The sequence below is a fragment of the Streptomyces sp. SID14515 genome (assembly GCF_010548505.1).
Lineage (GTDB): Bacteria > Actinomycetota > Actinomycetes > Streptomycetales > Streptomycetaceae > Streptomyces > Streptomyces caviscabies.
The window spans coordinates 1-46,980 of the sequence record NZ_JAAGMH010000062.1 but is presented as its reverse complement, the minus strand read 5'-3'; the positions used below and the strand labels follow the sequence as shown (position 1 = coordinate 46,980).

At 71.8% G+C, this 46,980-nt stretch carries 44 protein-coding genes, 2 tRNA genes and 2 pseudogenes; 22 read left to right on the top strand and 26 right to left on the bottom strand.

The genetic code is table 11. The annotated features are described in order from the left end of the window. Positions 1 to 229, bottom strand: a 229-nt coding sequence (locus G3I54_RS11490) for a DoxX family membrane protein (RefSeq protein WP_164613704.1), incomplete at its 3' end; no start/stop codon positions are given. Positions 230 to 445: 216 nt separating this feature from the next. Here G3I54_RS11490 and G3I54_RS11485 point away from each other — a divergent pair. Together G3I54_RS11485 and G3I54_RS11480 are read left to right on the top strand one after the other, a co-directional pair. Next, entirely contained in the window at positions 446 to 2,461 is a 2,016-nt protein-coding gene (locus G3I54_RS11485) for an NADPH-dependent 2,4-dienoyl-CoA reductase (RefSeq protein ID WP_164613714.1), read from the top strand. A gap of 56 nt (positions 2,462 to 2,517) precedes the next feature. Continuing rightward, a pseudogene (locus tag G3I54_RS11480) lies at positions 2,518 to 3,042 on the top strand (PadR family transcriptional regulator); the annotation flags it as partial. An 18-nt stretch (positions 3,043 to 3,060) separates the two neighbouring features. Here the strand turns inward: G3I54_RS11480 and G3I54_RS11475 are convergent. Together G3I54_RS11475 and G3I54_RS11470 are read right to left on the bottom strand one after the other, a co-directional pair. Beyond that, positions 3,061 to 4,029 (bottom strand): hypothetical protein, encoded by a 969-nt coding sequence (locus G3I54_RS11475; RefSeq protein ID WP_164613702.1) that lies wholly within the window; start codon positions 4,027 to 4,029, stop codon positions 3,061 to 3,063. Next, a complete protein-coding gene (locus tag G3I54_RS11470; protein ID WP_164613700.1) occupies positions 4,026 to 5,003 on the bottom strand; it encodes a phosphatase PAP2 family protein in 978 nt (325 codons plus the stop codon). The genes G3I54_RS11475 and G3I54_RS11470 overlap by 4 nt, the downstream gene beginning before the upstream one ends. A gap of 160 nt (positions 5,004 to 5,163) precedes the next feature. Here G3I54_RS11470 and G3I54_RS11465 point away from each other — a divergent pair, with 160 nt between their 5' ends. From G3I54_RS11465 to G3I54_RS11440, 6 genes are all read left to right on the top strand, one after another. Further along, positions 5,164 to 5,793 carry a TetR/AcrR family transcriptional regulator gene (locus G3I54_RS11465; protein ID WP_164613698.1) on the top strand — a complete coding sequence of 210 codons (630 nt, stop codon included), beginning with the start codon at positions 5,164 to 5,166 and terminating at the stop codon, positions 5,791 to 5,793. A 203-nt stretch (positions 5,794 to 5,996) separates the two neighbouring features. After that, positions 5,997 to 6,785, top strand: coding sequence for an SDR family oxidoreductase (locus tag G3I54_RS11460; RefSeq protein ID WP_164613696.1), 789 nt, complete (start codon positions 5,997 to 5,999; stop codon positions 6,783 to 6,785). A gap of 68 nt (positions 6,786 to 6,853) precedes the next feature. Continuing rightward, positions 6,854 to 7,867: an SPFH domain-containing protein gene (locus G3I54_RS11455; RefSeq protein WP_164613694.1), complete on the top strand. Its 1,014-nt coding sequence runs from the start codon at positions 6,854 to 6,856 to the stop codon at positions 7,865 to 7,867. After that, entirely contained in the window at positions 7,864 to 8,763 is a 900-nt protein-coding gene (locus G3I54_RS11450; protein ID WP_164613693.1) for a hypothetical protein, read from the top strand. Before G3I54_RS11455 ends, G3I54_RS11450 begins: the two co-directional genes overlap by 4 nt. A gap of 71 nt (positions 8,764 to 8,834) precedes the next feature. Further along, positions 8,835 to 9,344 carry an NUDIX domain-containing protein gene (locus G3I54_RS11445; protein WP_164613691.1) on the top strand — a complete coding sequence of 170 codons (510 nt, stop codon included), beginning with the start codon at positions 8,835 to 8,837 and terminating at the stop codon, positions 9,342 to 9,344. Positions 9,345 to 9,378: 34 nt separating this feature from the next. Beyond that, on the top strand, positions 9,379 to 9,783 hold the full coding sequence (locus G3I54_RS11440) for an SHOCT domain-containing protein (protein ID WP_164613689.1): 405 nt from the start codon (positions 9,379 to 9,381) through the stop codon (positions 9,781 to 9,783). A 78-nt stretch (positions 9,784 to 9,861) separates the two neighbouring features. On the opposite strand, the gene G3I54_RS11435 is transcribed toward G3I54_RS11440, so the two are convergent. Next, positions 9,862 to 11,133, bottom strand: coding sequence for a pyroglutamyl peptidase (locus G3I54_RS11435; protein ID WP_164613687.1), 1,272 nt, complete (start codon positions 11,131 to 11,133; stop codon positions 9,862 to 9,864). Positions 11,134 to 11,457: 324 nt separating this feature from the next. Between G3I54_RS11435 and G3I54_RS11430 the strand changes: the two genes are divergently transcribed. Beyond that, positions 11,458 to 12,483 (top strand): chitinase, encoded by a 1,026-nt coding sequence (locus tag G3I54_RS11430; RefSeq protein WP_164613685.1) that lies wholly within the window; start codon positions 11,458 to 11,460, stop codon positions 12,481 to 12,483. 213 nt (positions 12,484 to 12,696) lie between these two features. Here the strand turns inward: G3I54_RS11430 and G3I54_RS11425 are convergent. Continuing rightward, a tRNA-Pro gene (locus tag G3I54_RS11425) sits at positions 12,697 to 12,770 on the bottom strand. A gap of 50 nt (positions 12,771 to 12,820) precedes the next feature. Further along, positions 12,821 to 15,475, bottom strand: a complete 2,655-nt coding sequence (locus tag G3I54_RS11420; RefSeq protein ID WP_164613682.1) for an AAA family ATPase — start codon at positions 15,473 to 15,475, stop codon at positions 12,821 to 12,823. A gap of 111 nt (positions 15,476 to 15,586) precedes the next feature. Between G3I54_RS11420 and G3I54_RS11415 the strand changes: the two genes are divergently transcribed. Together G3I54_RS11415 and G3I54_RS11410 are read left to right on the top strand one after the other, a co-directional pair. After that, complete coding sequence (locus G3I54_RS11415; protein ID WP_164613680.1) at positions 15,587 to 16,066, top strand: DUF309 domain-containing protein; 480 nt, start codon at positions 15,587 to 15,589, stop codon at positions 16,064 to 16,066. Positions 16,067 to 16,154: 88 nt separating this feature from the next. Further along, positions 16,155 to 16,649 carry a cytochrome d ubiquinol oxidase subunit II gene (locus tag G3I54_RS11410; RefSeq protein WP_164613678.1) on the top strand — a complete coding sequence of 165 codons (495 nt, stop codon included), beginning with the start codon at positions 16,155 to 16,157 and terminating at the stop codon, positions 16,647 to 16,649. 18 nt (positions 16,650 to 16,667) lie between these two features. Here G3I54_RS11410 and G3I54_RS11405 read toward each other — a convergent pair whose 3' ends face one another. Beyond that, entirely contained in the window at positions 16,668 to 17,471 is an 804-nt protein-coding gene (locus G3I54_RS11405) for a sulfite exporter TauE/SafE family protein (RefSeq protein WP_164613676.1), read from the bottom strand. A 136-nt stretch (positions 17,472 to 17,607) separates the two neighbouring features. Here G3I54_RS11405 and G3I54_RS11400 point away from each other — a divergent pair, with 136 nt between their 5' ends. Next, positions 17,608 to 19,569, top strand: a complete 1,962-nt coding sequence (locus G3I54_RS11400; protein ID WP_164613674.1) for a DUF2264 domain-containing protein — start codon at positions 17,608 to 17,610, stop codon at positions 19,567 to 19,569. A gap of 67 nt (positions 19,570 to 19,636) precedes the next feature. Here the strand turns inward: G3I54_RS11400 and G3I54_RS11395 are convergent, their stop codons facing one another. The 5 genes from G3I54_RS11395 to G3I54_RS11375 form a co-directional block, all read right to left on the bottom strand. Next, on the bottom strand, positions 19,637 to 20,281 hold the full coding sequence (locus G3I54_RS11395) for an LUD domain-containing protein (protein WP_164613672.1): 645 nt from the start codon (positions 20,279 to 20,281) through the stop codon (positions 19,637 to 19,639). Beyond that, complete coding sequence (locus G3I54_RS11390) at positions 20,278 to 21,903, bottom strand: lactate utilization protein B (RefSeq protein ID WP_239144332.1); 1,626 nt, start codon at positions 21,901 to 21,903, stop codon at positions 20,278 to 20,280. Before G3I54_RS11390 ends, G3I54_RS11395 begins: the two co-directional genes overlap by 4 nt. Beyond that, positions 21,900 to 22,667, bottom strand: a complete 768-nt coding sequence (locus G3I54_RS11385) for a (Fe-S)-binding protein (RefSeq protein WP_164613670.1) — start codon at positions 22,665 to 22,667, stop codon at positions 21,900 to 21,902. The genes G3I54_RS11390 and G3I54_RS11385 overlap by 4 nt, the downstream gene beginning before the upstream one ends. 207 nt (positions 22,668 to 22,874) lie before the next feature. Next, positions 22,875 to 23,606, bottom strand: a complete 732-nt coding sequence (locus G3I54_RS11380; RefSeq protein ID WP_164613668.1) for an FCD domain-containing protein — start codon at positions 23,604 to 23,606, stop codon at positions 22,875 to 22,877. A 210-nt stretch (positions 23,607 to 23,816) separates the two neighbouring features. Continuing rightward, a complete protein-coding gene (locus tag G3I54_RS11375; protein ID WP_164613666.1) occupies positions 23,817 to 24,104 on the bottom strand; it encodes a DUF3040 domain-containing protein in 288 nt (95 codons plus the stop codon). A gap of 417 nt (positions 24,105 to 24,521) precedes the next feature. Between G3I54_RS11375 and G3I54_RS11370 the strand changes: the two genes are divergently transcribed. The 3 genes from G3I54_RS11370 (at position 24,522) to G3I54_RS11360 (ending at position 27,181) form a co-directional block, all read left to right on the top strand. Next, positions 24,522 to 25,475 (top strand): HAMP domain-containing sensor histidine kinase, encoded by a 954-nt coding sequence (locus G3I54_RS11370; RefSeq protein WP_164613664.1) that lies wholly within the window; start codon positions 24,522 to 24,524, stop codon positions 25,473 to 25,475. A gap of 2 nt (positions 25,476 to 25,477) precedes the next feature. Then, positions 25,478 to 26,170 carry a response regulator transcription factor gene (locus G3I54_RS11365; RefSeq protein WP_164613662.1) on the top strand — a complete coding sequence of 231 codons (693 nt, stop codon included), beginning with the start codon at positions 25,478 to 25,480 and terminating at the stop codon, positions 26,168 to 26,170. Between the two features lie 102 nt (positions 26,171 to 26,272). Next, positions 26,273 to 27,181: a DUF2510 domain-containing protein gene (locus G3I54_RS11360; RefSeq protein ID WP_164613712.1), complete on the top strand. Its 909-nt coding sequence runs from the start codon at positions 26,273 to 26,275 to the stop codon at positions 27,179 to 27,181. Positions 27,182 to 27,278: 97 nt separating this feature from the next. Here the strand turns inward: G3I54_RS11360 and G3I54_RS11355 are convergent, their stop codons facing one another. Beyond that, positions 27,279 to 29,345, bottom strand: a complete 2,067-nt coding sequence (locus tag G3I54_RS11355) for a phospholipase C, phosphocholine-specific (protein ID WP_164613660.1) — start codon at positions 29,343 to 29,345, stop codon at positions 27,279 to 27,281. A 153-nt stretch (positions 29,346 to 29,498) separates the two neighbouring features. Between G3I54_RS11355 and G3I54_RS11350 the strand changes: the two genes are divergently transcribed. Next, a complete protein-coding gene (locus G3I54_RS11350; protein ID WP_164613658.1) occupies positions 29,499 to 30,065 on the top strand; it encodes a YciI family protein in 567 nt (188 codons plus the stop codon). A 72-nt stretch (positions 30,066 to 30,137) separates the two neighbouring features. Here G3I54_RS11350 and G3I54_RS11345 read toward each other — a convergent pair whose 3' ends face one another. Both G3I54_RS11345 and G3I54_RS11340 read right to left on the bottom strand, forming a co-directional pair. Then, positions 30,138 to 30,641 (bottom strand): GNAT family N-acetyltransferase, encoded by a 504-nt coding sequence (locus G3I54_RS11345; protein WP_164613656.1) that lies wholly within the window; start codon positions 30,639 to 30,641, stop codon positions 30,138 to 30,140. A 32-nt stretch (positions 30,642 to 30,673) separates the two neighbouring features. Beyond that, complete coding sequence (locus G3I54_RS11340; RefSeq protein WP_164613710.1) at positions 30,674 to 31,342, bottom strand: alpha/beta hydrolase; 669 nt, start codon at positions 31,340 to 31,342, stop codon at positions 30,674 to 30,676. 243 nt (positions 31,343 to 31,585) lie between these two features. Between G3I54_RS11340 and G3I54_RS11335 the strand changes: the two genes are divergently transcribed. Next, positions 31,586 to 32,347: a DUF899 domain-containing protein gene (locus tag G3I54_RS11335; protein WP_164613654.1), complete on the top strand. Its 762-nt coding sequence runs from the start codon at positions 31,586 to 31,588 to the stop codon at positions 32,345 to 32,347. A gap of 105 nt (positions 32,348 to 32,452) precedes the next feature. Here the strand turns inward: G3I54_RS11335 and G3I54_RS11330 are convergent. Beyond that, positions 32,453 to 32,526, bottom strand: a tRNA-Pro gene (locus G3I54_RS11330). 125 nt (positions 32,527 to 32,651) lie between these two features. Between G3I54_RS11330 and G3I54_RS11325 the strand changes: the two genes are divergently transcribed. Beyond that, positions 32,652 to 33,395: a transketolase gene (locus tag G3I54_RS11325; protein ID WP_164613652.1), complete on the top strand. Its 744-nt coding sequence runs from the start codon at positions 32,652 to 32,654 to the stop codon at positions 33,393 to 33,395. Between the two features lie 70 nt (positions 33,396 to 33,465). Next, positions 33,466 to 34,368 (top strand): transketolase C-terminal domain-containing protein, encoded by a 903-nt coding sequence (locus G3I54_RS11320; RefSeq protein WP_164613650.1) that lies wholly within the window; start codon positions 33,466 to 33,468, stop codon positions 34,366 to 34,368. 80 nt (positions 34,369 to 34,448) lie between these two features. Here G3I54_RS11320 and G3I54_RS11315 read toward each other — a convergent pair whose 3' ends face one another. Continuing rightward, positions 34,449 to 34,859: an MmcQ/YjbR family DNA-binding protein gene (locus tag G3I54_RS11315; RefSeq protein WP_164613648.1), complete on the bottom strand. Its 411-nt coding sequence runs from the start codon at positions 34,857 to 34,859 to the stop codon at positions 34,449 to 34,451. A gap of 222 nt (positions 34,860 to 35,081) precedes the next feature. Here G3I54_RS11315 and G3I54_RS11310 point away from each other — a divergent pair, with 222 nt between their 5' ends. Together G3I54_RS11310 and G3I54_RS11305 are read left to right on the top strand one after the other, a co-directional pair. Beyond that, positions 35,082 to 38,582, top strand: coding sequence for a ThuA domain-containing protein (locus tag G3I54_RS11310; protein WP_164613646.1), 3,501 nt, complete (start codon positions 35,082 to 35,084; stop codon positions 38,580 to 38,582). Between the two features lie 152 nt (positions 38,583 to 38,734). After that, positions 38,735 to 39,463, top strand: a complete 729-nt coding sequence (locus tag G3I54_RS11305; RefSeq protein WP_239144333.1) for a sugar phosphate isomerase/epimerase — start codon at positions 38,735 to 38,737, stop codon at positions 39,461 to 39,463. Positions 39,464 to 39,524: 61 nt separating this feature from the next. Here G3I54_RS11305 and G3I54_RS11300 read toward each other — a convergent pair whose 3' ends face one another. The 4 genes from G3I54_RS11300 to G3I54_RS11285 all read right to left on the bottom strand — a co-directional run bounded on the left by G3I54_RS11300 (position 39,525) and on the right by G3I54_RS11285 (position 43,416). Continuing rightward, on the bottom strand, positions 39,525 to 40,475 hold the full coding sequence (locus tag G3I54_RS11300) for an NAD-dependent epimerase/dehydratase family protein (protein WP_164613644.1): 951 nt from the start codon (positions 40,473 to 40,475) through the stop codon (positions 39,525 to 39,527). A gap of 182 nt (positions 40,476 to 40,657) precedes the next feature. Beyond that, entirely contained in the window at positions 40,658 to 41,488 is an 831-nt protein-coding gene (locus G3I54_RS11295) for an ABC transporter ATP-binding protein (protein ID WP_164613642.1), read from the bottom strand. Next, complete coding sequence (locus G3I54_RS11290; protein ID WP_164613640.1) at positions 41,485 to 42,504, bottom strand: ABC transporter substrate-binding protein; 1,020 nt, start codon at positions 42,502 to 42,504, stop codon at positions 41,485 to 41,487. The genes G3I54_RS11295 and G3I54_RS11290 overlap by 4 nt, the downstream gene beginning before the upstream one ends. A gap of 48 nt (positions 42,505 to 42,552) precedes the next feature. Further along, on the bottom strand, positions 42,553 to 43,416 hold the full coding sequence (locus tag G3I54_RS11285) for an ABC transporter permease (RefSeq protein ID WP_164613638.1): 864 nt from the start codon (positions 43,414 to 43,416) through the stop codon (positions 42,553 to 42,555). Between the two features lie 255 nt (positions 43,417 to 43,671). On the opposite strand from G3I54_RS11285, the gene G3I54_RS11280 reads away from it, so the two are divergent. Then, the gene (locus tag G3I54_RS11280) at positions 43,672 to 44,694 is read left to right on the top strand and encodes a LacI family DNA-binding transcriptional regulator (protein WP_164613706.1); all 1,023 of its coding nucleotides are present in this window, start codon (positions 43,672 to 43,674) and stop codon (positions 44,692 to 44,694) included. A 34-nt stretch (positions 44,695 to 44,728) separates the two neighbouring features. On the opposite strand, the gene G3I54_RS11275 is transcribed toward G3I54_RS11280, so the two are convergent. From G3I54_RS11275 to G3I54_RS11255, 5 genes and pseudogenes are all read right to left on the bottom strand, one after another. Further along, on the bottom strand, positions 44,729 to 45,313 hold the full coding sequence (locus tag G3I54_RS11275; protein WP_164613636.1) for a GAF domain-containing protein: 585 nt from the start codon (positions 45,311 to 45,313) through the stop codon (positions 44,729 to 44,731). Then, entirely contained in the window at positions 45,310 to 45,933 is a 624-nt protein-coding gene (locus G3I54_RS11270; RefSeq protein WP_164613634.1) for an ATP/GTP-binding protein, read from the bottom strand. The genes G3I54_RS11275 and G3I54_RS11270 overlap by 4 nt, the downstream gene beginning before the upstream one ends. Next, positions 45,911 to 46,282: a DUF742 domain-containing protein gene (locus tag G3I54_RS11265; protein ID WP_030076475.1), complete on the bottom strand. Its 372-nt coding sequence runs from the start codon at positions 46,280 to 46,282 to the stop codon at positions 45,911 to 45,913. Before G3I54_RS11265 ends, G3I54_RS11270 begins: the two co-directional genes overlap by 23 nt. A gap of 2 nt (positions 46,283 to 46,284) precedes the next feature. Beyond that, positions 46,285 to 46,719 carry a roadblock/LC7 domain-containing protein gene (locus G3I54_RS11260; protein WP_164613632.1) on the bottom strand — a complete coding sequence of 145 codons (435 nt, stop codon included), beginning with the start codon at positions 46,717 to 46,719 and terminating at the stop codon, positions 46,285 to 46,287. A 5-nt stretch (positions 46,720 to 46,724) separates the two neighbouring features. Further along, positions 46,725 to 46,980 (bottom strand): annotated as a pseudogene (locus tag G3I54_RS11255) (ATP-binding protein); the annotation flags it as partial.

The window sequence follows — 46,980 nt, the reverse complement described above, 5'->3', positions numbered from 1 at the left end:
CCAGCCCCAGCGCCAGCAGCGCGCCGCCGCCCGCCTCGCCGAGTCCGGCGGCCACGGCGCTGGGCTTGGGCGGGTGGAACCCCATCGCCTCCATGGCGGCGGTGGTGCCCTGGATGCCTCCGCCGCCGAACCAGCCGGCCAGCTTCTGGCTGCCGTGGGCGGCGAGCACCGTGCCGGTGCCGACGCGCAGGGCGAGCAGACCGAGATCACGCCGGTTGACGCAGACCATGAGGACTCCCGGGGTGAGGGGGGTTTGGGTACGGATCCCACTCTCGTCGGCGGCTGCCGGACGGGCGCGGCCGACTACGCCGTACGGGGCACGGACCGGGCGTCCCAAGGGCCGGGGTGCGACGCAGATCATTATGCAACTTGTTGCACAAGGGCTTGGCGGTGGTCTACAACTGACCCGACGACCCTGTGCGGAGGAGACCCCATGAGCGCCCCCCTGAGCCTGTACCCGAACCTGCTGAGCCCGCTGGACCTCGGGTTCACCACCCTTCCCAACCGGGTGCTCATGGGATCGATGCACATCGGTCTGGAGGAGGCCGAGCGCGGCTTCGAGCGGATGGCGGCCTTCTACGCCGAGCGCGCCCGGGGCGGCGTGGGCCTGATGGTCACCGGCGGCATCGCCCCCAGCGAGCGGGCCTGCTCCTTCCCCGGCGGGGCCAAGATGACCACCGAGGCGGAGGCGGAGCAGCACCGGGAGATCACCTCGGCGGTGCACGCGGCCGGTGGCCGGATCGCGATGCAGATCCTGCATTTCGGGCGGTACGCGCACCACCCCGACCTGGTGGCGCCGAGCGCGCTCAAGGCCCCGATCAGCGGGTTCACCCCGAACGCCCTGACCGACGACCAGGTCGAGGAGACCATCGAGGAGTTCGTCCGGGCGGCGGAGCTGGCCCGGTTCGCCGGGTACGACGGCGTCGAGATCATGGGCTCCGAGGGCTATCTGATCAACGAGTTCATCGTCTCCGCGACCAACCACCGCACCGACCGCTGGGGCGGCAGTTACGAGAACCGCATGCGCTTGCCCGTCGAGATCGTGCGCCGGGTCCGCGAGCGGGTCGGCGACGACTTCATCCTGATCTACCGGCTCTCCATGCTGGACCTGGTGCCGGGCGGCTCGACGCTGGAGGAGGTCGTGACGCTCGCGAAGGAGATCGAGGCGGCGGGCGCGACGATCATCAACACCGGCATCGGCTGGCACGAAGCGCGGATCCCGACCATCGCCACCTCCGTGCCGCGCGGCGCGTTCAGCTGGGTGACCGAGAAGGTGCGCGGCGCGGTCTCCGTACCGCTGGTGACGAGCAACCGCATCAACACCCCCGAGGTCGCCGAGGAGATCCTCGCCTCCGGCCGGGCCGACATGGTCTCCATGGCCCGCCCCTTCCTCGCCGACCCGGAGTTCGTCGCGAAGGCGGCGGCGGGCCGGGCCGACGCCATCAACACCTGCATCGGCTGCAACCAGGCCTGCCTGGACCACATCTTCAGCCTCAAGATCACCTCCTGCCTGGTCAATCCGCGCGCCTGCCACGAGACCGAGCTGGTCCTGAGCCCGACCCGGACCCGTAAACGCGTCGCGGTGGTCGGCGCCGGTCCTGCGGGCCTCGCGTGCTCGGTGACGGCGGCCGAGCGAGGGCACGCGGTGACCCTGTTCGACACGGCGGACGAGATCGGCGGGCAGCTGAACGTGGCACGCCGGGTGCCGGGCAAGGAGGAGTTCGACGAGACGCTGCGCTACTTCCGTACGCGGCTGGCGGAGCTGGACGTCGAGGTCCGCCTGTCCACCCGGGCCGACGCCGGAACCCTGGACGGCTTCGACGAGATCGTGCTCGCCACCGGCGTCGAGCCGCGTACCCCGGCGATTCCCGGCACGGACCACCCGAACGTCGTGAGCTACCTGGACGTGCTGCGCGACGGGGCGCCGGTCGGCGACCGGGTCGCGATCGTCGGCGCGGGCGGCATCGGCTTCGACGTCGCGGAGTTCCTGACCGACGGCGGCGACGCGGCGAGCCTGGACTCGGACACGTTCTTCCGGCAGTGGGGCGTGGACACCGCCTACGCGGAGCGCGGCGGGCTGCGCGCCCCCGAGCGTCCGAAGTCGCCGCGCACGGTCCACCTGGTGCAGCGCAGGAGCTCCAAGGTCGGCGCGGGGCTCGGCAAGACGACCGGCTGGATCCACCGCACCGAACTGCGCCACCGGGGCGTCGAGATGATCGCCGGAGCCTCGTACGACCTCATCGACGACGAGGGCCTCCACCTCACCGTCGACGGTGAGCGGCGGGTGCTGCCGGTCGACACGGTGGTGCTGTGCGCGGGCCAGGAACCGCGCCGCGAGCTGTACGAGGAGCTGAGCGCGGGGGCCGTCCCGGTCCATCTGATCGGCGGCGCGGACGTGGCGGCCGAGCTGGACGCGAAGCGGGCCATCCGCCAGGGCACGGAGCTCGCCGCCACGCTCTGATCCCGTCTTCCGGGGAGCCCGTACCGCTGTGCGCCCCCGTCCTTAGGATGCACCCCATGTCACTGCCGCACGCGATCCTCACCGCTCTGCTGGAGAAGCCGTCCTCGGGTCTGGAACTTACCCGCAGGTTCGACCGTTCGATCGGCTACTTCTGGTCCTCGACGCACCAGCAGATCTATCGCGAGCTGGGAAAACTGGAGCAGGCCGGGCGGATCAGGGCGCTGCCCACGGCGGTACCGGCCCGGGGGCAGAAGAAGGAGTACGAGGTTCTGCCCGCGGGCCGCGAGGAACTGGCGGCCTGGGTCGCGCTCCCCGAGGACCCTCGGCCGGTCCGCGATCCGCTGCTGCTGCGGATGCGGGCGGCGGCGGTCGTCGGGGCGGACGGCATGGGCGCGGAACTGCGCCGTCACCTCGCGCTGCACGAACGCCAGCTGGCGGAATACCGGGAGATCGAGGAGCGGAGCTTCACCCCCGCGCCGACGACCGCCGAGGACCGGCTGCGCTATCTGGTGCTGCGGGGCGGCATCGACCTGGAGACGTTCTGGATCGGCTGGCTGACCCGGGCCATCGCGGACCTGGACGACTGGCCGTACGGAGCGTTACGGGTGCGGCGCGCCGCCCGCCCGTACGGCCACAGGTTCCGGGGCGACCGCCAGGCGGGGGCTGCCGATGACGACCCGGGAGGGCACCGGGTCCACCGGGGCGGCGACCGGTTCCTCGGCCGCGTCGCCCTGTTCCGTGTTCCGCGCCTGGGCCCGGCTGAGGAGGATCACCCCGCGCACGGCCGCCGCCGTACCGAGGAGGGCGAGCACCAGGCTGACCGGCCCGCCCTGGAGGCGCTCGCCGAGCAGGGCCAGGCCGATCGCGGCGGCGGCGACCGGGTTGGCGAGGGTGACCACGGCGAGCGGTGCGCCGAGCCCGCCCCGGTAGGCGGTCTGGGACAGCAGCAGGCCGCCCATCGCGAAGGCGGAGACGAGCAGTGCCACCGTCAGCAGCCGCCAGCTGAACAGCGGGCCGCCGGAGTGGTCGGTGACGGCGACGGTGAGGGTCTGGGTGAGCGCGGAGGCGACCCCGGAGGTGATCCCGGAGGCCGCCGCGTGCCGCAGCCCCGGCCGGGCCCCTGGCCGGCCGAGTCCGGCGACGACCGCCATGGTGGCCGCGCCCACGCCGAGCGCCTCGGGGAGGCTGAGGGTCTCGTGCGGGGCGGAGCCGCCCGCGGTCAGGAGCAGGGCCCCGAGGCCGAGCAGGGTCAGGGCGGTGCCCCGCCACTCGACGCGGCCGACCCGGCGTCCGGCCGCGCGCGCCCCGAGCGGGACGGCGACGACGAGCGTGAGCGCGCCGAGCGGCTGGACCAGGGTGAGCGGGCCGTAGTTGAGCGCGGCGACGTGCAGCAGCGCGCCCGCGGCGTTCAGGCCGACCGCCGACCACCAGGCGCCCCGGCCCAGCAGCCGCAGCACGCCGGTGGAGGGGTCGGTGCGGCCGGCCAGCCGGGACTGGGCCACGGCGGCGGCCGCGTAGGCGCCGGCGGAGACGAGGGAGAGCGCTACGGCGAGCAGGGTGGCGTTCATCGCACGGCTCCGGCCCGGGCACGCGCCCGCGATCCGGCGGCGGCAGCACTGGGTTCGAAGGACCGGGGCGGACCGGCCGTCGCACCGGTGGCCGACTCGAAGGCCCCCGGCCCGGAGGCTCCCGGCACGGCGGCCGGAGCGAAGGCCGCAGGCCCTGCCGCGCCACTCGCGTACGCCGGTACGGGAAACCCGTCGCCGCTCCTCCCCCACAGGTCCGGCCGGGGCAGCAGCGCCGGGGCGGTACGGGCGGAGAGCGGCAGCCGGAACGCGGCCAGGGCGACGGCGAGCAGCGCCGCGACGACGATCGCGTCGAGCCAGTAGTGGTTCGCCGTGCCCACCACGACGAGCAGGGTGAGCGCCGGGTGCAGCAGCCACAGCCAGCGCCACCGGGAACGGGTGGCGGCGATCAGTCCGACGGCGACCATCACGGCCCAGCCGACGTGCAGCGAGGGCATCGCGGCGAATTGGTTGGCCATCGTGTCGGTCGCGGGCGTCTGTCCGTACACCGTCGGCCCGTAGACCTGCCCGGTGTCGATCATTCCGGCGACCGGGAGCATCCGGGGCGGGGCGAGCGGGAACAGCAGGTGCAGCACCAGGGCGGCGGCGGTGAGCGCGGCGAGCACGCGGCGCGCCCAGACGTAGTGCCGGGGGCGGCGCCAGTAGAGCCAGACCAGGAAGAGGGCCGTGGCCGGGAAGTGCACGGTGGCGTAGTAGGTGTTCGCCGCATGGATCAGGGGCTGGCCGTGCAGCAGCAGCCCCTGGACCGCGCCCTCGCCGGGAAGGTGCAGGGCGCGTTCGAGGTCCCACACGTTCCCCGCGTTGCGGAACGCCTCCTCGACATGACCGTTGGCGGCCTGGCGGCCGAACTTGTAGGCCAGGAAGAGTCCGGCCACGAGAAGGAACTCGCGGACGAGGGGCGGTCGGGCACGTATGTCCGGCTCCTGGTCCGTGGGCTCGGTGCGGGCGTATGTCACCCGGTGCCCCCTTGGATGCGAAGCGGTGTCAGGACGGCCCGGTGAGATCCACGCCGTATCGATACGCCAGTGTACCGATACGTTGGCGTATCGGTACACGCGCGTATCGGTACACTGGCGTATCGAGAACCTCGCCGCACCGCCGCAGGAGGTAGAACCCATGCCGTCCCCCGATTCCGCACCGGAGTCAGCCCTCGCGTCCCGCCGGTCGAAGATCACACCGGAGCGGGCGCAGGAGCTCTACACGGCGGTGCTGGAACTCTTGCGGGAGAGCGGTTACGAGTCACTGACCATGGAGGGCGTCGCCTCGCGCACGCGCTGCGGGAAGTCGACGCTGTACCGGCAGTGGGGCTCCAAGCCGGAGCTGGTGGTGGCCGCTCTGCACGGCACCCGCCGGATGCGGCTCCCGAACATCGACACCGGGACGCTGGCCGGGGACCTGCTGGCGGCCGCGCGGGCGATCGGCGAGGCCTCGGAGAGCGACACCCCGCTGATGCACGCCCTCAGCCATGCCGCGCTCCAGAGCCCGGAGCTGCTGTGCGCGCTGCGCGAGGCGCTGATCCTGCCGGAGATCGCGGCGATCGACGCGATGGTCCGGCGGGGCCAGGAGCGCGGCGAGATCGCGGCGGACCTTCCGGGGGCCGAGTTCGTGGCGGCCCAGCTGCTCGGCGTGATGCGCGCCCGGCCGCTGCTGGAGGGGCGTTACGCCGACGCGGCGTATCTGACCCGGTTCGTGGAGATGGCGGTTCTCCCGAGCCTCGGACTCACGGCGGGAGCGCCGGAGTCCTGACAGACGTGGACCGGTCCCAGCGGATGGGGACGGTCCACCCGCGCCGCACCGTGGGGACGGGGGCGGCGCACCGCCCGGCCGGCCGGTGACCTCTGCGGAGGTCACCGGCCGCCCGTGTATCCGCACCGCGGCACGGCCCATCCACCTCTCCCCCTATCGCACCTAACAAGCGCTTGGTAGATTCCGGGGCAGGAGGGCCGACCATGGACGACCAGTACCGCGCGACGGACTTCACCGGGCGGGCCGTGCTCGTCACCGGCGGCACCAGGGGACTGGGGGCCGCGATCGCACGGGCCTTCCTCGCGAGCGGCGCGGACGTCATGGTCTGCGGGCGCGGCACACCGGTCGCGCCACCGTCGACGGGCGGGCACGAGGCCGAGTTCCGGGTCGCGGACCTGCGGGATCCGGCGGCGGCGTCCGATCTGGTCGCCGCGACCGCCGAGCGGTTCGGGCGGCTCGATGTGCTGGTGAACAACGCCGGCGGCTCTCCGGACGCCGACGCCGCGACCGTCTCGCCGCGCTTCGTCGAGAAGGTCGTCGCACTCAACCTCCTCGCGCCTTTCTACACGGCCCAGGCGGCGAATCTGGTGATGCGGGAGCAGCCGGACGGCGGATCCGTGGTCAACATCGGCAGCGTCTCCGCCCATGACCCGCAGCCGGGTACCGCCGCCTACTCCGCGGCCAAGGCGGGCCTGCTCGGACTGACCCGGGCACTGGCCCTCGAATGGGCGCCGAAGGTCCGGGTCAACCACATCACGGCGGGCCTCATCCGGACGGAGAGCGCCACCGCGCTGTACGGCGACGACGACGGGGCCGCGGTGGCGGGCATCGTTCCGATGGGGCGCCTGGCGGAACCGGACGATGTGGCCCGGGCCTGCCTCTGGCTGGCCTGCGACCTCTCCTCGTACGTCAACGGCGCCGATCTCGCCGTGCACGGAGGCGGCGAGATCCCGGCCAGGCACGCGGCCGGCCGCCGACCCGCACCCCATTAATAGTCACCTTGACTCTAATACCCCTCTCCCCTTATCGTCGTCATGACGAAATCGAGGGGGTCTCCATCATGGCCGACATCACCCGGCGCTTCGGCTGGCGCCACCTGCGCTCCGCGCCCACCGCCCACATCCGCCACCACAAGCGCGGCACGCTCGCCCATGACGGCCAGGGGCTGAGCTTCTGGTACCGGTCGCTCTCGGCGGCGCTCTCCGAAGTCCCGGTGGACGACCGGGAGCTGGCCATGGCGTTCCACGCCCGTACGGCGGACTTCCAGGACGTCACCGTGCAGGCCACCGTCACCTACCGGATCAGCGATCCGGCCGAGGCGGCGAACCGGCTCGACTTCTCCGTGGACCCGGACACCGGCAGCTGGCGCGGCGCACCGCTGGAGCAGATCGCCACTCTGCTCACCGAGACCGCGCAGCAGCACACCCTGGACGTCCTGGCCCGCACCCCGCTGGCCGCGGCCCTGGTGGACGGTGTCGCCTCCGTACGCGAACGGGTCGCCACCGGTCTCGCCGCCGAACCCCGGCTCCCGGCCACCGGCATCGACGTGGTGGCCGTGCGCGTCGTCGCGATCCGCCCCGAGGCCGAGGTCGAGCGCGCCCTGCGCACCCCGGCCCGCGAGCAGATCCAGCAGGAGGCGGACCGGGCGACCTACGAACGGCGGGCCGTGGCCGTCGAGCGCGAACGCGCCATCGCCGAGAACGAGCTGGCCAGCCAGATCGAACTGGCCCGGCGCGAGGAGCAGTTGGTCGACCAGCGCGGCACCAACGCCCGCCGTGAGGCCGAGGAGAAGGCCGGGGCCGACGGCGTACGGACGGAGGCTGAGGCGTCCCGGAAGGTACGCCTCGCCCGCGCGGAGGCCGAGGCGGCGCGCGAGACGGGTGCGGCGCGGGCCGAGGCGCAGGCCGCGTGGCTGCGGGTGCACGGCGAGGTCGACCCGGCCACGCTGCACGCCCTGGCGGCGACCCGGCTCGCGGAGAACCTGCCGCGCATCGAGAGCCTCACCCTCTCCCCCGACGTCCTCACCGGGCTGCTCGCCAAGCTCGGCCGTCCGGAAGGCGGGGCGGGCGCGTGAGCCTGGCGCCCCGGGCGGTGCTCGTCCACCGGCGGACGGAGTACGAGGAGCTGCTCGCCCGGCACGGGACGCACGGGCAGGCCGCGTTCTTCCTGTCCAGCCGGGGCCGCTCGATCGACGAGGTGGCCCGCCGCCACGAGGACACCCGGCAGGCGCTGCGCGAGGTGGCGGCGGCGGTGCCGCTCACCTGGCGCTCCACCCGGGTGGAACGGGCGGACCTGGACCGCTTCCTGTTCGCCCCGGAGGACGTGGTGGTCGTGGTCGGCCAGGACGGGCTGGTCGCCAACACCGCGAAGTACCTGTCCGGGCAGCCGGTGGTGGGCATCGACACCGCCCCGGGGCGCAACCCCGGCGTCCTGGTCCGGCACCGCCACACCGACGCGGCCGCCCTGCTGCGCGCCGCGACCGCCGCCGGGGGTCGGGCCGAGGAGCTGACCATGGTCGAGGCCGTCGCCGACGACACGCAACGCCTCCTCGCCCTCAACGAGATCTACCTCGGGCCGCCCGGCCACCAGACGGCCCGCTACCGCCTGGGCGACGACGGTGAGGCGGCCCCCGGCGAAGCCCAGGCCTCCTCCGGGGTGCTGGTCGGCACCGGCACGGGCGCCACCGGCTGGCTCCGCTCGCTGTGGCTGGAGCGCGGCGCCGCCCTGCCCCTGCCCGCGCCGTGCGACGCGCGGCTCCTGTGGTTCGTGCGCGAGGCCTGGCCCTCCCCGGCGACCGGGACGTCGAGGGTGGCGGGCGAACTGGGCCGGGGACAGGGGCTGCGGCTGACCGTGGAGTCGGACCGGATCGTGGTCTTCGGGGACGGGATGGAGTCCGACGCGCTGGAGTTGACCTGGGGGCAGAGCGTACGGCTCGGCATCGCGGAGAGGTCGCTGCGCCTGGTGACCTGAGCACGCCCGGCCCGGCCTTGGCTACGGTGGCCCGTACTCGTACCCGTACCGGAGAGCGGAGCGCCAGCATCATGTCAGCCGACCCTGTCACCGAGCCCGCACGCAACACCCGCCCGCCCACGGCACAGGCGGCCCTCGGGGTCGGAGTGATCGTCGAGGACGGCCGGGGGCGCGTCCTGCTGGGCCGGCACCACAGCGGTACGTGGGAGCTGCCGGGCGGCAAGGTCGACGCGACGCACGAGTCGATCGCCGAGGCGGCCGCGCGGGAGCTGCGCGAGGAGACGGGCCTGGTGGTCGACGCGGCGTCCGTGGAGATCATCGCGATGATCCACGACGTGATCGGCGGGATCAACCGCATCAGCATGGCGGCCGTCGTACGCCTCGCCTCCGGCGTCCCGGAAGTGACCGAGCCGCACCTGATCAGCGCCTGGCGGTGGACCGCGCCCGAGGAGCTGCCGGCCCCGCTGTTCGATCCGTCGGCCCAGATCCTGGCGGCCTGGCGACCGGAGCTGGGCATCGCCCATCCGCCCGCGCATGTACTGCGGATCACCGGATGCGGACCAATCGGACCAGCTGTATGAATAAGGGACCATCCGTGCGATCGGAGTAGGCCCCATGGACGATTACCCGCTTCTGAACCTCTTCCTGACCATGCTGTACCTGTTCCTGTGGGTCATGTGGTTCTTCCTGCTGTTCAAGGTGGTCACCGACCTCTTCCGGGACCACTCGCTGAACGGCTGGGCCAAGGCGGGCTGGCTGGTCTTCGTCATTCTGCTGCCCTATCTGGGCGTGCTGGTCTACCTCATCGTCCGCGGGCGCAGCATGCACGAGCGCGACGAGAAGCTGGCCAAGGACTCGGAGGCCGCCTTCCGGAAGTACGTCCAGGACGCCGCGGCATCACAGGGCGGGTCCGGCGGGAGCGGCCATGTGAACGATCTGGCGAAGCTCGCGGAGCTCAAGGACAAGGGCGCGCTCAACGCCGAGGAGTACGAGCGCGCGAAGGCGAAGCTGCTGGCCTGAGTCCGGGCGCCGCAGACCGCGCGTCGCCGCGCCACCGCTTCGACCGGTCGAAGCGGTGGCGCGGCATTCCTCTGCCCCTCAATCGGCCGCGCCGACCGCCGTCTTCACCAGTTCCCGCACCTGGCGCACGATGTCCGAGCGGTTGCGCTCGAACTCCGGGTCGGTGACCGTGCCCGTCTGCGGGTTCGTGTTCTCCGCGCCGAACCGCAGGACCGGGGTGTGCAGATGACCGCCCGGCAGCTTCGGGAGCCCGAGCCGGTCGCGCAGCAGGGTGACCCGGTAGGCGATCTCGTTGGAGAGGTAGTCGCCGCCGCCTCCGGCCCGCGACGCCGAGCCGGGGGTGGGCCCGTCCGGCCTGGTCACCGGCTGGGTGCCGCCCGCCGGGATCTCGGTGACCTCGGTGTTGTCGTACACCGGGAAGCGGCCCGTGTCCGCTTCGGTGAGCTGCCGGTACGGGAGCGTGGTGGAGGTCCACTGCGGCTGTGAGCCGGGGTCGGTGACGGGCACGGGCCCGGTGCTCGCCACGTTCTCGTTGTCGGGGAAACCTCCGCGCCAGGCGCCGTTGGTGCGCTCCACGTCGAAGCGGCCCTCGCGGCCCTGGCTGACGGTGGTGAACAGGTCCAGGTGCGGCAGTTGCCGGGCGAGGGCCCGCTCGACGGTTCCCTCGGCGAAGTCCGTCCAGCGCACGGGGAAGACGACGGCCTCGATCCGGGCCGGGCCCTCGGCGGTCTGCACCAGGGTGCCGTCCAGGGCGAGCGCGCTCGCGCCCGAGGGATTGCCGATCCGGGCGTCCCTGTCCAGGGTGAACGGGTCGAAGCCGGTGACCAGCACCCGCTTCACCCGGTGACCCGGGTGGCGGATGTCCGCCTGGCCGCGCGAGGAGGTCTCCAGGGCGGTGTGCAGGGCCTTGCGCTGCTCGTCGTCGAGCCCGAACCGGGGCTCCCACGTCCGCAGTTCACGGCTGAGCGCGAGCCGGGCCCAGTACAGCGGGCGGTCGTCGCCCCGGCTCAGGTCGCCCGTGGCGGGCCCGCGGCCCTGGGCGCGGTCCACGGCGCGCCGCCACAGCTCCGCGGCGTGGCGGGTCACCGTTCGCTCCGCCTGCGCGTAGCTCCGGGCCTCGGTCAGGGCACGCCGGAAGCGCGGGGCGAAGGCGTCGAACGCACTGCGGCGCAGGATCTCCTGCGGGGCGGCCCGGTCGAGGCGCCGCTCCTCGACCGTCGCCTCCGTGGGTATGCGGGCGGTGTCCGCCGGGGAGGCCGTGGCAGGAAGGGCGGGGCCCGCGATGGCGAGCAGGAGCGCCAGGCCGCCGAGACCGAGCCGGGTGGTGGTGGTGCGGAGCTGATACGTCACGTGGACCCTTTCGACGATGCGAACGGTCGCAGTATCGCGGTGTCACGGGAGGCGATGCCATGGGGCAGGAGTGGTCGATCGCCACAGAGCGGCAGCCTTGCGGGAATCGCGGAAGGCGAACGCGAACGGCCCCGGCACCGTCGGCCAGTTGCGCCTCCGAGCGTGGTCGGACCGGCACGCGGCGTCAAGGTCGCCCAGAAGTCCGGTGGTTCCTGCCACAAGGGTTGACATGAGCATTGGTATGAACCAATCTCCTGCACCAGGTCGGTGGCCACCGATGTCCCCCATACGCGAACTCCCCCCACACGCACCTGGAGATCCCTCGTGGACCGGACGCATCGCAAGAAGCGCAACAACAAGATCCTGGGCGGCGGCGTCGCCCTCGCCCTCGCCGTCGGCGGACTCATGGCATCCACCACCCTGGCGGGCAGCGCGGGCGCGGCCGAGGGCGAGCAGGCCCGAGCGGCGGTACCCGCACACGCCGTCACCGGCTACTGGCAGAACTTCGACAACGGCGCGACCGTCCAGAAGCTGGGCGACGTCCAGGACGGCTACGACATCATCGCGGTCGCCTTCGCCGATTCCACCGCCACCGACGGCGAGATCGAGTTCAACCTCGCCCCGGAGGTCGGCTACGCGTCGGAGGACGACTTCAAGGCCGACATCGCCGCCAAGCAGGAGGCCGGCAAGTCCGTCATCATCTCCGTCGGCGGCGAACTCGGGAACGTGACGGTCGACGACTCCGCGTCGGCCCAGAAGTTCGCCGACAGCGCCTACGCCCTCATGCAGGAGTACGGCTTCGACGGCGTCGACATCGACCTGGAGCACGGCGTCAACGCCCAGTACATGGGCGAGGCGTTGAAGTCGCTGTCCGAGAAGGCCGGCGACGGCCTGGTCCTCACGATGGCGCCGCAGACGATCGACATGCAGAACACCGACACCGAGTACTTCAAGCTGGCGCTCGACGTGAAGGACATTCTGACCGTCGTCAACATGCAGTACTACAACAGCGGTTCGATGCTCGGCTGCGACGGCAACGTCTACGCCCAGGGCACGGTCGACTTCCTGACCGCGCTGGCCTGCATCCAACTGGAGAACGGCCTCGATGCCGACCAGGTCGGCATCGGCACCCCCGCATCCACCAGCGGCGCCGGCTCCGGCTACGTCGACCCGGCGGTCGTGAACGACGCGCTGGACTGCCTGACCAAGGGCGAGAACTGCGGCGACTTCAAGCCCGAGAAGACCTACCCGCAGCTGCGCGGCGCGATGACCTGGTCCACGAACTGGGACGCGTCGAACGGCGACAACTGGGTCAGCAGCGTGGCGCCGCACGTCCACGGACTCCCGTAGTTCGCTCCCTGCGCCCGATGACCACCCGAGCCCGGCCGCCACACCCCGGCGGCCGGGCTCACGGCATACGTGGGGCCGATGCGTGGTGGCGTAGGACGCCGGACCTCAGCTGGTCCCCGACCGGAGCCCGGACGGCCCGAACGGTCCCCGGAAATGATCGAGGGCCGGTCTCGGATTTCTCCGAAACCGGCCCTGACCTGCGACTGTCTCCAGTCGGGACGACAGGATTTGAACCTGCGACCCCTTGACCCCCAGTCAAGTGCGCTACCAAGCTGCGCCACGTCCCGCCGCGTTTCCTCCCGGTCGTCCCGGGTGGCCGCGCAGGACAAACATTACCTCACTCCGAGGACCGTATCGACGCCCGTGCCTGTTGGGCGCGGGCGGCCAGCCCTTCAGCTCCGCAGGCCATCGCCTGCTTCTGGGCACGGGCCAGCTCCCGGTGCGATCCGATCGCGATCCCGTAGTCGACCCGGGCGAGGGCGTGCTCGTAGGCGGAGGAGGACTTCTCCAGGTGGCCCACCGCCTCGGCGAGCAGTTGCGCGGAGCGCTCCGGCGGCGCGAAGAGGGCGACGCAGCGCAGGGCCTCGCCCAGGGCGGTGGGCGTGCCGAACCGTTCGGCGTGCACCCGGTTGCGGGCGGCGAGATGCGCCGCCCGGGCCGGGTCGTCCTCGGCCAGGGCGCGCGCCAGGTCACCGGCCCAAGGGGCCCAGATCCCGTTGAAGCGTTCGCGCTGCTCCAGAGCGGCGCCCGCCGCCTCCAGCTCGGCGATGGCGTCCTCCTTGCGGCCTTCCGCCAGCAGCAGGCGGCCCCGCACGCACGGTCCGTCCGGCAGCACCATGGCGCTGGGGTAGGGCGGGCCGAAGTCGTAGCGGTCGGCGATGCGGCGGGCCTCGTCGGTACGTCCACGGGCCAGCAGGGTGTCGATGAGCAGGCAGGCCGCGTCCCAGTGCACGGGCAGCCCGGAGCCGACGCGGTCGGCGAGGCGGAGTCCTTCGCGCAGGAAGCCCTCGGCCTCGGCGAGGCGGCCGCGACGGCGGTGGACCATGCCGAGCAGGGTGTGGGCGAACGCCAGGTGGGCCCCGCTCCAGCCGGAGATCTCGAAGGCCCGGACCGCTTCGCCGAAGAGGCTCTCGGCGCGGTCCAGCTGGTCGACGAAGGTGTAGGTGATGCCGACCATGGTGGGCAGCTCGAAGCCCCACTCGGAGTCGGTCCAGCCGAGGCCCCGGGCGGGGCTGCCGTCGATCAGGGCGCGTTCGCAGAGGTCGACGATGAGCTGGGCGTTCTCGCCGCGCAGCATGGCGTCGAAGGCCCGCAGCGTGAGCAGCGCCCGCTCCGCGTTGTCGCGGCCCTTGAGGTGGTCGGCGTTGCGGGTGAGCCGCCGGGAACGGGTCGGTCCGTCGTCCTCGGTGGCCTGCATGCCCTCCCACATGAAGTGCGCGGCCTGCAGGCGCATCAACCCGGGGCCGGGCGCGGTGCGCGCGGCCTCGGCGGCCAGCGAGAGCGCCGCGTCCTTGAGCTGGTTGTTGTGGGCGAGCGCGGCGGCGAGCCGGAAGGTGGCGTCGATCCGCAGTCCGTCGTCGAGCCCCGGCATGTCCAGGGCGGCGCGCAGATGCTGGACCGTGGTGGGCGGGGAGCTCAGCAGCGTCGCGCAGCCCAGCTCGTACAGCAGGACGGCCCGGTCCTTGGGGCGCGGCGGCTCCTCCAGCGCCCGTTCCAGGCAGCGCCGGGCCGCTTCGGGGGCGCCGACGGCGAGGTGCTGGCCGGCGGCTTCGCGCAACTGCGCGACCAGTTCCTGGTCGTCGTCCGGGTGGACCTCCAGCAGGTGCCGGGAGGCCGCGGCGGCGCCGAGACCGGCCCGGGTGATCGCCCAGGCCGCGCGCCCGTGCATGGCGGTGCGGGTGGCCGGCGGGATCGAGCGGTAGACGGCGGTCGCGATCAGCGGGTGGACGAACTCCAGCGGGTCGAAGCCGCTGACGATACGGGCGTCGCGCAGCCGGGCCGTGCAGTCGGCGGCCTCCGCCGAACTCATTCCGGCGAGTGTGGCGGCCAGTTCCTGCGAGATGTCGGTGCCGAGCACCGCGGCGGCCCAGGCGAACCGGTTGGCGTTCGTGCCGAGCCGCTCCAGCCGGGCGACGAGTCCGCTGCCCCTCGCGGAGGCGCCCAGCTCGCGCAGCTCGCCGGCGGATTCCTCCACCGGCGGCAGTTCGCGGTCCTGGACCTTGGCGACCAGCTCGACCGCCTCGTACGGGTTGCCTCCGGTGACGGCCCACACCTCGCGGCAGAACGGGTCGTCGGCGTGGTCGCCGAGGCCCGCGCGGACCAGTACGGCGGTGGCGTCCGGCGTCAGGGCCCGCAGAGCGACCCGGTTCACCGTGCCCTGGCTGCCGGAGCCGCGCTCGGCCTCGCGGTCGGCGATGTAGTTGGCATCGCGTTCGGCCAGTTCCTGCGGGCGGTGCGCCTGGACGACCAGGACCGGGAGTTCACCGAGGCGGGCGGTGAACGAGGCCAGCCAGGCGAGGGACTCGCCGTCGGCCCAGTGCGCGTCGTCCACGATGAGCAGCAGCGGCCGGTGGCTGAGCCGGGACGCGAGCCGGCCGACGACGAAGTCCAGTCCGTCGCGCACACCCTGCGGGTCGGGCTGCGGACCGCTCGGCTCGGCGAGTCCCAGGGCCGGCGCGGTGGTCTCGTACCAGTCGCCGAACAGGGCCCGGGTCTCGTCGGGCGGGAACTGGTCGAGCGCGGGCTGCAGCAACTGCCGTACGACGTGGAACGGTACGGAGGTGACGGTCTCGCCGCCACGCGCGGACCACACGGTGCAGCGGTCGGCGGCCATCGCCTGGATCTCGGCGAGCAGCGCGGTCTTGCCGATCCCCGCCTCTCCGCTGAAGACCAGAAGCCCGCCGACGGCCTGCGCACCGCACAGGGCATCCACCGCCTCGGCAGCGGCGGCGAGTTCAGGTTCACGCTCGTACAACGGACGGGACGGCTTCATGCCCACCCTTCCCAAAGAGGCAGTCTTCTTCGACGGTCGAGCCTAGTCGTGCGCGGGTGCTCGCCGACAGGGTTCGCACGATTCCCCGCAGGTGCGGGGCACAATCGAGTGGTGAACGAGACGCGCAGAGACCGTGATGCCGAGGGCCGGGCGCGCAACGCGCGCCCCCGCGATGGACTGGGGCGCCCCCTCCCGTACGGAACGCCCGGCGTCGAACGACAGCCGGAGGGGGTCGTCCGCACGCCTCCGGAGACGCTGCGGGAGGCGCAGCGGCTGCTGGACGCGGGCATGCCGTTCCATGCGCACGAGGTCTTCGAGGACGCCTGGAAATCGGGGCCGGAGGACGAACGCGAGCTCTGGCGGGGGCTGGCCCAGCTCGCGGTGGGGCTGACCCATTCCGCTCGGGGCAACACCGAGGGCGGGGCCCGGCTGCTCCGCCGGGGCGCGGGGGCGCTCGCCCCGTTCGCCGACTCCGGGCCGCACGGGATCGCGGTCGCCGGACTGTCCGACTGGGCGCGGGAATTGGCGGGCCGGGTGGAGTCGGGCTCGCCGGTGGACGCGGCGGCCGAGGCGCCCCGCCTGCTCGGGTAGTCCGGCGTGCGGCGCCGGGGCCGGGCCCGAGGGCGGAAGGTCCGGGTCCGGGAACCGGAGGTCCGCGCAGCTACTACGATCCGGCTCCATGAGCACTTCTGACCAGGACCAGCACCGGGACGAGCGCCGGGACGAGCGCGAGGCCGGCCGCGAGGACGGGCTGAACGACGAACAGTCCGACCAGGACCGGGGCGCCGACGCCCCGATAGCCGACACCGCCGTGAAGACGGAGGCGGAGGTGGAGGCGGAGCCGGAGGCCGCTCCTGGAACGGCGACGGGGGCGGGGACGGATGAGCTCGATGACGTCCCGGTCGGTCAGGACGGGAAGAGACTCACTCCGCGCCAGGCCCGGCGGCTGCGGATCGTTCTCTCCTCGGTGGGCATGGCCGCGATGGCCGTCGTGCTCGGGCTGCGTATCGCGAGCCGCTCGTCGGTGCTCGTCGTCGGCGTCTACGGACTCGCGCTCATCCTGTGCGGCGTGGTCATCGAGCTGAGCAGGAACGGCCGCACCCGGCTGGCCAGCTGGCTGCTGGGAGCGGGGCTGCTGGCCGCCGTGGGCGCGGACTGGCTGCTGCTTCCCTGAAGCGGCGGCCGGTCGGCCTCAGATCAGCAGGAGTTGGAGTCCGCCGACCACCGTCGCACCGATGACTATCCGGTCGAAGACCTTCTGGTTGATCCGGTCGACGCACGCGCGGCCCAGATAGGCACCGGGCAGGACGAACAGCAGCAGACAGGCGTCGAGGAGCAGGGAGCGGGCGTCGATCAGGCCGAGGCCCACGCTGAACGGCACCTTGGACACGTTCACGATCAGGAAGAACCAGGCCGAGGTGCCGAGGAAGCCGAGCTTGCGGAAGCCGGCCGAGAGCAGATAGAGCGACATCACCGGGCCGCCGGCGTTGGCGACCATCGTGGTGAACCCGCCGAGAACGCCGTAACCGCGCGCGGCGGTCCGGCCGGTGCCGCCTTCGGTTTCGGTCTCGCCCCCACCGTCGGCCCCGCTCCCGGACTCGGTCTCCCTCTCCCTCTCCGCCTCCTTCTCCGCGATCCGGCGACGCCACAGGGTGACGCCCGTCATGAACAGCAGGATCGCGCCGATGGAGGTGCGGACCGCCGCGTCGTCGGCCCACAGCATGAACACGGTGCCCGCCACGACGCCCACGGCGACGGCGGGGAACAGCCGGAGCAGTGTGGGCCAGTGGGCGTGACGGCGGTAGACGCGTACGGCGAGGAGATCGCCGGCGATGAGGATCGGGAGCAGTACTCCGGTCGATTCGCGGGCCGGGAGAACGGCCGCGAAGACCGCGAGGCTGATCGTATTGGCACCGCTGACGGCCGTCTTGGAGAAGCCGACGAGGGTGGATGCCGCCGCGAGTGCGGCCAGTTGCCAGAGGCTGATGGAGTCCATGTCGGAAAAGATGGTAAGCGCAACGGTTTTCCGGCCGACGCCCCGAGGCCCCCTCTCCTTGATGAGCGTTTGATCGATTGAGCCCGCTTGTGATCGATCTATTGACCCTCTTTGATCGGTCGATCAGGATTCCCGGATGACGACCTCCGCTGCCGCCCTCTTCGGACTGCCCCCGGAAGACCGCGCGTCGAGCCCGTACACCGGATACACCCGCGCCCACTGGGAGGCGGCCGCCGACGGGATGCTGGACGCCGCATGGAAGTGGGCCACCCCGGGCGGCGCCCGGCTCGACCTGCCCGGGCCCCCGTCGCACTCGGGTGTCCGCTCCGACGGCCTGGAGGGGTACGCGCGTACGTTCCTGGCGGCCGGCTTCCGGGTCGCCGGGGCCGGCGGCAAGGATCCGAACGGACTGCTGGAGCGGTACGCGGACGGGCTCGACGCCGGTACGCGGACACCGGGCCGGGACGACGCGGAGTCCTGGCCGCTGATCCTGGACCACCATGTGCAGGGCCAGCCGATGGTGGAGTCCGCGTCGGTGGCCCTCGGCCTGCGGCTCACCCGGCCCTGGCTCTGGGACCGGCTGGCGTCCGACGTACGGGACCGGGCGGAGCACTGGCTGCGGGGCGCGCTGCGGCACGTTCCGGCGGGCAACAACTGGTACCTCTTCCCGTACACCGTCGCCGGGTTCCTGGAGTCGGTGGGCCGGGGCGACGCGGAGACGGCACGGGCCCGGGAGCGGGCGCTGGAGCTGCTGGAGGGCTGGTACCGGGGCGACGGCTGGTACGCCGACGGCGACGGGCGCGCCTTCGACCACTACAACGGCTGGGCGCTGCACCTGTATCCGCTGCTCGACGCCCATCTCGCGGGCGACGAGCGGGAGTCGGCGCTCCACGGGGCGCGGTTGCGCGAGCATCTGGAGAGCTTCTCGCTGATGTTCGGCGGCGACGGGGCCCCGCTGCACTTCGGGCGCTCGCTGACCTATCGCTTCGCCGCGAGCGCGGGTGTGGGCCTGGGCGCGGTGACCGGGCACACGCCGCTCGCCCCGGGGGTGTCGCGACGGGTGGTCAGCGGATCGCTGCGGTACTTCCTGGAGCGCGGCGCGGTCGGGAACGACGGGCTGCTGAGCCTTGGCTGGCACGGCCCGCACACGGCGACGCTGCAGACCTATTCCGGTCCCGCGTCCCCTTATTGGGCGTCGAAGGCTTTCGTGGCTCTGCTGGCCCCGGCCGAGCATCCTTTGTGGGCGTCGCCGGAGGAGGAGGCTCCGAGCGAGGGCCCCGACCGGGTGCTGTCCGTACCGGCGGCGGGCCTTCTGCTGCAGTCGACGCGGGCGGACGGTGTGGTGCGGCTGCACAACCACGGCAGCGACCATGTCCGCCCGGACGAGGGCGAGTCGGCGGCCGACGAGGACCCGCACTACGCGCGGCTCGCGTACTCCACCGTGACCGGGCCGACCTCGGCGGCGAACACGGCGGACAACCATCTGTCGGTGACGGTCGGTGGAGCGCGCAGCGCTCGGCGGCGCATCCATCCGCTCGGGGCCGGGCACGGCGACGGCTGGGGCTGGGCGGCCTCCTGGCACCTGCCGGTGTTCCCGGCGGGCCCGTCCACCGTTCCCGGGCTGCGGGTGGAGAGCGTGACCGTGGCGCGGGGCCGCCACGAGCTGCGGGTGCACCGGGTGCTGGGCGCGCCGGACGGGGCGCGGGCGGAGCTGACGGGCTGGGCGACCGACCCCGGCGGCCCGGTGCGCTCGCGGTTGCGCGGGCTGCACGGCTGGGAGGCGCCCGAGGACGTACGGGCCCCGCAGGGAACGGCGTTCGCGCCCTGGGCGACCGTGCCCCGGCTCGCCGCCGAAGTGACCGGCACGGCGGTCCTGGCGGCGCTCGCTTCCCTAACCGCCGCCCCGGAATCCGACCCGGACACCGACCCGGCAGCCGACCCGCTGGACGGGGTGGTGGACCGGGTGGAGGTGGCCGGCGACACGGTCGAGGTGCGCTGGGCGGAGGACGGGGCGCGGACGCGGATCACGTTCGGCGATGCGGCTGTGTCGGCGGTGCCGGTGGTGACCGTGGTGCACGGGCGGCCGGACACTCCCTGACCGCTGCGCGCCCTGACTGCCGAGGACCCTTACTGCCGAGAGCCCTGACTGCCGAGAGCCCTGACGGCTATGCGTCCGTACGGATCACCACCACCAGCGTCCGGGGCCCGTGGACGCCCTCCACCCGCTCCAGCTCGATGTCGGAGGTGGCGGACGGGCCGCTGATCAGCGTGGTCGGCCGTTCGGGCACCAGCCGGGCCACCGCCTCGGGCACGCCCACCTCGACCGTGGAGAGGTCGACGACGCACACGTGCAGGTCGGGGACGAGGGACAGCGCCCGGCGGCCCTGGCCGGGCGAACCGTCCAGGAAGATCGTGCCGGTCTCGGCGCAGCCGGCGGCCGAGGCCGTCACCACGGCGTCCAGGGCGTCGAGTTGTGCGGGCGTGACGTCGGCGTCGTCCTGCCGGACCTCGCCGTCGTACCGGGCGAGCCAGCGCGCGTCGAGCCCGGCCGGCACGCCGATGCGGCGGACGCCGTACCCCCGCAGGACCTCGCCGACGACCTCGGCGGTGCGGTCGGCCGTACAGGGGTGGACCCGCGCCTTGTAGTCGAGGAGCCGGTCGGTGAACAGGGCGAGGCGTTCGTCGTCGGGCAGGGCGCGGCCGGTGCGGTAGTCGCGCGGGACGACGGCGGCGGGCGTCGGGGCCAGCGCGAGGGCGTCGCGGATCCGGCCCAGCACCGTGTCGCGGGCAGTGCTGCGGGCACTGTTCATGTCGCGTCCTCCTCGTCGTTCCCGCCGCCGGGGGCCGCGGTGTCGCGTTCGCCGGGGGCCGCGGTGTCGCGTTCGCCGGGGGCCGTGGCGTCGTGTCCGCCTGTAGCCGCGGAGTCGTGTTCGGCGGCCGCGGCCCGCAGGGCGGCCGTGCCCTCGTCGGAGGCGAACCAGGCGCGGAAGGTCTGCCGGGGCGGGACCGCGGTGTCGCGGCTGTCGCTCCAGCCGGTGAACGGCGGAGGCAGCCGCGAGATCGTACCGTCGCGCCCCGCGACGACGCGCCCGAGCCCGGACGCCTTCTGCGCGGCGGTGTAGAGACCAGGGCGGCGCATCACGGCGGCGGCCGCCTTCATCGCGAGCTTCTCCGGTGTGACGCCGGTCTGTTCGGTGTGCTGGTGGCGCAACTCCACCAGCAGCGACGGAATGTCGATCTTCACCGGGCAGGCGTCGAAGCAGGCTCCGCAGAGGCTGGAGGCGTAGGGCAGGGAGCTGTTCGGGTCGTCCTTCGCCGCGTGCATCCCGGCCAGTTGCGGGGTGAGGACGGCGCCGATGGGTCCGGGGTAGGTCGATCCGTAGGCGTGGCCGCCGGTCCGCTCGTACACCGGGCAGACGTTGAGGCAGGCGGAGCAGCGGATGCAGTTGAGGGCCGCGCGTCCGATCGCGTCGGCGAGGGCGGCGGTGCGCCCGTTGTCGAGGAGGACCAGGTGGAAATCGCGCGGCCCGTCGCCGGGCGTCGCTCCGGTCCACAGCGAGGTGTAGGGGTTCATCCGCTCCCCCGTCGAGGAGCGCGGCAGGAGCTGGAGGAAGACCTCCAGGTCCTGGTAGCGCGGAATCACCTTCTCGATGCCCATCACGGTGATGAGCGTCTCCGGCAGGGTCAGGCACATGCGGCCGTTGCCCTCGGACTCGACGACGGCCAGCGTGCCGGTCTCGGCGACACCGAAGTTGGCGCCGGAGACGGCGACCTTCGTCGTGAGGAACTTTTCGCGGAGGTAGGCGCGCGCGGCGGCGGCGAGGTGGGCGGGGACGTTGTCCAGCTCCGGGTCGACGCCGGGAATCCGGTCGAGGAAGATCTGCCGGATCTCGTCGCGGTTGCGGTGGATCGCGGGCACCAGGATGTGCGAGGGCTTGTCGTGGGCGAGCTGCACGATGAGTTCGGCGAGGTCGGTCTCGTACGGGGTGATCCCGACCGACTCCAGGTGCTCGTTGAGTCCGATCTCCTGGGTGGCCATGGACTTGACCTTGATGACCTCGTCGCTGCCGGTGGCCTTCACCAGCCGGGCGACGATCTCGTTGGCCTCGGCGGCATCGCGGGCCCAGTGGACGGTGCCGCCGCGCTCGGTGACCTTGCGCTCCAGCTGTTCGAGCAGCTCGGGCAGCCGGTTCATGGCGTCGGTCTTGATGGCGGAGCCCGCGTCCCGCAGGGCTTCCCAGTCGGGCAGTTCGCCGGTGACGTTCAGCCGTTTGGCGCGGATGGTGCCGGTGGCGCGGCCGAGGTTGCGGCGGAGCTGGTCGTTGCCCAGTTCGTCGTGGGCGGCACGGGGGAAGGACTGGTCGCCGCGGAGGTTTCCGGTGCCGTACGGGGAGCGGGGCGGCGGGGCGGGCATGCCGAGGAACGTGCTCATACGGAGGCCTCCGTCAGGACGTCGGGCGTGGTGCGGGTCGCGGCGAGGATCCGGGCGAGGTGCAGGGTGCGGGTCCCGGACCGGATCCGGGAGAGCCCGCCGCCGATGTGCATCAGGCAGGAGGAGTCCCCGGCGGTGCACACCTCCGCCCCGGTGGCCGTGACGCTGTCCGTCTTGTCGTGGAGCATCGCGGTGGACGTCTCGGCGTTCTTGAGCGCGAAGGTGCCGCCGAATCCGCAGCAGGACTCGGCTCCGGGCAACTCGACGAGGTCGATCCCCTCGACCGCGCGCAGGAGTTGGAGGGGCTTGTCGCCGACGCGGAGCATCCGCAACGAGTGGCAGGTGGGGTGGTACGTCACCCGGTGCGGGAAGTACGCGCCGACCCGGGTGACGCCGAGGACGTCCACGAGGAGCTCGGAGAGCTCGTACGTCTTCGCGGCGACGGTCGCCACTCCGGCGCGGAGCCCGGCGTCGCCGTAGCGGTCGGCGACGATCCGGTGCTGATGCCGGACGGAACCGGCGCACGAACCCGACGGCATCACGACCGCCTCGATCGAGGGGTCGCCGAACCCGTCCGCGAAGTTGCGTACCAATGGCACGGGTTCTCGCTGGTAGCCGGTGTTGATGTGCATCTGCCCGCAGCAGGTCTGCCCCGGCGGGAACACCACGTCGTGCCCCAGGCGCGTGAGCAGGATCGCGGTGGCCCGCACCGCGTCGGGGAAGAGCGTGTCTCCCAGACAGGTGGCGAAGAGTCCGATGCGCATGGAGCCTCCCCGGTCGGTTCACTATGAGGTTTCTATGGTCGGACCATACTAGGCGCGGGCCGCTGAAGGGAACGTCCGCGGTACGCGGCGTCGCACGAGCGTCGTGCCGCGGAAGCCGTACTGCGGGAGTCGTACCGCTAGAGCCGTGCCGCAGGAGCCGTGCCGCGGGAGCCGGATCAAGCCCCCCTCGGTCTCCTGCTCGGGCTCCTACGGTGCGGCGGGCCCGTCCACCAGTGTCCCGTGCAGCCCACGGATATGCCGTTCCACCAGGTCCGCGGCCTCCCCGCCCTTCCCTTCCCGTACCAGCGCGAGGAGGGCACCGTGCTCGGCGTTGAGGGCGCGGGCCGTGGCCGGCCAGTCCTCGGCGGCTTCCAGGGCGCGCAGGATCAGCGGCCGCACGGACTCGCGTACGGCGGAGGTGAGCGTGGACGTCAGGGCGTTGCCGGAGCTGCGGGCGATGAGCACATGGAAGCGGGTGTCCAGATCGTTGAAGCCGCTGACCCCGATCTCCGGCTCCGCCATGCCCGCCACCAGCTTCTCCGCCTCGTCGAGGTCTTCGTCCGGAGCGTGGCAGGCGGCGGCCTCGAAGCTGGACCGCTCCAGGATCACCCGGGCCTCCAGGACGTCCTGGAGGCTGTAGCTGCCGAGGGCGAAGTGCAGGCGGAGCAGGCGGCCCAAGGCGTCGTCCGGGTTGCGGACGATCCGGGCTCCGGCGTCGGGCCCCCGGCCCGGCTGCGCCACCAGGATGCCGATGGTCTCCAGCACGCGCAGCGCCTCGCGCAGGGCGGAGCGGCTGACGCCGAGCACCGGTGCCAGCTCCCGTTCGGGCGGCAGTCGGTCGCCGGCCCGGAGCTCTCCGGCGAAGACCCGTTCCTCGATGCTGCGCAGCACGAGCTCATGGGTTCGGGACTGCCGCACGGGCTGCCATTCGACGGGCATCCGTATCTCCCTGCCTCGGCCGGATCCGGACATGCAGCCTATGTCACACCGAGAATGTGGTCGGACCTCACATCGGACCGTACATGCATCCGTGCGTGCGACCACCTACACGCGAAGGCCCCGCCCGGAGGTCCGGACGAGGCCTTGACGCCGGCCGGAAGGGGCCGGTGGGGCGGTGCATGCGGGCACCGCCGGGAAAGAGGGCGCGGGTCAGCGGGTGCTGGGGATGTCCCGCCCGTGCAGACGTCCGCGCTGTGGGTCGAAGAGGTGGGCCGCCGCGCCGGACACGACCAGTCCTGCGGCGATCAGGAGACCGTGGCCCACGGCGATGCCGATGCCTAGTGCGGCGAGCCCGACGGCGAGCCACAGCCAGGCGTTGCGGCGACGGTACTCGCGCGGGGTGCGCGGCGTCCCGTCGGACATCGCCTCGGCGAACCCGGGATCGTCGTGACGCAGCTGCTCCTCGAGTTCACGCAGCCGCTCGTCGTACGTGGGCATGGTGTCTCCCTCCCGGTACGGAAACCCTCTCGGCTCCTGATGCCCCGGCTCCCCGCGGTGCGGCACGGGGCAGGGCCCCCCGGGGCCCTGGACCTCATGGTCGTCCGGAAGGGCCCGCGGGGACCATCGGGGGCAGCACCCATATCCGGGGGTGCGCACCATGCAGACGGGGCGCGCATGCGGCGCTCCGGAGAGTGGCCGGGCGGGAAGTCGCCGGACGGGAACCGCCGGGCAGGAGCCGCTGGGCAGGAAGTCGCCGGACAGGAGTCGCCGAACCGGCGCGTCCGGGCCGGCGCGTCCGGGCCGGCGCGTCCGGGCGGCGCGTCCGGGCGGCGGCACGCTTCCCCCTGCGCAGCGGCGATAGTGGAGGCTGTCAGCGCGCCCGCACGACCCGACATCCGAAGGAGCCGTTCGCCCTTGTCCCTGTTCTGGCGGATCTTCCTGCTCAACGCCGCCGTGCTGGTCGCGGCCGGCGCCCTGCTGCTGCTCGGGCCGATCACGATCTCCACCCCGGTCCTGCTGACCGAGGCCATGATCCTGACCGGCGGTATCGCCTTCATGCTCGCGGCCAACGCGGCCCTGCTCCGGCTCGGCCTCTTCCCGCTCCAGCGGGTAACCCGGGCGATGACGACCACCGACCTGCTGCGCCCGAGCCCGCGCCCCGAGGTCGCGGGGCACGGTGAGATCGCCGCGCTGATCGAGACGTTCAACACGATGCTGGACCGGCTGGAGGCCGAGCGCGCCACCAGCAGTGCCCGCGCGCTCTCCGCCCAGGAGGCCGAGCGCCGGCGCGTGGCGCAGGAACTGCACGACGAGGTCGGGCAGACGCTGACCGCGGTTCTGCTGGAGCTGAAGCGGGTCGCCGACCACGCTCCGGAGCCGCTGCGCGGAGAGCTGCGGCAGGTCCAGGAGATCACCCGGGGATCGCTCGACGAGATCCGCCGGATCGCCCGTCGGCTGCGGCCCGGGGTGCTGGAGGAACTGGGCCTGGTCAGCGCGTTGACGGCGCTGATCACCGAGACGCCGACGCCGGACGGGCTGACGATCCGCCGGCAGATGGAAAAAGATCTGCCGGAGCTGGGCACCGAGGCCGAACTGGTCGTCTACCGGATCGCGCAGGAAGCCCTCACCAACACGGTCCGGCACGCCCGCGCCACCCGGCTCGAACTCTCTCTGCGGCGCAGCGCCTGCGGGGTTGAGCTGCGCATCCGTGATGACGGCCGCGGACTCGGTGACGCGCCCGAGGGAGCCGGCCTGCGCGGTATGCGCGAACGCGCTCTGCTGATCGGGGCCGAGGTCTTCCTCGGCGCCGGTCCGCAGGGCGGCACCGAAGTACGTCTCGATGTGCCCGTTCCGAACGGAAGCAAGTGACCATGCCCACCTCACCGTCCATCGCCATGCCTGCCCGGGGCGCCGCCGCTCCGACCCGCATCCTGCTGGCGGACGACCACGCCCTTGTACGTCGCGGCGTCCGGCTGATCCTCGACGGCGAACCGGACCTGACGGTCGTCGCCGAGGCGGGCGACGGTGCCGAGGCCATAGAGATGGCCCGGAGCGAACAGCCCGACCTGGTCATTCTGGACATCGCGATGCCTCGTCTGACCGGTCTCCAGGCGGCGCGCGAACTGTCCCGGGTCATGCCCGGGCTGCGCATCCTGATGCTCACGATGTACGACAACGAGCAGTACTTCTTCGAGGCGTTGAAGGCCGGGGCGGCCGGGTACGTCCTCAAGTCGGTCGCGGACCGGGACCTGGTGGAGGCCTGCCGGGCGGCGATGCGCGACGAGCCGTTCCTCTACCCGGGCGCGGTGACCGCGCTCATCCGCAACTTCCTCGACCGGGCCAAGGAGGGCGAGGACCTGCCGGCGCGGGCCATCACGGAACGCGAGGAGGAGATCCTCAAGCTGGTCGCCGAGGGCCACTCCTCGAAGGAGATCGCCGAGCTGCTCGTCATCAGCGTCAAGACCGTGGAGCGGCACCGGGCCAACCTGCTCCAGAAGCTCGGCCTCCGCGACCGCCTGGAGCTCACCCGCTACGCGATCCGCGCCGGGCTGATCGAACCCTGACCCACGGGCGGACGGGTACGCGTGCGCGGGGCCTGGGGCGAACGCGTGCGGGCAGTTCATGTGATTCTCACCCGGTCCGCATAGGGTGCCCCCGTGACCCAGATGACCCCGCCCGGCTGGCATCCAGACCCCGGGCACTCAGGCAAAGGCCCCGCTCAGGAACGCTGGTGGGACGGAGCGCAGTGGACCGGCCATGTCCGGGCGTCGCCCGGCGCGGCGCGCCGTCGCGGGATCCGCATCGGCGTCGGCGTGACCGTCGCCGTCGTGGTGCTCGCCGCCATCGGGGGCGGCGTGTATCTGCTGGGCGAGGACGGCAACGGCCGGCCGGACACCGCGGCCTCCTCGCCGTCCGCCGCCCCCGACCTGCCGGGCCCACCGGACGGCGACCGGAAGGACGGCGGAACGGGCGGCGAGGGCGACGGCGGGGAGAACGGCGACGGCCAGGGGCCCGGCGGGCAGCTTCCGCCGAGCGAGCCGGGCTTCGCCACCGACCTGGCCGCCGGGATCAGCCTCCCGGTGCCCAAGGGGTGGAAGGGAACGTCCGGGGCGGTCGGCGCCGGACTGACGACCGGTGAGCACGCCTGCCCCGGCGACACCGCCGAGACCTGCGTACGCGGCGGAGTGTTCTCGGCCCCGGCGGCCGCGATGAAGCTCACCGCCGGGACGCCGGAGGAGACGGCCAAGAAGGACATCGCCGCCAACGCCGAGGAGTCCTACGGCGGAAAGAGCTACGGGAAGATCAGCTCGCACGAGGAGCTGAAGTCCGAGGCCGTCACGGTGGCGGGCGGCAAGGGCTATGTCGTGCGCTGGAAGGTGGTGACGGAGAAGGGCGACGACGGCTACGTGGAATCGCTGGTGTTCCCCTCCCCCACCTCCAAGGACATGCTCGTCGTGGTCCGGTCCGGGTTCGACATCAACAAGGACGCGCCGAAGTTGTCGGTCCTGGACGAGATCACCGGCGGGATCAAGGCCGCGTCCGGCGCCGGAGGAAGCACCGGCGGGGCGGTCTGACGCACCGCGCACCAGCCGGCCCGCACCGCACGGAACGGCGGGCCCGGACCGAGGACGGTCCGGGCCCGCCGTTCTCCGTTGCCGCCGGGTCCCGTCCTCAGCCCGTGGCCGTCGCCGGGTCGCTGACCCCGACCTCCCCCGTCTCGACATGACCGGCGAAGCGGCGCAGGAAGACCGGGTCGCCCTCGGCCGTGACGGACACGTCGTACCAGCGTTTGCCGGCCCGCAGGTCCATGGTGCGCGACACCGTGGCGCCGGGCCGGACGGTGACCGTCTGCTCCGCTCCCCCGTACGCGTCGGCGTTGGCGAGAGTGAGGCGGACCTCGGTGTCGCCGGGGTTGGTGAGCGTCAGGTCGAGGTTGCCGCTCCCGTCGTTGTGGCGGGCGGTGACCTCGGGGCCGGCGGTGGAACCCGGGCTCCTGAACGTACGCAGGAAGCCGTTGGGGCCGTGGACGGTGAGGTCGTGGGTGCCGCCGGAGTACGCGGAGTTCCAGGCGTCCGCCACCGTCCTGCCCGCCTCGGCGGTATACGTCCACGGGACATCGGTCCGGTTGGCGGAGGTGACGTAGAACTGTGCGCCGGCCGCCGTTCCCGGGCTGAAGGTGAGCGCGATCTTCCCGGTGCCGATGTCGACGGCGGCATCGACGTACGGGGCGTACGGGAGCGGCCGGGCAGGGCGGCTGCCCGGCTCCTGCTTCGGCAGCGAACCGACGGCGGGCGGTGTGGGCCGGTAGTCGGGGTGCCGCTCGCGGTCCGGCGGCTCGTAGGCGGAGGTGTCGGGCAGGTCGTCCGGGGCCGGCTCGGTGCGGGCGAAGTCGAAGGCGGAGGTCAGGTCGCCGCAGACGGCACGCCGCCAGGGTGAGATGTTCGGCTCGCGCACACCGAAGCGCTGCTCCATGAACCGGAGCACCGAGGTGTGGTCGAAGGTCTCGGAGCACACGTAGCCGCCGGTGCTCCAGGGCGAGACGACCAGCATCGGTACGCGCGGCCCGAGTCCGTAGACACCGGGGCCGTACGAGGAGCCGCCCGCGTACACCTCGGTCGAGGTGTCGGCCGTGGACAGGCCGCGGTCGGCGGAGGTCGGCGGGTGGGGCGGTACGACGTGGTCGAAGAAGCCGTCGTTCTCGTCGTAGGTGATGAACAGGGCGGTCCGGCTCCACACCTCGGGGTCGGACGTCAGCGCGTCGAGCAGCCGCGCGATGTACCAGGCGCCGTAGTTCGAGGGGAAGTTGGAGTGCTCGGTGAAGGCCTCCGGCGCGGCCACCCAGGAGATCTGCGGCAGCTTCCCGTTGCGGACGTCGGCGGCGATCCCGTCGAAGTAGTCGTCGCCGCCGGCCACGTTCGTACCGGTGCGCGCCTTGTCGTACAGCGGGTCGCCGGGCTGGGCGTTGCGGTACTTGTCGAAGTAGAGCAGCGAGTTGTCGCCGTAGTTGCCCCGGTAGGCGTCGTCGATCCAGCCCCAGCCGCCGGGGCCGTCCAGACCGTCGCCGATGTCCTGGTAGATCTTCCAGGAGACCCCGGCCTCCTCCAGCCGCTCGGGGTACGTCGTCCAGCCGTACCCGCGCTCCTCGTTGCCGAGGACGGGCCCGCCGCCGGTGCCGTCGTTGCCGGTGTGCCCCGACCAGAGGTAGTAGCGGTTGGGGTCGGTGGCCCCGATGAACGAGCAGTGGTAGGCGTCGCACACGGTGAAGCGGTCGGCGAGCGCGTAGTGGAACGGAATGTCGTCCCGGGTCAGGTACGCCATGGTCGTCGGCGTCTTCGCCGGGATCCAGCGGTCGTAACGCCCGTCGTTGTACGCCTGGTGGCCGCCCGCCCAGTCGTGGTTGAGGCCCTGGAGGAACTGCATGCCCAGGTCGTCCGCGGTCGGGTGGAACGGCAGGGTCTCCTTGCCCGCCGCGTCGGCCTGGTGCCAGACGGACTTCCCGCTCGGCAACGTCACGGGCCGCGGGTCGCCGAACCCCCGTACCCCTTTCAACGCCCCGAAGTAGTGGTCGAAGGAACGGTTCTCCTGCATCAGGACGACGATGTGCTCGACATCCTCGATCGTCCCGGAAGCACGGTGTGCGGGGATGGCGGCGGCGCGGTCGATGCTGCCCGACAGCGCGGCGAACCCCGCCGTGGCGCCCGCTATCTGGAAAAAGCGGCGTCGATTCATATCAGCCATGAGTGAGGGGCCTCTTGGAGTGTGGGGAACAGAAGCGAACAGGATGTTCCAAGAGAACCGAACAGAACGGAAGAGGTCGTGACGCAACGGTTAACGTCGGCCGTACGCACGAAGCGCGCCACCTGCTCAGGAGCGCCCGGGTACGGTTCCGGCATGCCGTTCTACGTACATGCACAGGACAAGCCGGATGTCGCGGACCAGCTGGCCGAACTCTGCGAGGAGCACTGGTCCTATATGGACCGGTTCGCCGACGGGCTGATACTCCGCGGGCCCACCCTGTCCGACGACGGGGAGCAGCACACGGGCAGCGTCCATGTGGTCGACCTGGCCGACCGGGCGGCGGCGGAACGGTTCGCGACCGAGGAGCCGTTCTGGAAGGCCGGTCTCTACCAGGATTTCATGGCCGACCCGGTGGTGGTGCTGCTGCACCGCGAACCGGCGGTGGACGTCCTGTACACGCTCGTCACCGCCCGGTGGTCGCCGCACACCCGCACGCCGGGCGACGCCGAGCAGTGGCTGTCGGCCGTGGACGCGGACGAGCGGCCGACCTTCGTGGCCGCTCTGGTCGACGACGACCAGGACCGTACGACGGGATTGGTCGCGGCCGTGCGGGCGCGCCCGGACGAGGCGCGGACCCTGCTCCAGCCGCTGGCGGACCGGCTCGCCGGTGGACCCGTGTCGCTCACCTCCCAGCGCTGGCAGCGCGGCGGCCGCAACTGATGAGGTGAGGAGAGGGAGGGGGGGAAGGCATGGTCGTCGTGGAGTGCGCTCCCCAAGCGCGGCGGCCCCACTTCACGGCAACGTGCGCGTGAGCCACACCACTTCGCCGTTGTCCTCCGTGGTGACGTGATCCCGCTCGAAGCCGAGCTTCTCCAGAACACGGAGCGACGGCGCGTTCCACACCCCCACCGTCGACCAGAGCCGCTTCCGCCCGGTCGCCACGGCGGCTTCGAGCACCGCACCGGCCGCCTCGGTGGCGTAGCCGCGCCCGTGCGCGTGCTGGAACAGCTCGTACGCGATCTCGGGCTCCTCCAGGGTGGTACGGCCGATGATCAACCCGCAGTAGCCGATGAAGTCGCCCTCCTCGCGGCGCTGGACGGGCAGCAGGGCGATCCCGGTGGTCTCCGTGGCGGCCAGCAGCTCCGCGATGGACTTCCGCATGCGCTCGACCGGGGGTGTACCGTTGCCGCGTTCCGAGAGGAGCGCGGCGAAATCGGCGGCGTCGGACTCGGCCCACGGCCGGAGTATCAGGCGCTCGGTCTCCAGGTGGAACGGCATCGTCTCGTAGGTGGACATGGGCCCACTCTGCCCCACGGGATCATCGCCAACTACGGCTGGAGCACGGGTTCGAGCAGCTCGCGCAGCAGCTCCGCGAGGAAATCGGGCTGCCCGACGAACGGAGAGTGCCCGGTCCGCCACTCGCGTACCTCGGTGCAGCGCGCGCCCATCCTCCGTTGCAGAGCAGGGTCGATGACCCGGTCCCGGCCGCAGACGACATAGGTGGAGGGGGTGTCCTTCCAGCTGTTGTGCGCCGGAACTCCTCGCCCGCAGCCGGGGGCCTGCGGGCGGAGCAGGGCGACGGCCCGGGCGGCGAGGGGCGCGGAACAGTCGTGGTACAGGACGTCGGCAGCCCGGTCGGGACGCAGGCTGGTCGATCCGTCGGGCTCGGGAACGATCGCGTCCCGGAGGCGCGGGGACGCCCCGCCCAGCGTGGCGGCGCTTTCACCGGTGTCCGGCACGAAGGCCGCCAGATAGACCAGATGCCGCGCTCCGCGTACGCCGGTGATCACCGAGCCGCCGTAGGAGTGACCGAGCACGAGCGGAGGCTCCGCCTGCGCGTCGACGGCCGCCTGGACCACCGCGGTGTCAGCAGGCAGCGAGCCGCGGTGAAGCTCGGGAACGATGACCTGCGCTCCCCCGGTCCGCAGGCGTTCCGCCACCGCGTCGAAGTGCTCGGGGCGGTGGTACAGGCCGTGAACGAGTACTACTGCCGGCAGTTGTCCCGCCTCCTCAGGTCGGTTCCGGGCGATTGATCTCAGGCGCCGACCGACGTCGGCGCAGCTCTACGACTTCACCCCTCGGGTCGGACACATCGCATCGTCCCTGCGAGCCCAGCCCGAATTCGGCGGTGAGCTCCGGTCCGCTGTCCACCACGTGCATGCGGACTTCCTCATCCCGACCCTTCCCGCGTCCGATAAGGTACCGAAACCCGAAAAGCACGACGGAGGCGAGGCCCGGAAATGGACAGGCCTAAGATTGTATCGAGGGAAGAATGGTTAGCGGCCCGGAAGGAACTGCTGGCCCGGGAGAAGCAGTTCGACAGGGAGCGGGACGACCTCAGCGCACGGCGCCGGGCACTGCCCATGGTCGAGATCACCGAACCGTATGTCTTCGACGGCCCGAACGGCACGACAACCCTTGTCGACCTGTTCGATGGCCGTCATCAACTCATCGTCTATCACTTCATGTTGGACCCCGACTGGGAAGCCGGCTGCACCGGGTGCTCACTCCTCGCCGACAACATCGGCCACTTGGCGCACCTGAACGCGGCCAGAACATCCTTCGCCGCGATCTCGCGCGCACCGTTCGCGAATATCGCGAAGTTTCGTGAACGCATGGGGTGGACCTTTCCCTGGTTCTCCTCTCACGGCACGACGTTCAACTATGACTTCCACGTCACGATGGATGAGTCCGTGACGCCCGTCCTCTTCAACTTCCGCACGAAGGAAGAACTACGGGAGGCCGGAATCGGGTCGTGGGCTCTGAGCGGCGAGCAGCACGGTCTGAGCGTATTCCTCCGCGAGGGCGATCGGGTCTTTCACACCTACTCCACGTACTCACGTGGCACCGATCTCCTCAACGGAACCTTCAATTACCTGGACCTGACACCCTTCGGACGCCAGGAGGAGGCTGGAATCATGAACTGGGTCCGGCACCACGACGACTACAAGGACCACGACGGTCGACGCGGCGACGACGGCTGCGGCCACTGCGACACCTGAGCCGACGGCATTCGCCCCCCACCCGGATCCCACCTGGTCCCGAAACGATCGAGGGCCGGTATCGGATTTCTCCGATACCGGCCCTCGATCAACGACTCTTTCGAGTCGGGACGACAGGATTTGAACCTGCGACCCCTTGACCCCCAGTCAAGTGCGCTACCAAGCTGCGCCACGTCCCGCTGCGTCTGACCTGGGGTTTCCCCTGGCTGAACGCGCATGAGAACAATACCGCACTCCGGCAGGTGGTCACCAACACCATTCCGCGCTTGACCTCAACCAAGGTTGATGTTGAACGCTCGGTGCCATGACGAACACGACCGCCGCACCGGCCCCCGGCCGCCAGGCCGCACCCACCTCCGCCCCCGCACCCGACCCCGATTTCCGGGACCTGCCGCGTCTGATCGCCCTGATGACCGGGGACGAGAAGCACGCGCCCGCCGCCCATTCCACGCTCGACGCCCTGTGGGTGCTCTACAACAGGGTGCTCCGGGTCACACCGGACTCGGTCGACGACCCCGAGCGGGACCGCTTCCTGCTGTCCAAGGGGCACGGGCCGATGGCGTACTACGCGGTCCTCGCCGCCCACGGCTTCTTCGGCGAGGAGCTGCTGCCCGGCTTCGGGGCGTACGACTCACCGCTCGGGCATCACCCGGACCGGCTGCTGGTGCCGGGCGCGGAGATCGGCAGCGGGTCCCTGGGGCACGGGCTGCCGCTCGCCGTCGGAACCGTGCTGGGGCTGCGGGCCCAGGGCCGCACCGACCCCCGGGTATGGGTCCTGATCGGCGATGCCGAGCTGGACGAGGGCAGCAACCACGAGGCCATCGCCCACGCGGGCCCGGCCGGGCTCGACCAGCTGCACACGCTGGTGATCGACAACGCCTCCGCCACCCACGGCTGGCCCGGCGGCATCGCCTCCCGCTTCGCGTCCGCCGGATGGACGGCGGTGACCGTGGACGGCCGCGACCACCAGGCCCTGTACGCGGCGTTCACCACACCCCACCCGGGCGAACCGCTGGCCGTCGTGGCCCGCGTCGAACCCAAGAACTGACCGCGCCGACCGCGCGACCACCCCGCACCACCGCCGATTCGCACACCGGATACCCCGGGAGGGACCCCTCATGGACACCATGCGTGACCGATTCATCAGCACCACCTCGCAGCTCCTCGACGAGGAACCCCGGCTGGCCGTCGTGCTCGCCGACATCAGCGCCGACGGTTTCGCCCCGGCCCGGCGCGCCCACCCGGACCGGGTCGTGAACGTCGGCATCCGGGAGCAGCTGCTGGTCGGGGCCGGTGCGGGGATGGCGCTGACCGGGCTGCGGCCGATCGTGCACACCTTCGCCAGCTTCCTGGTCGAGCGCCCGTTCGAGCAGGTCAAGCTGGACTTCGGGCATCAGGGGGTCGGCGGGATCCTGGTGAGCGCCGGTGGCTCGTACGACTGGCCGGCCGGAGGCTTCACCCATATGGCACCCGGTGACGTCGCCCTGCTGGACACGCTCGACGGCTGGACCGTGCATGTGCCGGGCCATCCGGACGAGGCCGAGGCCCTGCTGCGGGGGTCGGTCGACGGCGACGACCGGGTGTACGTACGCCTCTCGCTCCAGGCGAACCGGGAGGCGCGGCCGGTGGGCGGCGCGGGCGGGTTCACCGTGGTGCGCGAAGGGCGGCGCGGGACCGTGATCGCGGTCGGCCCCATGCTCGACAACGTGCTCGCCGCCACCGAGGGCCTCGACTTGGCCGTGCTGTACGCGACGACCGTGCGGCCGTTCGACGCCGCGGGGGTGCGCCGGGCCGCCGGTGCGGCCTCGACCGCGGATGTGGTGGTCGTGGAGCCGTATCTGGCGGGCACCTCCGCCGTCGCGGCGGGCGAGGCGCTCATGGACCTGCCCCACCGGGTGCTCGGGCTGGGCGTGGGCCGCGCCGAGCTGCGCCGGTACGGGCAGATGGAGGAGCACCTCGCGGCGCACGGCCTGGACCCGGAGGGCCTGCGGGCACGGATCGCCGGATTCCTGCGCCCCTGACGCGGACGGCCGCCCCGCCGCGACAACCGCTGCCGGCCTCCGCGTCTGTCACACCCGCCCCCGTGGACCGTCCGCCGCCCTCAGTCGCCCTCCGCGAGGCCGCCCTCCCCCGGCTCGCCCTCCGCCGCCACGTCCAGCTCCGGATGCGCCGCCGCCAGCCGACGCGGGGCGACCTGCCGCCAGGAATCGGCGAGGATGGCGGCCAGCTCTTCCGCGTCCTCCAGCGCGGACAGCCGGACGCGCATCCAGGCGTAGTGGTCGTCGTGCCCCTCGCGGATGAAGAACTTCTCCGGCTCGGCGGCGATCAGCTCGGCGCGGTCCTCCCGGGGGCACTTCACGCCCATCGCCGTCTCGTCGTCGCCGAGCGAGGCGAAGATCTTGCCGGCCACCCGGAAGGTGGGCTGCCCCCAGGCGAGCTTCTCGGTGGTGTCGGGCAGGGACAGCGCGGCCGAGCGGACGTCGGCGGCGGTGATCGTGGGGTCGGCGGTCATCCCGGGTCTCCGTTTCCACAGCCCGGCGGCCTGTCGCCGGGTTCGATTCGACCGTAGCGCCCAGCACCGACATCCACCCGCGCCCGGCCTCGCGCCGTACCGGCCCGGTGGGCACTGCAGACCCATTGACCCCGCCGGAGGGCTGAACCTACTCTGAACGGCGTACTTCAGAAAGCGCTTTCTATACCCCACAGTCGGCTTCTACCGCACAGGGAGCGCCCCATGAGACGCCGTTCGTTACGCCGGGCCGGCCGCGTCGGCCGATCCCCCGGCGGCCCTTCCCCCCTCATCGCCATCACCTCGCTCCTGGCGCTGGTCCTCGCCCTGCTGGTGGCCTCGCCGGCCGGCGCGCAGGCGGCCCCCTCGTACCGGGTGCTCGTCTACTCCGAGGTCACCAACTCCGACCACCCCTCGATCCCGGCCGGGATCGAGGCGGTGAAGAAACTCGGAGCCGAGCACGACTTCGAGGTGGAGGCCACCGCCGATTCGTCGGTCTTCAACGACGCGGACCTGGGCCGCTTCCAGGCCGTCGTCTTCAACAACACCAACTCCACGCCCGAGACGGGTGACCTGCTAAACGCCGAGGAACGGGCCGCTCTCCAGCGGTACATCCGGGCGGGCGGCGGCTGGGTCGGGCTGCACTCCGCGTCCGCCAGCGAGCGCGACTGGGAGTGGTACGAGGGCCTGGTCGGCGCGATCTTCGACAAGCACCCCGTGCCCCAGACCGGCCGGATCAAGGTCCTCGACCACGCGCACCCCTCGACCCAGCACCTGCCCGACCTCTGGGAGCGCCAGGAGGAGTGGTACAACTGGCGCACCAACCCCACGTCCAAGGTGCACACCCTCGCCCAGATCAAGGTGCGCGACGGCATCGACGGGCTCGACGAGGGCGTGGACCATCCGTTCTCCTGGTGCCAGAACTACGACGGAGGCCGCTCCTGGTTCACGGCGGGCGGGCACGACAAGGCGTCCTTCGAGGAGGAGGCCTTCGTCCAGCACCTGCTCGGCGGCATCCAGTGGGCGGCCGGCGCGGCGGAGGGCGACTGCACCGCCACGCGCACCGGTTCGTTCCAGCGGACCCCGCTCGCCACGAGTGACCTGGCCGACCCGTTCGAGCTGGCCGTCGCCCCCGACCGCCGGGTGTTCTTCGCCCAGCGGACCGGAAAGCTGAAGGTCGTCGACCAGGAGACGATGAAGGTCTCCACCGCGCTGGACTTCGCGTACACGCCGGAGATGACCAGCCAGTCGGACGGGCTGCTGGGTCTGACGCTCGACCCCGGGTTCGCGGAGAACAACTGGCTGTACCTGCTGTACTCCGACAAGGTCGAGAAGCGGCTGAACCTGTCCCGTTTCACCGCGGACGGCAACACCGTCGACCCGGCGTCCGAGAAGCGGCTGCTGACCGTGCCCACACTGCGCGGTGAGGGTCGGGCCAACTCGCACATGGCCGGTTCGCTCGCCTTCGACAAGGACGGCAACCTGTACGCGGCGACCGGCGACAACACCGACCCGTTCGCCTCGGACGGCTTCACACCGATCGACGAGGGCGAGGGCCGCCGCGCCTGGGACGCGCAGGGCACCGCGGGCAACACCAACGATCTGCGGGGCAAGATCCTGCGGATCACTCCCGAGGACGACGGCACGTACTCCGTTCCGGAGGGGAACCTCTTCGCCCCGGGCACGGAGAAGACGCGGTCCGAGATCTACGCGATGGGCATGCGCAACCCGTTCCGCATCACCACCGATCCGGTCAGCGGGGCGCTGATGGTCGCGGACTACGGCCCCGACGCCCGCGAGGCGGTGGCGGACCGCGGTCCGGAGGGCACGGTCGAGTACACCCGTATCACGGAGGCGGGCAACTTCGGCTGGCCGTACTGCGTCGGGAACAACACCCCGTTCAACGACTACGACTTCGCGACGAAGACGTCCGGTCCGAAGTTCGACTGCGGGGCGCTGGTGAACGACTCGCCGAACAACACCGGTCTGCGGGAGCTGCCGCCGGCCCAGCCCGCGACGGTCTGGTACGCCTACTCCGCCTCGGCCGAGTTCCCGGAGGTGGGCACCGGTGGCGGCGGTCCGATGGGCGGTCCGGTCTACGACTACGACCCGGACAACACCTACCGCACCAAGTTCCCCGAGTACTTCGAGGGCAAAGCCTTCAACTACGAGCTGACCCGGCGCTGGTTCAAGACGTTCTCGTTCCAGAGCGAGGACCAGACGTTCACCGATCCCCGGTTCGACCCCGTGAAGGCGGGTGACCTCCAGTCGATCAACGGCATCTTCGAGGACATGGAGTGGAACCAGCCCTTCGACGCGGACTTCGGTCCCGACGGAGCGCTGTACGTCATCGACTTCGGCCTCGGCAGCGGCACGGGCCGCGGCGGCAGCAACGAGGGCGCGGGCATCTACCGGATCGACTACGTCGGCGACGGACGGCTGCCCGACGCCAAGATCTCCGTCGACCGGGACAGCGGACCGGACCCGCTGGAAGTGACATTCTCCAGCGAGGGATCGGGGCTGCCCGGCGATCAACCGGTGAGCTACGCCTGGGACTTCGACGGCGACGGCACCACGGACTCGACCGAGGCCAACCCCTCGCACACGTACACCGCGAAGGGGCTGCACACCGCACGGCTCACCGTGACCGGCCCCGACGAGCTGACGGCGCTCGCGGTGCGGGACATCACGGTGGGCAACACCCGGCCCGAGGTGACGATCCAACAGCCGCCGGACGGCGGGATGTTCAGCTTCGGGGACACGATCCCCTTCACGGTGGAGGTGACCGACGAGGAGGACGGTGGGAGCGGCCCGATCGACTGCTCGCGGGTCGTGGTGCAGTCACAGCTCGGCCATGACACCCATCTGCATCCGCTGGACAACTACACCGGCTGCACCGGCGAGATCGTCACCGACGCCGGGGACAGTCACGGTCCGGGGCAGAACCTCTACTACGGGATCACCGCCCAGTACGAGGACAAGGGCGCACCGGACGCTCCCGCGCTGACCGGCTCCACCTCGCTGACCCTGCGCACCTCCTTCCGCGAGGCCGAGCACCGTACGGCGACGGGCGGCGCCAACGGCGGTGCGGACATCGGCAGTCGGGACGACGCGTCCGGCGGGAAGCGGCTGATCGAGATCGAGGACGGCGACTGGGTCAGCTTCGACCCGGTGAACCTCCAGGGCGTCGAATCGGTGACGGTCGGCGCGTCGTCCGGCGGGCTCGGCGGCACGGTGGAGTTCCGCGCGGGCTCCCCCACCGGAGAGCTGCTGGGCTCGGTGGAGATCCCGAACACCGGCGGCTACGAGAAGGTGGTCTCGCCGACGACGGAGCTCAAGGATCCGGGCTCCACGACCACGCTGTACGCGGTATTCACCAACCCGGACTGGGGTCCGGACAAGGCCGATCTGCTCTCGGTCGACTGGCTGCACTTCAACGGCCCGGGGGTGGAGAAGGAGGCCGGGACTACGGTGGCGCTGAAGGCCCAACCGGCATCCGGCAGCGCACCGCTCGCCGTGTCGCTGAGCAGCACGGTCGAGCTCGCGGAGGGCCGCACGATCGCCTCGTACCACTGGGACTTCGGCGACAACGTGAAGCCGTCCGGGCCCGAGGGCGCGACGGCGACGCACACCTACGACCGCAAGGGCGCCTACACCGCGCATCTGACGGTCACCGACGACAAGGGCGACACGAGCACCGGCGCCGTCCGCATCGATGTGAAGTGAGGAGTCCTGTGGCAACGAAGCACGTGAACGGAGCCCGAAGAGCCTTTCTCGGTACGGCGTTGGGGGCGGTGGCCGCCGTCGGGCTGGGCGCGGCCCCGGCCGTCGCGGGCGGCCGGCGGGGCTGTCGGCGCATCCCGCCGTCAGGGATCGGCATGCACCTGTACACCATGCGGACGCCGCTCGCGGAGGACTTCGCGGGCACGCTGGAGCAGCTGGCGGAGATCGGGTACGCGACGGTCGGCGTCAGCGGGCGGCATGGCAACTCCCCCGCCGCGATACGGCAGATGCTGGACCGGATGCGCCTCAAGGCGGTGCTGGAGCACGTCGGCTACGACATCGTGACCGGGTCCGGGCTGCCGCAGGCGCTGGAGGACGTCCACACTCTCGGCGGCCAGTGGATCGTGGTGCCGAGCCTGCCGGGTTCGCTGCACTCGCCGGACGGATACCGGGAGGTAGCACGGCAGTTCAACCGTGCGGGGCTGACCGCCCGGGAGTCCGGGCTGAAGCTGCTCTACCACAATCACGGCAGCGACCATGAAGTGGTGGACGGCGTCAGCCTGTACGACATCCTGCTGAACGAGACCGATCCGGAGCTGGTCGGCTTCGAGCTGGACCTGTACTGGGCGGCCGACGGCGGCTCGTCCGACCCGGGCGAACTGTTCGTCCGGCACCGGGGCCGCTTCCCCGCGCTCCATGTGAAGGACATGGCGCCTAACGGGGACTTCGCGGATGTCGGGTCGGGGATCCTGGACTTCCCGGCGATGTTCGACACCGCGCGGCAGGGCGGGGTGAGGCAGTGGCTGGTGGAGCACGACGCCCCGGCCGATCCGTTCGCCTCGGCGCGGGCCAGCTATCGGTATCTGTCCCGGCTGCGCTACTGAGCGACGGCGTCCACGGTCCGGCCCCGGGTGTGCGGTACGACGCCCGGGGCCGGGCCGTTTCTCAGCGGTGGGCGGCGAGGAACTCCCCGTACCAGGCGAGGGTGGCGTCGAGCGCGGTCTCCAGCGGGGTGGGGGCGAGTCCGTAGGCCTTCTCGACGGCGGAGGAGTCGAGGATCTGCGGTTCGGTGTGCTGGTAGAACATCTCGGCGTACTCCGCCATGAAGGTCTCGTCGAACGGGCCGAAGGGGCGGGGCTCGGCGACCACGGTGAGGTCGATCGGCCGGCCGGTGCGTTCCTCGACGAGCGCGAGGATCTGGCGGGTGGTGCGTGCCGGTGCGGTGGGCAGGTGCCAGACCCGCCCGTCGGCGTCCGGATGTTCGCCGAGCGTGGCGAGGCCGGTCGCGACGTCCTCGATGTACGTGTAGCTGTGCGGCAGGTCGATGTCGCCGAGCGCGGGCACGGGCTGCCCGGTGAGCGCGGCGGGGAAGACGGCCCCGCCGAGCGTGGAGTTGAGGACCCCGGGCCCGAGGAAGTCGGCGGAGCGCCCGAGGACGACGGGGAGCCGGCCCTCGCGGTGGGCGGCGAGGTAGCGGGCGTCGAGCTGGGCGCGCATCCGGCCCTTGCGGGTGGTGGCGTTCCACGGGCTGTCCTCGGTCATCACCGCGCCGTGCGTTTCCCCGTACGGGTAGACCGTGTCGAGCACGACCAGCCGCGCGCCCACCGCCTCGGCCGCCCCGAGGACCGCCTCCTGGATCTTCGGCATGACCTCCACCTGGAGGTGGTAGCCGACGTTGACGCAGTGGTACACGACAGCGGCCCCGGCCACGGCGGCGCGAGCACCTTCGGCGGTGGCGACATCAGCGGCGAACCGCTCGACGCCTTCGAGCGCGGGCCCGCTCCCCGATCGGTCGACCAGCCGGACCCGGTGGCCCCGGCGGACCAGCTCGCGGGCGAGGGCGGTACCGGCGGGTCCGGAGCCGAGGACGGAGTGGAGGGGCTGGGCAGTGGTCATGACAGGTCCCTTCGGGCGGAGGCAGCGAGGGAAGCAGGAGCACGTGCGTTTGAATAACTCGCTTCTGTTAGAGACCATAACTTCGGAGAGCGCTCATCGCAATAGCTTTCGTTAGACCCCTTAACGCGAAGGTCCCGGGCAGGAAACCCCGCCCGGGACCGACTCCCCTTCCGTCAACGCCCTCAGTCGTGCGCCGACACCGCCCCCAGCAGGTCGCGGATGTGTGCCGCCGCCGCCCGGAACTCCGGGCGGCCCAGCGTCTCGCTGTAGTCGCGCTCGGCGGGCAGGCCCACCTCGATGATCTCCGTGACGGTGCCGGGGCGGGGGCTCATCACCACGACCCGGTCGGCCAGGTAGACGGCCTCCGAGATGGAGTGGGTGACCAGCAGGACCGTGGTGCCGGTGTTCCGCCAGATCCGGTTCAGCTCGGTGTTCATCTGCTCGCGGGTGAGGGCGTCCAGCGCGCCGAACGGCTCGTCCATCAGGAGGACGGGCGGTTCGTGCAGCAACGCCCGGCACAGCGCCACGCGTTGCTGCATACCGCCGGAGAGTTCGTGCGGGTAGGCGTCCTCGAAGCCGGTCAGTCCGGTCATCCGGATCAGTTCGTCGGCCCGGCCGCGCGCCCGCGCCGGCTCCATGCGGCGGATCTCGGCCTGGAGCAGGATGTTGCGCAGCGCCGAGCGCCACTCCAGCAGGGCCGCGCGCTGGAAGACGTAACCGATGTCGTGCCGGGGCCCGGTGACGCGCTCGCCGCCGAGCAGGACGTCGCCCGAGGAGGCGGTGAGCAGGCCGGCCACCAGCTTCAGGAGGGTGGACTTGCCGCACCCGGACGGGCCGACGATGGCCACGAACTCGCCCGGCGCCACATCCAGCGAGACATCGCTGAGCGCCGTGACATCACGCTTCTTGCTACGGAAGCGGACCGCCACATCCGCGAGCCGGACCCCGGCCGCCGGGCCCGCCCCGGCTGCCGACGGGGCGCGCGGGGTCGTCTGCTGCTTCGGCATCGTCATCCCTTCAGCGCCGTCTCGGTGTCCCAGTACTCCCCCACGGCCTTCGGCTTCGTGACCATGCCCGCCTCGGCGAACACGTCGATGGTCTGCTGCCAGTCCTCCTCGGTGTTGACGCCGGGCGCCTTGCCCTCGGTCGCCGACGTGTGGAGCAGGGTCAGCGTCGTCGTGAACTGCTCGGACAGCACGCCCTTGGGCGGCAGTTGCTCGGAGGCGCCCTCCATCGCCGCCACCGCCGGTTCGGGCGCCTTCGCGGCGGCCGCCCAGGCCTCGCTGACCGCCTTCACCATGCGCTCCGCCACCTCCGGCTTCGAGCTGAGGATCTTCTGACCGGCGAGCAGCCCGTTGGAGTAGAAGTTCAGCCCGTGCTCGGAGAAGCGGAGGTAGGAGACCGGCTTCTTGGCCTTGTCCTGCATGGTCGGGCCCTGGTCGCTGGCGTAGCCGAGCAGCCCGTCGGTCTTCCCCGAGATCACCGCGGCGATCTTGCCCGCCGGGTCGGTGTTCTGGACGGTGACGTCCGATTCCCCGATACCGTTCTTCTTCAGGAAGATCGGGAAGGTCTTGGACAGCGCGTCCCCGGCCGTCCCGGCGATGGTCCGGCCCTTCAGATCGGCGGGCCCCTCGATGCCCTTGGCGTCGAAGGACTGCACGGAGGCCGGGGTGGTCTGGAGGAAGACGCCGAGGCTCTTCACCTTCACGCCCTGATCGACTCCCGCGAGCAGGGCCGGGGTGTCGGCCCAGCCGAAGTCGGTCTGCCCGGCGGCCGTCGCCTGGACGGTCTTCTGGGAGCCCTGGCCCGCCCGGATGTCCAGGTCGATGCCGTGCTTCTCGAAGATCTTCTGCTGCTCGCCGTAGTAGAACGGCGCGTGTTCGCCGTACGGATACCAGTTGAGCGTCAGCGTGACCTTGTCCAGCTTCTTGCCGGAGTCGCTGGTGCTGGTCGACGCGTCCTCGCCGCCGCAGGCGGTGGCCACCAGGACGAGGGGTACGACACCGATCAGGAGTCTGCGCGCTTGCATGGGCTGGCCCTTCTCGCAACGGGGAGGTACGTGGGGCGACTTGAGCAATCAGTACGTGGTGGTGGCCGAGGACTCCCGGCGGCTGGCGTGCCACGGCAGGAGCAGCTTCTCGGCGATCTCGACGACGACGAACAGCACGACGCCGATCAGCGACATCACCAGCAGCCCCGCGAAGAGCATCGGGGTGTCGAGGTTGCCGTTGGCCTGGAGGATGACGTAGCCGAGCCCTTCGTTCGCCCCGACGAACTCGCCGACGACCGCGCCGGTCACCGCGAGGGTGACGGCCACCTTGAGGCCGGAGAACAGGTGCGGCAGGGACGCCGGGAAGCGGATCTTCACGAAGGTCTGCCAGGGCTTCGCCCCCATCGTGGCGGACAGTTGGAGCATCTCCGGGTCCACCGCCTTGAGCCCGGTGACCATCGAGATCACCACCGGGAAGAAGGCGATGAGCACGGCGATCAGGATCTTGGGGGCGATGCCGAAGCCGAGCCACACCACGAACAGCGGGGCGATGGCGATCTTCGGCACGACCTGGGCGAAGAGCAGGATCGGGTAGAGCGTGCGCTCCACCGTCGAGGAGTACACCATCACCACCGCGGCGAGCACGCCGACGGCGACCGCGATGACGAAGCCGAGGAGCGTCTCGTACGTCGTCACCCAGGTGTGCTCCCAGAGGTAACCGGCCTTCGAGGTCAGGACGTCGAGCGTCGCACCGGGCGACGGCACGAGATAGGGCTCGATCAGCTCGGCGGCCGCGATCACCCACCAGACCACCAGCGCGGCCAGCAGCAGGGCGAGGGGCCGCCAGCTCTGCTCCGCCGCGCGGGCGAGCCGCTCGCCGGTCGTGGGACCGGCCCTGCGGGCGACCCCCGCCACATCGGCGGGGCGCTTGGTCAGCGCGCTCTGACTCACGGTGAACTCCCTGGACTTCGGGGGCAGTTGTGGAGAGCTGTGCAATGCTGCGATGCTGCGGGCCCTGCTCTGAAGGCGCTTTCAGAAAGCGCTTTCTGGTAAGGTGCCGCCACGCTAATGACTGCTCCCTCGCACGGTCAATAGGTCGTCCCGAAGTTTCGGGGCCCTGCCACCACCGCACCCCTGGGGGTCGAGTTGAGTGAACGGGAAACACCGGTACACCCCGATACGCGACGACGGGCCCCCGCCGCCCATGTGACGCTCGACGCGGTGGCGCGCGAGGCGGGCGTCTCGCTCGCCACCGCGTCCCGGGCGCTGAACGGCACCACCCGGGTCCGCGACGATCTGCGCGGCCGGGTCCGCGCGGCGGCCGATCGGCTCGGCTACATCCCCAACGCCCACGCCCAGGCCCTCGCGAGCGCCGAGGGCAACCGTACGGTCGGGCTGATCTGCCACGACGTCGGCGACCCCTACTTCGCGGGCATCGCCGGCGGGGTGATGCGCGCGGCCGCCGAACAGGATCTGCTGGTGATGCTCGCCTCCACCTTCCGCGAACCGGCCCGGGAGATCGCGTACGTCTCGATGCTGCGGGCCCAGCGGGCGCGGGCCATCCTGCTGATCGGCTCCGGTTTCCAGGACCGGGCCTGGGAGCGGGCGATGGACGCGGAGCTGGAGCCGTACGTCCGGGCGGGCGGCCGGGTCGCGGTGGTCAGCCGGCACCGGTCCATGCGGGTGGACACCGTGCAGCCGGAGAACCGGGCCGGGGCGGCGGCGCTCGCGGCCTCGCTGGTGGCGCTGGGGCACCGGGAGTTCGCGGTGCTGAGCGGGCCTCCCGAACTGACCACGGTGGCCGACCGGTTGGCCGGGTTCCGCGAGGGGCTCGCTGGGGCGGGCATCACCCTGGAACGGGTGGTGCGGGGCGCGTTCACCCGGGAGGGCGGGCACGCGGCGGCACGGCGGCTGCTGGCCGCCGGGAGCCCGCGGCCGACCTGTGTGTTCGCGGTGACCGATGTGATGGCGGTCGGCGCGCTCGCAGCGCTGCGGGAGGCCGGCATACGCGTGCCCGAGGACATGTCGCTCGCGGGGTTCGACGACATCCCCGTCGTACGGGAGCTGTCGCCGCCGCTGACCACGGTGGCGCTGCCGCTCACCGAGATGGGCGAGCAGGTGATCGCCCTCGCGCTGCGGACACCGTCGGGGGCGGGGCGCTCCAGGGTGCTGCGGATCGAGGGGAACGTGGTCCTGCGGGGCAGCACCGGTGCGCCGCCCGGGAGTTGAGCCGCGCCAGCACCGCCTGCGGGGCGGGTCGGCGTCAGAGGGGGTGGTGGCCCTCCCGGTCGTCGATCTGGCGGACGAGTTCATGGGCGAGCGACTTGATGGTGTCGAGCCCGGCCCGCCCCCAGGGGCGCGGCACGGTGTCGACGGCACAGACGGTGCCCAGCGCGATGCCGGTGCGGTCGATCAACGGCGCCCCGAGATAGGAGCGGATGCCTATGTCGTCCACCACCGGATTGCCCGCGAAGCGCGGGTAGTCGCAGACGTCGTCCAGGACGAGGGCCTTGCGCCGGACGAGGACGTGCGGGCAGTAGCCGTGGTCGCGGGCCATGTATCGGCTGCTGCGGTTGCTGCCCGCCGCGGCCGAACCGAGGTCCTGACCACCTCGGTTGCCCGCCGGGGTGTGCAGTCCGGCGAAGAACTGCCGGTTCTCGTCGATGAAGTTGACCATCGAGAAGGGCGTGGCGGTGACTTCGGCCACCTTGTCGGCGAAGGCGTCGAAGTTGTCGTAGGAGGCGTCGGGGCGTTCGCCGAGATCCAGCTTACGCAGCCGCTGTGCGCGGGCCGGGCCGTGCCGGTCGGTGGGCGTCAGGAGCATCCGGCCGGTGGCGAAGGATGTCACGGGTGGGCTCCGAAGGTCTGGAGTGGGGCGGGCGCCGAGGTGGCGTTGATGAGGTGTTGTACGAGGGTGACGAGGGCGCCCGTGCCGGAGCTGGCGATCCGGGCGTCGCACAGGACGACGGGCACCTCGGGCCCGAGGTCGAGCGCGGCGCGGACCTCGTCCGGTTCGTAGCGGTAGGCGCCGTCGAACTCGTTGACGGCGACGATGAATCCGATGCCGCGTCGTTCGAAGAAGTCCACCGCGGCGAAGCACTCGGCGAGGCGTCGGGTGTCGGCCAGCACCACGGCGCCGAGCGCGCCCTGGGAGAGCTCGTCCCACATGAACCAGAAGCGCTCCTGGCCCGGTGTGCCGAACAGGTAGAGCACGTGCTGTTCGGAGAGGGTGATGCGGCCGAAGTCCATGGCGACGGTGGTGGCCGTCTTGGACTCGACGCCGTCCAGATTGTCCGTTCCCACGCTGACCTGGGTGAGCAGTTCCTCGGTGGACAGCGGGGCGATCTCGCTGACCGCTCCCACGAACGTCGTCTTGCCGACGCCGAATCCGCCGGCGACCAGGACCTTGAGGGCGACGGGAAAGAACTCGGAGGTTCCGGTGCGGTCAGAGCTGTCGTCGTAAACCATCGAGCACTGCCTCCAGCAGGGATCGGTCGGTGGGCATGTCGTGGAAAGCGGGGGCGTGCGCGGTGACGGCGCCGCAGGCGACCAGGTCGGAGAGGATGACCTTGGCGACGACCGCGGGCAGCCGGAGGTGTGCGGCGATCTCGGCGACGGACATCGGCCCTTCGCACAGGCCGAGGGCTACGGTGTGCTCCGGGCCGAGCGGAATGTCCGGCTCGATGCCCGTGGCCATGATCAGGGACAGCAGGTCGAACGCGGTGGACGGCCGGGTGCGGCCGTTGCTGATCGTGTACGGGCGGATCAGCCGGCCGGCCGCGTCGTCGAGCAGGGGCCCGTCCTGCGGGGCCGGCATCCTCAGATCCCCGGGGTGAACGGCGCCCCGGCCGGCTGCCGGAGCGGGGTCGTCAGATAGGGGCGGACGCTCTTGACCAGCATCGCCATCTCGTAGCCGAGGACCGCGGCGTCCGCCTCGCGCCCGGAGAGGACGGCGAGGCAGGTGCCGGATCCGGCGGTGGAGACGAACAGCAGCGTGGAGTCCAGCTCGACGACCACCTGCCGGACGTCCCCGTTGTCCCCGAAGCGGGCCCCGGCGCTGCGGCCCAGCGAGTACAGGCCGGCGGCGAGGGCCGCCATGTGGTCGGCGCTGTCGGGGTCCATGCCGTGCACGGATTTCACCAGCCCGTCTGCGGAGAGCAGGACGGCGCTGCGCGTGTAGGGCACGCGTTGGACCAGTCCGCTCAGCAGCCAGTCCAGGTCCGAGACCTGACCGGACGGCATATCGGTCGTCATGGTGTCTACTCCTTGAAGGTGGTGTCTTTGCGGGGTTCCGGGACAGCCTGGCCCGGCAGGAAGGGTTCGGCCGCGAACGCACCGGGCTCGCCCGCCTCGCGGTCGTGGGCGCCCTCGGCGTGGGTGGCGCGCCGGTACGCGGCGCTGTCGAGCGGGTACGCGTCGGGCGGATAGCTGTCCGGTACGGGCAGGCCGGCCGCGGGCAGCGCGTGGTCCGGCCGGGGCGTCCGGGCCGGGCCGGGGCGGTCGGGCGGGGCGGGG

Excerpts from the sequence above, each read along its gene's own strand:
- G3I54_RS11305 (WP_239144333.1), top strand. The coding sequence starts at position 38,735 with ATGCACCTGTACACCATGCGGACGCCGCTCGCGGAGGACTTCGCGGGC.
- G3I54_RS11365 (WP_164613662.1), top strand. The coding sequence starts at position 25,478 with ATGCCCACCTCACCGTCCATCGCCATGCCTGCCCGGGGCGCCGCCGCT.
- G3I54_RS11390 (WP_239144332.1), bottom strand. The coding sequence starts at position 21,903 with ATGAGCACGTTCCTCGGCATGCCCGCCCCGCCGCCCCGCTCCCCGTAC.
- G3I54_RS11355 (WP_164613660.1), bottom strand. The coding sequence starts at position 29,345 with ATGGCTGATATGAATCGACGCCGCTTTTTCCAGATAGCGGGCGCCACG.
- G3I54_RS11440 (WP_164613689.1), top strand. The coding sequence starts at position 9,379 with ATGGACGATTACCCGCTTCTGAACCTCTTCCTGACCATGCTGTACCTG.
- G3I54_RS11405 (WP_164613676.1), bottom strand. The coding sequence starts at position 17,471 with ATGGACTCCATCAGCCTCTGGCAACTGGCCGCACTCGCGGCGGCATCC.
- G3I54_RS11265 (WP_030076475.1), bottom strand. The coding sequence starts at position 46,282 with ATGCCGGCCCCGCAGGACGGGCCCCTGCTCGACGACGCGGCCGGCCGG.
- G3I54_RS11335 (WP_164613654.1), top strand. The coding sequence starts at position 31,586 with ATGGACAGGCCTAAGATTGTATCGAGGGAAGAATGGTTAGCGGCCCGG.
- G3I54_RS11270 (WP_164613634.1), bottom strand. The coding sequence starts at position 45,933 with ATGGTTTACGACGACAGCTCTGACCGCACCGGAACCTCCGAGTTCTTT.
- G3I54_RS11295 (WP_164613642.1), bottom strand. The coding sequence starts at position 41,488 with ATGACGATGCCGAAGCAGCAGACGACCCCGCGCGCCCCGTCGGCAGCC.
- G3I54_RS11350 (WP_164613658.1), top strand. The coding sequence starts at position 29,499 with ATGCCGTTCTACGTACATGCACAGGACAAGCCGGATGTCGCGGACCAG.
- G3I54_RS11375 (WP_164613666.1), bottom strand. The coding sequence starts at position 24,104 with ATGCCCACGTACGACGAGCGGCTGCGTGAACTCGAGGAGCAGCTGCGT.
- G3I54_RS11445 (WP_164613691.1), top strand. The coding sequence starts at position 8,835 with ATGTCAGCCGACCCTGTCACCGAGCCCGCACGCAACACCCGCCCGCCC.
- G3I54_RS11475 (WP_164613702.1), bottom strand. The coding sequence starts at position 4,029 with ATGAACGCCACCCTGCTCGCCGTAGCGCTCTCCCTCGTCTCCGCCGGC.
- G3I54_RS11420 (WP_164613682.1), bottom strand. The coding sequence starts at position 15,475 with ATGAAGCCGTCCCGTCCGTTGTACGAGCGTGAACCTGAACTCGCCGCC.
- G3I54_RS11320 (WP_164613650.1), top strand. The coding sequence starts at position 33,466 with ATGGACACCATGCGTGACCGATTCATCAGCACCACCTCGCAGCTCCTC.
- G3I54_RS11300 (WP_164613644.1), bottom strand. The coding sequence starts at position 40,475 with ATGACCACTGCCCAGCCCCTCCACTCCGTCCTCGGCTCCGGACCCGCC.
- G3I54_RS11315 (WP_164613648.1), bottom strand. The coding sequence starts at position 34,859 with ATGACCGCCGACCCCACGATCACCGCCGCCGACGTCCGCTCGGCCGCG.
- G3I54_RS11455 (WP_164613694.1), top strand. The coding sequence starts at position 6,854 with ATGGCCGACATCACCCGGCGCTTCGGCTGGCGCCACCTGCGCTCCGCG.
- G3I54_RS11465 (WP_164613698.1), top strand. The coding sequence starts at position 5,164 with ATGCCGTCCCCCGATTCCGCACCGGAGTCAGCCCTCGCGTCCCGCCGG.
- G3I54_RS11260 (WP_164613632.1), bottom strand. The coding sequence starts at position 46,719 with ATGACGACCGATATGCCGTCCGGTCAGGTCTCGGACCTGGACTGGCTG.
- G3I54_RS11395 (WP_164613672.1), bottom strand. The coding sequence starts at position 20,281 with ATGAACAGTGCCCGCAGCACTGCCCGCGACACGGTGCTGGGCCGGATC.
- G3I54_RS11460 (WP_164613696.1), top strand. The coding sequence starts at position 5,997 with ATGGACGACCAGTACCGCGCGACGGACTTCACCGGGCGGGCCGTGCTC.
- G3I54_RS11360 (WP_164613712.1), top strand. The coding sequence starts at position 26,273 with ATGACCCCGCCCGGCTGGCATCCAGACCCCGGGCACTCAGGCAAAGGC.
- G3I54_RS11385 (WP_164613670.1), bottom strand. The coding sequence starts at position 22,667 with ATGCGCATCGGACTCTTCGCCACCTGTCTGGGAGACACGCTCTTCCCC.
- G3I54_RS11400 (WP_164613674.1), top strand. The coding sequence starts at position 17,608 with ATGACGACCTCCGCTGCCGCCCTCTTCGGACTGCCCCCGGAAGACCGC.
- G3I54_RS11290 (WP_164613640.1), bottom strand. The coding sequence starts at position 42,504 with ATGCAAGCGCGCAGACTCCTGATCGGTGTCGTACCCCTCGTCCTGGTG.
- G3I54_RS11325 (WP_164613652.1), top strand. The coding sequence starts at position 32,652 with ATGACGAACACGACCGCCGCACCGGCCCCCGGCCGCCAGGCCGCACCC.
- G3I54_RS11345 (WP_164613656.1), bottom strand. The coding sequence starts at position 30,641 with ATGTCCACCTACGAGACGATGCCGTTCCACCTGGAGACCGAGCGCCTG.
- G3I54_RS11410 (WP_164613678.1), top strand. The coding sequence starts at position 16,155 with ATGAGCACTTCTGACCAGGACCAGCACCGGGACGAGCGCCGGGACGAG.
- G3I54_RS11380 (WP_164613668.1), bottom strand. The coding sequence starts at position 23,606 with ATGCCCGTCGAATGGCAGCCCGTGCGGCAGTCCCGAACCCATGAGCTC.
- G3I54_RS11310 (WP_164613646.1), top strand. The coding sequence starts at position 35,082 with ATGAGACGCCGTTCGTTACGCCGGGCCGGCCGCGTCGGCCGATCCCCC.